Source organism: Bartonella sp. W8151 (assembly GCF_016100385.1).
Taxonomy (GTDB): Bacteria; Pseudomonadota; Alphaproteobacteria; order Rhizobiales; family Rhizobiaceae; genus Bartonella; species Bartonella apis.
In genome coordinates, this window is sequence record NZ_JACFSO010000002.1 from 1 (window position 1) to 57,671 (window position 57,671).

A 57,671-nucleotide genomic window follows, 5' to 3' on the forward strand; every position below is an offset into this window, starting at 1 on the left:
GTCACTTTCTATCGAAACGCACGTCAAAAACATTCTGCTAAAACTATTCATATCACTCTGTGGTAATTAAAATGGCGGCTTCAAAATGGCCGCGGATCGTTGGGGGCAAATGACACCAAGTCACCCCCGTTGGTGCTCGATAAATCGTGTTCTGGAAAAGCAGGTCATCGCTAACGGCGTTTAAACTGTTCATCTCTGGTTCAAATGAGAGCTCTCTAAAGTGAGTATGGCATTCGTCTTTTTGCCAGCAGTAAAAATTGATCTGTCCTTCAGCGATTGCGGACACGGGTTTTATCGCCACCAAATTAGAATAGATAACGGCTCATTGCCCGCCGGCTTTGAACAGCGCGTTCCGTAGTGTCTCAAAGACAGGAAGAATCGGTAGCGGTTGCAATAGCAGCTTCTTTCTCATTAATCATTGCCGGCATGGCTTAGTGATAGAACCGATATTTGCTCAAATGCAGATGGTTGGAATAGTTTTGTTGGCCAGCAATATACTAATACCCATGCTGGATGGTTGGCGAAAACTGACGCTCAGCTCATCAATGATCAAAGGATAAATGCTGATGTTCGATATTGGATGCCTCTTTGGTTCCGTCGTCATGAGAGCGATAATCTGAACCAAATCGGATTCAGGTAAAATACGCAATGAGACAAGTAATAGTCTCGCCATGAAAGGCTAAACATTGCAGATTGAAAAACGTTGGAATTGTATACATGGTGAGGGTTTACTTCTTAACGGTAGATATACGTCACCATGGAGGCATTTATATGTTTTTATTAGAAAAGATCCCAGAAATTGGTATGTTTTTATTAGAAAAAATTCAAGCGGAGATGCTGTAGTAACGCTAATTGCGGCAGGATTAAGCGCTTTTGCGAGCGTTGCTAATTGTGTTTTTAGCGGTCTTCTAAATCGAAAAAGCGAAAAAATAAAATACAGTTTAGAACTAACCCATATCGAAATAGATAATAATAATAACCGTATTAATGAGCGGTTTTCACAATTGAATACAGAATTGAAAAGGGTGGAAGTGGACCAAACCGCCCGATTCAATTTCTCAAATCTCATATTGCTAAGACATCAGCAGTTGCAAAAAGCGTTGGCTGAGTTCCAAGCATATTTATTTACATATCATGATATGGAGCTTCGAGCTGATAAAAAAGTCATGCTACGTGTCAATCATTTAAAAAGTATTATATCGCTTTATTTAACACCAAAAAGTGAATTTGCTGAAGAATTCAATATCGAAATGAGCCATATATTGGCGTTTTTTGAAACCGGCAGAACTTATTGGGCGAGGTTTGGCGGGTACACTAACTTCATAGTAGCATTTAATCTTAATTGTTGGACGCTGATAGATGAGGATTATAAGCGTATTATTGATCTTTTGGAAACTGGTGTAGAATTTCGTCCATCGGAACGAAAGCCGCAGCGCCCACCTTTGCGTATGGTTCGATGATGAACAGTTTCACGTAATACCAGACGCTATTCGTCACGGCATCGCTTTTGATATCAAAAGCCATAGCTGCTTTTTTAGAGGTGACCGATTGTTGGAAGTATGACGGTGTCAGCTTTTATTAGTGATTTCGACAATGCTTTTGCGTGGAATGAGAGGCAAATTGCTTGATTTTGGACGTGGCGTCGCGCCTTACTTTGTTATTTTTAAGTGGCAACAGCTACCGCCTAATTATTGAAAAAAGCGAAACTGTTTGAATGTTATCTATCTCGTTTTTAAAAAATAAGTGTAAATAATTTTAACAACGTAGAATGAAACTGAATTCCATTAATTTAAATAAATGTTTTTAAAATATCCATCTTTAAAGATAAAAAGAATTGTGTTTTGATACGACACCTGTTTTTAAAGAAAAGAAAATTCGATTATAGTTCATATGTTCACAAGACCATTTTTTAAAAAAGGAATAGCTGAGCTTGAAAAATTGTTCAAAGATAACTGTAACGATGCGGCATTTCTTGACCTTTTGCTAGCTGAACTTTCGCACAGAAAAACCCAGCGGTCGCAAGTATTGAAGAGAAAGGCTCAACAAGCGCGTTTGACAACGAATAAAGGATCTTATGTTCAGTTGAATGAGCCGAAAATAGTGCAAGAAAAAAATTCGGCGCCTTTATCTGAACCAAACAAACCTCCGGTAACTTCACAATCTTTAAAACCAGCATTTATCGTAAAACCGAAAATTTTAAGTCATCCTACTGTTGAAAATGATCCAAACAATGTACTTTTGTCTTGGACAGCAATGGAAGTTCTTTCTCCTCCTTCTTTTCGCCAGCCCAAAGATCTTGCGGGAGGAGATCAAAAAGCAATAGCACAACTAAATAAAGAATGGTTGCCTTGGGAGCGTGGTGGAGAAAAGAGCCGTCCCAACTATAGGCTTTATTATCAGATTGTCCTTGGTAGCATTGATATGCTTAAGGCAACTTCGGCTTTGTTGGAAGTTTATGGGGGCAATAGAGCCGAGATGCCGCGAGCCTATGGAGAAGCAATTCTTGCGACAATTATGCTTGATCGAGCCGGGCGTCCGGTTGAAATGGATCCTGTCGCAATTTCGAGTTTTGGATGGGGGCTTTCTGTTGCTTTAAATGGTAAATTAGAAGGACTCGGGCAATGGTCGGAAGTTGAACAACCACTTATGGAGGGATTAAAAGACAAAATAGTCAAGTTTGACGAAGAAGATGGAGAAGTGCTTCCACTTGACCATGATGGGATTATCGACGCATATAACTGGCTGCTAGGACAAATAAAATTATCCGACCATTTTACCAAAGCACCATCTTTTGCAGTCAGAGTCTACCAATATTATAAAATACCGGACCCTCCGGAACCATTGATATTAAATTCCTTTTTTCTAGAAGATCTGGACTGGGCAAGAAAGATGATTTCCGCCCGACAGACTACGCCTAATCTTGAACGTTATTTGGGTATTGTGAAGCCCGAAAACCGGAAAGATATGTTGAACGATAAAACTTCAATTGCGGACGCCCTGGAGCCACAAAATTTTCCGTCAGGCTCATGGCCGGGAAAAGGGCTCTTTCCACTTGCCCTTCTTCAACAATGTGCTGTTAACCTCGCACTAAAAGACTTGGAAACCGACGGCATCATGGCGGTCAATGGTCCTCCAGGAACGGGTAAAACAACTCTGCTTCGTGACGTTATTGCAGCACTTGTGACAAATCGTGCGGTTGCGCTCTGCAAATTTGATGACCCGGAGGAAGCTTTTATAGATTCAGGAGATCGTATAAAGAAGAATCAGGCATCCGTAAAAATTTATAAATTAGCTCCTGAAATAAAGGGGTACGAGATGATCGTTGCCTCTTCCAACAACAAAGCCGTTGAGAATGTCAGTGCCGAGCTACCCGCTCAACAAGCCATTGCTGAAGAAAGTACATTACGATACTTTAAAACGGTGTCTGATAAATTGTTGGAACGAGACAGTTGGGGCGCCATTGCTGCAGTTCTCGGCAATAGTAAAAATCGTAGTGAATTTCGCCAAAAGTTTTGGTGGAACGAAGACCACGGGTTACAAAAATACTTTCAGGAGGTTTCCGGCAATCCCCAATTCATTCGGGAAAAGACTGAGGCTGGAGAGATTGAAAGAAAACCACGTGTCATAGTTGATGAAGATGCTCCTGAAGATCATGAAGAAGCATTACAACGATGGGATGATGTTCGATCAAAATTTCTGGAATGTCTTGAAGTTGAACAATCTGCTTTGGGCGATTTGGAAAAGATACATCATTTGTTGCAATTGTTGGAAGAGAAGCAAGCTGAAGCAAAACAGATTTCCCAGATTATTTCTAAGGAGAAATTGCCTCTAAGCGGCCTTCTTCAAGAAGTGGAAAAACTACAACAGAAGCTGGAAGAGCAGAAGTACAGAACCAATAAAGCTCAACAGGAATATGATATAATTTGGGCAAAACGACCGGGCTTTTTCCCCCGTTTATTCGGCACGCAAAGTTATAGGATATGGAAAGAATCATTTAATCCTAGAAAGAAAGAACTCGTTTCCCAAAAAAAGCTATTCACCGATTTATCGAATGAGCTGGAAACAAAACAGCTCAAAGTATCTAAAATACAAGACGTAATAGCGGAAAAACAGATATTACTTGATAAAATCAATGACGTAATAAAAAATAATAAAAATAGCTTGAAGGAATTGAAAGACCAATATCCCGGAACTGTTATTTCAAAAGATTTTTTCAAAAAATCACATAATGAACGTCAAAAAAGCGCGCCTTGGTTGGATAATGTAACAGCGGGTTTACGAAACGAAGTTTTTGAAGCCGCTATGGAGCTTCATAAAGCGTTCGTTGATTGTGCCGCTAAACCAATTCGTCATAATATGAATGTGTTGATGGATTGTTTTGGTATGCGATCATTGGGAAGTGATGAAAAAGACGCCCTCATTCCTGATCTTTGGTCTACATTGTTTCTATTGGTACCTGTGATATCCACGACATTTGCATCGGTTTCCCGTATGTTCAAGAAAATCGGGCCCGAAGCCTTTGGATGGTTATTGATTGATGAAGCTGGGCAGGCCTTACCCCAAGCTGCTGTAGGGGCTTTAATAAGAACAAAAAGGGCAATTGTTGTTGGCGATCCAATGCAGATCGAGCCAGTTGTTGTTTTGCCAAAACAATTGACGGAAACAATATGTCGCCAATTCGGCGTTGATCCTGTAATTTATAATGCTCCGGAAGCTTCAGTACAAACACTTGCCGATAGTGCAACGAAATATTATGCAACTTTTGAAACGACTGATGGTGAACGTCAGGTTGGAGTGCCACTTCTGGTACATAGACGATGCACTGATCCTATGTTTCGCATTTCGAATAGTATTGCATATGACAATATGATGGTACAGGCCAAGATTGATAAGTCATCGGATATTCGAGATATTCTTGGTCCATCTTGCTGGTTTCACATTGAAGGTCAAGGTGAGGACAAATGGTGTCAAAAGGAAGGACAAAAAATACTGTCCTTATTGCAGGAGTTAAAGGAACATAACGTTAAGCCTGACCTCTATATTGTTACTCCTTTCGTTGTTGTGCAAGACAATATGCGTAAAATGCTTATTGAAAGTAATTTGTTTGCAGATTGGGCCATGGATTCAGATCCGCGCCGATGGGTCTATGAACATGTCGGAACAGTTCATACGGTCCAAGGGCGAGAAGCTGAGGCTGTGTTTTTCATTCTTGGGGCACCCAACGCCGAGCAGACAGGTGCACGAAACTGGGCAGGTGGCAGACCTAATTTGCTCAATGTCGCAGCAACAAGAGCCAAAGAAGCATTATATGTTATAGGTAACAGGAAACTTTGGAAAAAAGCTGGTGTGTTTCAAACACTGGATAAATATATGAATGCTTGGACAGAATTTTAAAAAATATTTTTAAAAAAATATACGAATTATATAATATTATAACTTATCAATATATATTGTAATATTATTAAATATATATTTGCAAAATAAATATTTATATTTAAATAACAATTTTAGTATTTATTTTGATTTTATATATAAAATAACTTTTGGATTACTTATAAAAATATATCTAAGGTGCATTGTCATCCAAAAAAATGGGTTCAATGTCTGAAAGGAATAAACGAGGGAAAAATGTCGATACCGCAAAATAAAGATGAATTGCTGAATGCAATCGAAACGACTTTTTCCAAGCTTGCTGAAGATTTGCGTAAAGTACCAGCAGATGTTTCCGGTTTACCGCTCATGGAGGGGCATTCAAAAGGCGAGCTTATGACTGTTTCAAACCTTGTTGCCTATCTTTTGGGGTGGAATAGGCTTGTCCTGAAATGGCTGGAAAGGGATGAAAAGGGCGAACCCGTCGATTTTCCTGAAACCGGCTTCAAGTGGAATGAACTTGGTGAACTTGCCCAAAAATTTTATTCCGATTATAAGAATGTTCCTTTTGTTGATCTTGTTGATCGGCTTCGCGCGGCAAAAGACCGAATTATTGTCGAAATTTCCAAACGGAATAACCAGAAGCTTTACGAAAAAGAGTGGTGCGGAAAATGGACAATGGGGCGGATGATCCAATTGAATACCTCTTCACCCTATTCCAATGCGAGGAACCGCCTGCGGAAATGGCTGAAAAATCTCGACGCTGAATAAAGATGATTTCAGAGTGCATAAATTGATAGGCGAATAGACTGGTTGGCGCACTTTTTAAAACGGCGATCAGGGAAGAAAACAATGTGAGAAAAATAAAAATGCCGCGGAGAGCATGAGCTTTCCGCGGCAATAATTTTAGAGTTTAACAGGCTATTCGGATTTATTTTCGCCTTTATTTTGTTTGGCATTGTCTTCCGTCAATTCATACCACATCGCATTCAATATTGCGAAAGCGGCGGCAAGCGGAAGGCCGAGAGCCCAAGAAAAATACCACATGGAATTTCCTTTCAAGAGTAGCAATCAATAGGATTGCTTGTTTCCTTCGATTGTTTTGACGCTGACCTTTCCCCAAAGGATTTTGTAAACCCAGCTTGTGTAGGCCAAGACTGTCGGAACAAAAATGATCGCGACAATCAGCATGACAAAGAGGGTGAAATGGCTTGAGGAAGAATCCCATACCGTAAGACTCATCAACGGATCAATCGTTGAAGGCAGGATGAACGGGAACATTGCAACGCCGACGCTTGCAATAATGCAGGCAATGCCAAGTCCGTTTGCGATAATGGCAAGGACCGGTTTTCTCATGGACAAGCATGCTACTGCCAATAGTGGTGCAACAAGTCCGATAATCGGAACAATCCACAAGATCGGTGTTTGATGGTAATTGTCAAGCCAACCCGAAGCATTGGTTGCAATCTGTTTCATCAACGGGTTTGAAGGGCCGTTGGCAACCACACCACCGGTAATATGATAGCCGGTTGTTGCAACGTTCAACAAAAGCCCGCACAAACCGTAAAGAATGGTTGTGAGAACACCCGTAATCATGCCGACTTTGCGTACACGGCTGAAAATAGGATCGTCGGTTTTAACAGCAAGCCAGCTTGCCCCGTGGGTAAGCAGCATGACAATCGACAGAACCCCGCAAAGGATTGCAAACGGGTTCAACAGTCCGAAAAACGAACCATGATAGAAAATCTGCATATCGGGTTTAATCTCGAAGGGAACACCTTCAAGCACATTGCCCATTGCAACACCGAAAATCAGACTTGGCAAAAAGCCACCGATAAAAAGCAGCCAGTCCCAGGTTGACCGCCAGGTTTTGCTTTCGCGTTTGCTGCGGTATTTGAAGCCGACCGGGCGCAGAATAATGCCAACGAGCACAAGGAACATGGCAATATAAAAGCCGGAAAATGAAACAGCATAAAGTTGTGGCCAAGCGGCGAAAATGCCGCCGCCTGCCAAAATCAACCAAACCTGATTGCCTTCCCAAACCGGTCCGACGGTGTTGATGACAATGCGTCGCTCAAGATCAGTCTTACCGACAAAGGGGAGCAACATACCGGTTCCCAGATCGAAACCGTCCATGACTGCAAAGCCGACAAGCACAATGCCAAGCAGCAGCCACCATATGATACGTAACACGTCATATGAAATCAAATCGTGCAAAATCATGATTTTTATCCTTTAAGATAATGCTGTGGCAGAGGCGTTGTTTTGAACCTCGCTGTGGTCATTCAAAACGTCCGGACCTTTTCTGATATATTTCAGCATCAAGCGGACTTCGACGACAAGAAGCGCGGTATAGAGGGCAACAAAGCCGCAAATTGTCAGGAATACTGTCGTGACGCCGAGGTTTGAAACCGCAACGGCGGTCGGAAGAATTCCTTCGATGATCCAGGGTTGACGTCCGATTTCGGCAACAACCCATCCACATTCGACAGAAATCCATGGAAGTGCGATGGCGCAAACAGCAAGTTTAAGCAACCAGCGCCTGTTTTCCAAACGATGACGTGCCGACAGATAGAAGAATGTCGCCATAATCAGGATAAGGGCAAAGCCACAGGCAACCATGATACGGAAAGCCCAGAAGATAACCGGAACTTCCGGAACAAGATCCCAAGCCGCTTTGCTGATCTGTTCTTCCGTTGCTGTACGCGGGTCGTCGACATAGCGTTTCAACAGAAGTGCATAACCGAGCGAACGACCGTTATTTTCAAACTGGTCGATTGTTTCTTGCGGAACAGCTGCGCCTTTTGCCTGTTGGATTTTTTCCAGTGCATCATAAGCAAGGATACCTTGTCTGATTTCTTTTTCAGATTGTGCAACGAGATCCTTGATGCCGGGGATCTGTTCGTCAAACGAACGTGTACCGATAATGCCCATTACCCACGGAATGTGGATTGCAAAATGGGTTTCGCGGTTTTTAACATCGGGAAGACCGAACAGTGTGAAAGAAGCCGGAGCTTTTTCAGTATCCCACATGGCTTCGATAGCAGCGAGTTTCATTTTCTGGTGTTCGCCGGAAAGGTAGCCGCTTTCATCTCCGAGAACTACGACGGAAAGTGAAGCAGCAAGACCGAATGATGCAGCAACTGTCATCGAACGTTTGGCAATCTCTTTATAGCGACCTCTCAGGAGGTACCAGGCGGAAACGCCAAGGACGAAAGCGGCAGCTGTTGTATAACCGGCTGAAACCGTGTGAACGAATTTCGCTTGCGCAACAGGATTTAAAATAACCGAAGCGAAGTCGCCCAATTCCATACGCATGGTTTGCGGGTTGAAAGTCGAGGCGACCGGATTTTGCATCCAGCCATTGGCGACGAGAATCCACAAAGCCGAGAAGTTCGAGCCGAAGGCCACGCACCATGTAGCAATCAGGTGTTTAACCTTTGACATGCGGTCCCATCCGAAGAAGAACAGGCCAACAAAAGTTGCTTCCAGGAAGAAAGCCATCAAAGCTTCGATAGCCAAAGGTGCGCCAAAAATATCGCCGACATAATGGCTATAATAGCTCCAGTTCATGCCGAACTGGAATTCCATAACCACGCCGGTTGCCACACCTAACGCAAAATTTATACCAAATAGTAGTCCCCAGAACTTGGTCATGTCCCGCCAGATCGTTCGACCTGTCATGACATAAACGCTTTCCATAATGGCAAGCAGGATTGATAATCCTAGCGTTAATGGGACAAACAGAAAATGGTAAAGCGCTGTCGCGGCGAATTGGAACCGTGATAGGCTGACAATGTCAATATCCATAATTCAAGTCCTTACATTGAGTGTTTGTCATAGTTGTCCTCGCGTAAACTTTCTAAAACGCGTTGATAGTTTTCGCTCGATCGCTCATAGTCGCCAGTGATGCGGGTGTGATCGAGTGTGATGATGCGGTCGCAACAGGTTGCTTCCCGTTTCAGGTGGGTGACAAGGAGCCAGCTTTTTTCACGCCCGTAGTGCTTCATGCGCTCGAGAATATCGCGGGCCGTCCCGCCATCTATATTCTCTGTCGGCTCATCAAGTAGCCACAGGTCGCGTTTCTGCAGGAAAAGGCGTGCCAATGCAAAGCGTCGAGCCTGACCGGTAGAAAGCCCGGTCTGGTTTTCCCCAATGCTGCTGTAGAGGCCGTCTTTGAGATTAACGAGATAGTCGTGTAGTCCCGCACGCTCCATGGCCTCGACCATGTCGTCGTTAGAGGCGGTCACATTGGCAAGTTTCAGGTTCTCATGCAGAGTGTCATGAAATATATAGGTATTTTGTTCCAATAATGCTGCTTTTATTGCTGCAATTTTTCCCTCGACAATCATATCTTTTGTCATGAAAAGCGAAATGAGCGAACTTTTGCCTGCTCCGTTGGGGCCGACAAAGGCTATCTTTTCTCCCGAGCTGACGGTGAAATGAATATCGTTCAAAACTGCCGGCAATTGCGGCTCGTAGCTTGCCCGTTTGATGTCGGCTATAGCCACATAGCTGCATGGCGGCAACTCTTCACTGGTTTTTTCTAAATTGGCATTTTCACTTTCGGCAAATGGCGAAAGTCTGCGTAACGCCAATATATAGCGGCCGATCTCGCCACAGCCCTGATAAAGCGGTTTGACAAGGTCATAAAGTGTCAATGCGGCCAATATAGAAAGTACAGCCAGTGGTAAACTGATCGATCCGTATTGATAGAGTAGGATAGTTGAGAGAATAAGCCCGACAAAAATAAGCTTGTCGACAAAACCGCTGATTGCTTCAATGGCGAGTTGCCGTTTTTTCAGGGAAACATCGCTTGTGGCAAGGCTGTCTTCCGTGTTCATGACATGGTTGGTGAAAGCCTGCTGGCAACCATTCATAACAAGGTCGGTCTGGCCGGAAAGGAGCGCGATCACACGTGTGCGCAGGCTTTCGCGCCGGATTGCGAGAGAGGCTGAACGTTTTTCGTTAAGTTTTATCGAAAGGCAGGAAAAAACAATGACGGTGGCAAAAACAATCAGTCCAAAGCCAAGCCCCAAGCCCAAATGAACGGAAGAAAGCACGGCTACAATTGTTAAAATTGCAACGAGTGCAACAATAGAAGGGACGATAAGTTTCAAATAAATGAGCTCGTAACTATCAATATCGCCGGTTAGACGATGCAACAGACGTGCCGGACGCATGGCGAGATCACGCAAGGATTTTCTTTGTGCAATTGTCTTGAAGAGTTGTAGCCGCAAGCCTCTACTCTGCATGAATGTTGCGTCATGATTGACGAGCCGCTCAGCGTAGCGCGCACCGGTTCTCAAAAGCGCAAAAAACCGTATGGCAGCCGAGGGCATAAAAACATCGAAAACACGTGTTGCCGCAATCGTTAAACCGGCTATTCCGGTTGCCGTGATAAACCAGCCGGATAGGCAAAGAAGGCCGATTGTCGAAAGTGCTGTGAGAATGGCAAAGACAAGTCCCCAAAGCATTTTTTTGCGGATAATTCTGTCGCGCGGTGCAATGAGAGCAAGGATTTTTTTCATCTCTCGCTCTCCCGACAATTAACGTCCGGTGAAAGTTCAATCACCCTGTCCATGCGCTTGAAAAGTTCCGGATCATGTGTTGCAACAAGGAGGCTCTTTTCTCCGGAAATTTTTATGAGTGCATCTATAACAATCTTTGCACTTTCAGGATCAAGGTGGGCGGTCGGCTCGTCGATAAGAAAGACATTCCGGTCTTTTTCCAGCGCCAGCCGCACCAAGGAAAGGCGGGCGGCTTCGCCACCGGAAACACCGGTTCCGCCTTCACCAAGGCGCTGGTATTTGCGCTCATTGGCGAAATCTTTCAAATTGGCAAGATCAAGATAATCGTCAATATGATCGAATTTTCTGTTGAATGTTATATTGGAGAGGATTGATTGGTCGAACCAATAAGGCTTTGCACCCATCCAGCCGATTTTGGATCGAATTTCATCAATATTGTTCCCGTTCACAGTCAAGCCGTTGACTTTGATTGACCCCTTGTCAGCCTGAATAAGACCGGCAATGAGCGAGATGAGAACCGACTTTCCGGCACCGCTTTTTCCTGTCAGTGCAACTTTTTCTTGTCTGCCGATTTTTAGCGAAAAGTTTTTGAAAACCGGTTTTTCGGGAATGAAACCGAATGAGAGATTGTCAATTTCGATTGCAGCGCCAATCTTCAGGGAAGCCGTTTCTTCCGGCTTCGTTTCATATGATTGTTGAACAATTGGCGATTGCTGAACATCAGAAGGTTGATGAACAATCGTCTCGCCTTTGCCGACAAGTTTTGTGAAATTTTCCATAGCAGCTTTACCTGCAACACGGTCGTGCCAAACGCTTGCAAGTTCACGCAATGGTTCAAAAAAACTCGGTGCAAGCAAAAGAATGAAGAGCCCTTCTGCAAGGCTGAGCTTGTTTCCCCAAAAGCCGATGGTAATGACACCTAAAAGATGAAAACCGATATAGACGGCCATCAAAGCGACACCCAGAGCCGAGAAAAGTTCCAGTACCGCTGACGATAAAAAAGCAATGCTTAATACTTTCATCGTGCGTGTGATGAGGTCGTCGGATTGGCGAGCAAGGCGTTTGGCACTCCAGAAGGTGGCATCAAGAATGCGCAATGTTTTTATGCCGCGCAAACGATCCAGCAGATAGCCGTTCATCTCGCCCATTTCCTGCCATTGCTCTTTTGCAGCTTTTTGAGCTTTGGCGCCGATAATGGCCCAAAATAGCGGAATGATCGGTGCTGTTATAAAAAGCAGCAAACAGGCAAGCCATGAAAACGGTAATATAAGGCAAAGGATGACAACCGGAATGACAGCCGCGCGAAGCATCAAAGGGCGGTATTTCGCGTTCCATGAGACGAGTGTTTCTCCCTGATCGACAAGGATATTGGCTGCCTCGCCGCCTGGCATACGTTTTTTACTTAAAGGAGAAAGAAAATTGAGGTGGGTTAGGCCACGTTTGCGCCACCCATTCAAATTTTTACGGGAATTTTTAAAGAGGTCAAGTTGGCTATAATAATCAAGACAGGCTTTGATTGCAGCGAGGAAAACGATAGCAAGACATGCAATGATAATGGTCGACAACGCTTCACCCGCTTTTGCGACAATCAGGCTCAACAGTGCAGCTTCAGCTATCCAGAAGAGCGGCAAAAGACTGAATATGATTTGTGACAGGGTAAGCCTTGGCAGGAGACCGGCTCTTTCATGTTTCATATCAATTTGACCCGCTTTCACAGTCAAAACATATAAGATCGTTGCGGCAGTAATGCCGCAAATGCTTACGTCCTCACGTCTTTAAATTTCAGGATTAGGCGTTATCGTATGAACGATTATTATATAGGTATGAGCTCATGAACTTTTTATACATGGGTGAAATCTGTTTTAAAAATTCTATTTGCAAATGTGATTTATTTATTTAAGCTATAAATAATCAGAGGGAACACTTAAGGCGCATCACTTATGAACCTGGCACAATTGAACTATGTCCTGGCTGTTGCACAGACAGGCAGTTTTACTATAGCAGCAAAGAACTGCCATGTAACCCAGCCGACCTTGTCAAACAGCATCGCCCAGCTTGAAGACGAGTTTCAGGTGCGCATTTTCTCACGCACGACGCGGCGCGTTGGCCTTACGCCTTTCGGGCAGCACATTATGCCCTATATCGAGAAGCTGGTCGAAGCCAATTATGATCTCGTCGACGAAAGCAAAAAATTCAATAATCAGGAAACAAATGTTGTCAGGATCGGCAAATCGCCTTTGGTGAGTTGCCAATATCTGGCAGCCGTCATGAATGATTTTCGCACGGAAAATCCGGACTCGGAAATTGTGTTATGCGAACGCAATAGCGGCGATCTTATCGACTTGCTGGAACGAGGTGAAGTCGATTATGTCTTTGATGTTGAAGCAGAAAAAAAGCCTACAAGGGCAAGCGAATTTCTTTATGAAGAGCCGCTCTATTTTATACCGAGCACGGCACAACCGATCAGAAACGTCAATGTGGTGCATTTTTCCGATATTGCCGACGAAGTCTTTGTCATGGTCGATGACGAATCCGGATTGAACAAGTTTATCAGGGAAATGTTCGGGCAGCACAATCACGTTCTGAAAGAATATACCGGAAAAACAGTTTCCTTCCGTGAACTTGAAAACTGGGCGCATTGCGGGCTTGGAGCGGCACTCTTGCCAAAATCGGCAATCACTGTGACATCAGGCCAGCGTTATATCTTGTGCGATCAGGAAGAGCGCCCGATACAAATCCGTTACGAAGCGACGTGGAAGAAAAATATTCCGGTTACAAACGGAAAATTGAAAAATTTCCTAAAACAGTAATTAAAACGGGTATTTTGCACCAATAGCGAAACTTTTAGCTTTATCTTAGAGGAATATTTTTCCAAAAAATTAGTTTGAAGTGAATCGTATCCTTTTTTGCGGCTTTATAGAGAAATAATTATCCGATTAAAGAATACAACGGGAAGTGTGTTCAAGGCTATCTATGTTTGGGAAAAGCCTGTGAAAGTACTGGAGTATTTTTGAAGTTGGAAAAATATCACGAATAGAGAAATTTATCGGCATGAATTTATCGGGTTGAAAATTCCGTGTGTCTGAAACATTGATCGGCTGAAACACCGGCCAGCAAAAATACTGACTTGTTCAAACTCTCGCTAATCCAATATTCCTGTGAGCCCGCAACGCGTGGGGACCTTGAATTGCATTGATCTTGACAATTTTTGCTAAAGGGAAAAAGGGGGGGTGACTTTCTGTGGAAGTGCAGGCCTGTGATTATCCAATTGATTGCGGATTTTAGAGGTTTTTTTGCCACTTCAAGGGGCAAATGGTCCTGAGGCGGGCGATTTTTCATAGCTATTACTTCCAAAGTAGATCAAGAATTCGGACAGTCAATTTGGAAATTCGGATTTCCGACATCTGCGCTTTCAGAAATAACAGCGCGTTTCTTTTATAGGGAGAGGGAGTATTAGAGGAGGGTGCCAAATGCCCGACGAATGGATTTGCAAGGCACCTTGAACCTTGGCGCAGTTTTGACGTCTAGAAAATTTTATTCACCTGTATTGGTGTCGTCAAAGTTTCAAACTCTTGTAACTTATTGGAAAATTTCCGAAACGGGAATTTTTATTAAAAAATCTGTTTAGTCGGCGGTTGTTAATGACCGAACATAGCCAAGGGTTCTGAATTCCATTTTGTTAAATCAAACGATTGTTAAAATAAATGGTCGGGAAACTTCCGTTGCAAAAATATATCGTGGTGCCGAGATGTCGGCCTCGTGGGAGCTATGAAACTTTTACCGCTACAAAGTCTTAATCATTGAAGATCAGGAAAACAGTACGGACACCCACTTTATTAAAGTGTTCGTGCGTCTTGGGCTTTTGAACGTTCCGGATTCGCAAATGGCATAAATTGACGGATAGCCCGAATTTACAGATGGTGCGGATTTGTTGATAAGACGGATTTCCTGGCTAGATTGAATTTCAGGTAAGAAGGGCTTTTGGGTGGGCTTGTCTTTTTCCTCGTCTTATTACGACATTGCCTTGTTGCTTTCGCCTTGAGGCGCAGTTTCGGCAGTTACCGATAAATGTCAACGCTCTAAAAAGGCGAAAAAGAGCGGGGACTTGTATATCCCCGCCAGGCAATGGTTTAGTTTGTATTTGACGGGCAACATTCACCTAATTTCTGCTTTGCTTGATGTTTTGCAAAAAGGCTTGAGAGAACAGCAAGGAAAAGTGCTGCAAAAGAAAGGCAAGCACCTGCCCAGTTCGGCGAGGCATAGCCGAAACCATAAGCGATCACCAGACCGCCGAGCCATGAACCCAGTGCGTTACCAAGATTGAAAAAGCCGATATTGACCGCCGAAGCAAGATTGGCGCCACCTGCGGCTTTTGCTCTGTCCATAACAAGGCGCTGGATTGGCGAGACGCTGGCAAAACCGAAGGCAGCCATGAAAAATATAGAAAATACATCGGCAATTTTGTTGGCTATTGTAAGATAGAAAAACAGCATCACTACGGCTTGAGCGAAGAGCGTAATATAAAGAACCGGCATGAGTGCACGGTCGGCAAATTTGCCACCTAAATAATTTCCGACAAACAATCCGGCGCCGAAAATGAACAGAAGAAATGTAACGCCCTGATCGGAAAAATGACCAAGCTCTTTGGCCATTGGCGCAATATAAGTAATCGAGGTGAAAAATGCTGCAGGGCCTAAAATAGTAATGCCCATGGCAAGAAGAACATGAATATCGCCAAAAACAAAAAGTTCGTTTTTCAATGATTGTTCATGATGTTTCGGCTGTTTCGGAACCAGTCTCGACGTTGCAACAAAAGCAAGCACACCGATAAGTGTAATGAGATAAAAAGTGGTGCGCCATGACGTTACATGGCTGAACCAGGTACCGGCAGGAACGCCGATAAAATTGGCTGCCGTCATGCCGCTGAACATGAAGGCGATTGCGCTGGTTCGCTTATCTTGCGGTACGAGTTCGGCGGCAAGGACAGAAGCAATACCGATGAAAACTCCGTGGCAAAGCGAATTGATAACCCGCCCGAAAATGGCGGTGGTAAAATTGGGTGAAAGAGCAGTCAGAAAATTTCCGACGATGAAAAATGTCAATGCAAGAAGTAGCAACTTTTTCTTTTCGACATTGCTTCCCAATATGATGATAATCGGAGTTCCGAAAAACACTCCCAATGCATAAGAGGTTGCCATGAAACCGGCAGCCGAGACCGAAATGTGAAAATCTGCCTGAATGGCCGGCAACAGGCCGGAAATAATATATTCTGTTGTGCCGATACCGAAAGCGGCAATTGCAAAAGCCCATAAAGCAGCTGGCATAATGATATTCCCTGATTTGTTAGATACAGAAAACAGCTAGGCTACTAGTAAAAAATATGCTAGAAGGTACTTAATAGGGACATAGATACCAAAAAGTGACTATTATGCCGAAAAACACCAATGAAAACCTCGTCTTTGTCGAAACCTGCCCGGCACGAAGAATTATGGAATTATTTTCGGTCAAATGGAAAAGTATGCTTTTGCACGCATTGTTTCACTGGCCAAATGGCAAATGTCGCACTGGTGAATTGCAACGCGCTTTACCGGGAATTTCCAAAAAAATGATGATCCAGACATTGCGTGATCTTGAGGAAGGCGGTCTGGTTCACCGCCATGTCTATACGGTTGTTCCCCCAAAGGTTGAATATTCGCTCACCCCGCTTGGAAAAAGATTTTGCGAGCCGGTTGAAATGCTGTTTGATTGGGGAAAAAGCAACTGCGACGCCTTGGAAAAATTTGAAAAAAATCAGCACAAGAACGCAAAACAGGATGAGAAACCCGCTCATTAACGAGTTGGTAAAATGATGGTAGAAGCCCCACGTAGCGTTAGTAAAACAAAGGACTATTTTTCCTTGTTTTTGCTCACGGGGTAAATCGGGGCGAGTAAGCGGAAAACTTGAAAAATTTGACCATATGTTCTTGTTTTCCCCGTTTACGACCGTCAGGATTTTCAAGGCACAAAATCGTTAGCGATGCTTATGGTTAAAATTACTGCGGCTATTGACCCCACATCCGCTTTATCAAGGTTATTTAAAACACTCGGATAAAGGATGGGGAACTTTCGCCCCATCCTTTCAAAAACCGGCGCGGGTCATTTTTATCAGCCAAAGTCGCAATGCAAGATCAGCCAAGGCGGCGGGCGGCCGCGCGAACTAAGCTATCAAGCAAATAGCCGATCAATCCGATAAGCAATATGGTTGACATCAGCTCAGGATAAGCAAGCCGGTCACGTGTATCAAGAATGAAATAGCCAAGGCCTGCCGAGACGCCCAACATTTCACAAGGGACAATGATAATCCACGCAATGCCGATCGCCAGCCGGATTCCCGTCATCATATGGCTCAAAATTCCCGGAAAAACCACATAGAGCAATGTTTCACTTTGTGTTGCAGCAAGGCTTTTTGCAACCAGCAGAAAATGCCGGTCAAGTTGTTTGACACCTGCTGCTGTGTTGAACATAATCGGCCAGACTGTTGCAAAGGTGAGAAGAAAGTAAATCGGCTTGTCGCCGATGCCGAAAACCATGACGGCAATCGGCATCCACGACAATGGCGAGATCATGCGCAGAAACTGGAATGCGGGACCGGTTGCTCTTTCCACCCACGGCTTGGCGCCGATCAAAAGTCCGACAGGCACACCGATGATGAGCGCAAAAAGCAAACCGACAACAATGCGTTTAAGGCTGATGAGAGCGTGAAGAGTCAAGTCGGAGCTGGTCAACAAGTGCCAGAAAGTCGGCAATGTTTCCTCAACCGAAAAGCGGCTTGCAAAGCTGTTTTTGGCACTCAAAACATCTGTTCCAAGCCACCAGAGGAAAAGAAGCACGACAAGTCCTGACAAACCGGACAAATGGCGAAGACAGCTTTTCATCACGCTTTCTCCCCGTTAAACTTCAATCTCTTCATTGCGCACGAAACTGTCTTTCATGCCGAAAGCGGGAAGTCCGCCAACTTCGCTTAATGCGCGTTTGACAAATTGGTCATCGACAAGGTCTTTGGCCGCAAAAGCCGGATCAAGTGTTTGAAGAAACGCGTTATCACCTTCGATCAAAGTGTCTTTCAGCCGTCTTACCAGTTCTTCTGTGTAGCTCGGATAGGGATAGGGTTGAAAATCTATGCGCTTCTCAAGCCAGTCCGGGTGGATAATTGCACCCGATTTTTCATAAAACCGGTTATCATCCTCGCTTGAAACAAGAACACGTTTGAGAACATCGGAACCGAAAGGCATATATTTGTTCGGATTTTCTTTGGAAAGGAGAAGCGCTGTTTCTTCGCGGTTCTTTGCTGTCCACAATTGTGCTTTGACCATGGCTGATACCACTTTTTGCGACCATTCTGGGCGCTCTTTCAGGTCTTTTTCCTGCATACAGACAAGACAGCAGGCATGGTCACGCCAGACATCGGCTGTAAATCTTGCAAGCTTTGAAACTTTGGCAGCTTCACCTGCCGCATTGAAGGGTTCTGCAACGATGAAGCCCGAAACCTGACCATTGGCAACCGCCGGTATCATATCCGATGGAGCCATGATCACCATATTAACTTCATTTTTTTCAATTGTGCCGCTTTTTCTGGAAACGGGGGTCAAGCCGTTTTTGCGCAAGATCATTTGCAAAACGACAGTGTGGATTGAATACCAGAATGGAATAGCAACGTTTTTGCCGCCAAGATCGGAAATGGAATTGATGTCATTGGCAACAGAAAAACCGGAGCCGCTCATATGGTTCCATGCAACGACTTTAAGCGGCGCTTTGCTTGAATAGCGTGCCCAGATGGCGATTGGCGAAAGAACATGCATCACATTGATCTGGCCGGCAAAAAAAGCTTCTACAATTTGTGACCAGCTCCGGAAGAGAACCGGTTTTTCGGCTTTCAAACCTTCATTTTCAAAAAAACCTTTACCATGAGCTACAAGCAAAGCTGTTGCGTCGGTGATAGGCAAATAGCCGACTTTTACCGGCTCATCCTTTTCCTGTGATTTCGCTCTTCCGATATTTAAAAACGGCAAAGCGCCACTTGCCGTTAATAAAGCTGATAGCCGCAAAATGTCGCGGCGGGAAAAATACTCATCTTTCATATTTCATCTCTTTTTTTAAGTCCTGCATCTCTCAAAGCTGCAAGTATTTCGATACGGATTTTGCCAAGTTCTTCGACAAAGTTATTTCGTGGCTTGGGGAAATTAATTGTCCACGTGCCGATAATGTTTGCCGGTTTTCCGCCAAGCAGAATAATGCGTTCGCTAACAAGCAATGCCTCGTCAATATCGTGAGTGACAAGAAGTGTTGAAGCGGAGAATTCTTTAACGAGTTTAATCAGCAGATTTTGCATATCCTGCCGTGTCAATTCATCAAGTGCGCCGAACGGTTCGTCGAGAAATAGCACTTCTGGATTTCTTGCAAAACAACGCGCCAATCCTGCCCGCTGTGCCATCCCGCCGGAAAGCTCGGAGGGGCGTAGTTTCCGCGCATAATCAAGCCCCACTTCATGGATCGCTTTATTCACCCGATTTTGCCGTTCGCTTTTTTCAAGCTTCTCGCGGTTTTTGAAATCAAGGCCAAAGGCCACATTTTTTTCCAATGTCAGCCATGGCAATAACCCAGGATTTTGAAAGGCCACAGCAATATTCGGATCAACACGGGTAAGCCCTTTGCCGTGAACAAAAATATGTCCACCATTCGGCTTTTGCAGGCCGGAAAGTACACGTAAAAGGCTCGATTTTCCAACGCCACTTGGCCCCAGAATGGAAACAGTTTCATTCTTTCCGATTGCAAGGTTGAAATTTTCAAGAATAGCGGGTGCATCGTCGCGATACCGCAAAACGATGTTTTTTGCTTCAAGAAGGGGGGCTTTTTCTGTCATGAATTTGAACGGATAAACGGGTTAATCATGCCAAGGCTTTTTTAAGCTGCGTGACACTGGGGGTAATAATGGGAACAAAACTTGCCTCGCGCAAACGACGGGGAAAACCTTCGGCAGTCTCCATGAGATAGGCACCGCCGCCACGGGTTTCCAATTCAAGCAGAACCGCTTTCCAGAGCCAGTCGGTCAAGCTGATGCGCAACCTGAATAAGTCTTCGGGAGCATCGACAAAATGGTGATTGTTTACACCCTTGATAAGTGCATCGCGCAAGCTTGAAAGTTCTTTTTCTGTCTCGTCTATATCGCCTTTGAGCGATACTCTTCGGGCATTGAAATATTTTTTGGCTTCGCCAATAAAGCGCGCTGCCAATCCTGAAAATAGCCCGCATTGAAGTGCGATAAAAGCCGGACGCAATGTTTTCAGCCATTCGGCAATATTGTCATGTAAAATCCGGTCAGCCGTTAAAGCAACCTTATCCATGGTGATCGCTTTTGTACCGCTTGAGCGCAAAGCCAGTAAATCGAGCGATTGGACATTCACGCCTTTGTCACTGTTTTCAAGGCTGAAAACGACCGCGCGTCCGTTATCAAGTTCGGCTGCGCAGGCTGCAAAAAAGCCTTGGCAATCGATATTGGTAATCCATGGCATTTTGCCGGTAAGCTGATAGATTCCATTGTCAAGCGAGGCAAAATTTTCCATTTTTTCAAGGCCGCAAAGATGTTTCATTAAATTGGAGAGACCGGCAGAACCGGCCATTTTCCCTGATGTCAGTAACGGCAATTGACGGCTTTTGAGCGTTTCATTCGGGCTTTGCAAAACGCATTCGATATAAGCGCGGTGCGCCCATAAGACGAAGGCAGCAGTGAACGAGGAATAGGCAATGTCGGAAATTGTCAAAATAGCATGGGCAATGGTTTTGCCATCGCCACCGAACTTTTCCGGTACACCTACGCCGGTCAATTTTTCTTTTGCCAAGCGCTCCAATATAATTTTCGAGGATTGAAACGTGGTGTCCCATTCCTCTGCATGGGCTTCAGCCCATGGATAGAGCTTATTGAAGCCCTTCAAACAAGGGGATAACATTTTTAAAATTGCCTGTTGATGAGGGGTGAAGAAAAAGACAAGTACCGCTTTTTCTCGCCGCCCTTGAAGAAAGGCGCGATTGAAAAAACGTTGAATTGTAAAGGAAGAGACATTTTAATTCCCCGCAAACTTGCTATGGACAAGCCTAATATTTCTTCTTTTCACGAATTGTTCAACCTTTTATTTTTTTATTTGCGAAAAATATTTTCCCCTTTTTAAAAAAATTAAATAAATTTTTTAAAGAGTTTTTTTGAGCAAAATGTGAAAAATAACCCGTTTTCCCTTAGGAAAACGAACTGATTTCCCCTGATTTTTGAAGGCAGAAATTTTCTTTTGTTGAACAATTCTCAATCAGTAACGTAAAAATTTTTAAAAAATAAATTTGTTTAAAAACTATTTGGATAAGGCATGAAACCCAAATTTTCATAATTTATCACGAGTAGCATAAAAGGCGGTAGTGACAGGCAAGATCGCCAAAAACAAAGCTGAAAACGCTTTTTCAGTTTATCATTCAAACGGGTGCAGGCAAATTGTGGTGAATAAATTGTGCAGGTCGAAGAGAGCGCCATAGTCACTTGAATTTTGCCGTCTGCCATAATTTGAGGATAATGCTGCAAGGTTTAACATCCTCACCACTTGGAAGGTCGCGGAAGATAGATGAAAAAGGTCACAAAGAGGTGCAATCGGGGGAGTGCGATCGGGGGTGCGATCGGTAAGCCGGCAAAAAGAATAACCAGCCTCCAAAAAATAGGCATGGCAGCAGTGGTAGGATTGGCATGGTGTGGGGGAGTTTCCGGACAACGCCGGTAAGCGGTGTTATAAAGGGAACCAAGTTCAAAAATTTTCAATCCACTTTCGCAGGTCATGATAGCAAACTAAAGGGCTGCAAGCGTGATGTTGCCACACTCACAGTCCTTTTTATCAAAAGCACTTTTAAAACCCAAAAGAGAACAAGCCGCTTTGAGCGATTCACTGAAAATCGACTTGTTTCATGCTTTTGCAATGTCGATTTTCAAGGCTGTTTTTCAATCTTTGACGAGCATATCCGCATTGATATCGGCAATTTTTTTGGCGCCTGTCAATGTCATTGCAACACGCATCTCCTTGGCTATGAGATCAAGCATATTGGCTACGCCTTTTTCACCATCGGTTGCCAATGCATAAGCAAATGCACGGCCAAGCATAACTGTATCTGCTCCGAGTGCAATCATGCGCACAACATCAAGGCCTGAACGCACGCCGCTATCAACAAGAACTTTGAGATCGGGTTTTAAAACTTCTGCAATTTTTGGCAATGCCCTGACGGTTGAAGGAACACCGTCAAGCTGGCGCCCGCCATGATTGGAAACAATAACGCCATCGGCACCGAAACGCACAGCATCGCGGGCATCCTCAACGTCGAGAATGCCTTTGATAAGCATTGGACCCTTCCAGAATTCACGAATCCATTCAAGATCTTTCCAGCTTATCGACGGGTCGAAATTGGCTCCTAGCCAACCGATATAATCTTCCAGATTGGTCGGTTTTCCGCGATAGGTGGAAATATTGCCAAGGTCGTGGGGCCTTCCCATGATGCCGACATCGTAAGCCCAGGCAGGATGAAGAACAGCTTGTGTATATTGGCGCAATTTGGCAAACGGGCCTGACATACCGGAATGGCGGTCACGGTAACGGGCACCCGGAACCGGCATATCGACGGTGAAAACCAACGTTTTGATGCCTTGGGCGGCTGCCCGTTCAAGAACATTTTTCATGAAACCACGATCTTTGAGGACATAAAGCTGGAACCAGATGGGGTTTGGAACTTGCGCCTGAACTTCTTCAATCGGGCAGACAGAAACAGTCGAGAGTGTAAAGGGGATACCGCGTGATTGAGCGGCTTTGGCTGCCTGAACTTCACCACGGCGTGCATACATGCCGGTAAGCCCCACCGGTGAAAGTGCCACCGGCATTTTCATTTTTTCGCCGAAAAGCTCGGTTTCAAGACTGAGCTCCGACATATTTTTCAAAATGCGTTGGCGAAGCGCAATATCGGATAAATCCGTTGTATTGCGTTGCAGGGTACGCTCTGCATAAGCACCGCCATCAATATAATGAAAGAGAAATGGCGGGAGTTTGCGTCGTGCACCTTCGCGATAGTCTGAAATAGAAGATATAATCATTTCTTTACCCGTCTTGTTAGTCGTGAGGATCAAAGTCCGTTACAAATCCGGCAAAGTGGTTGCCAAAAAAGTGCCTTATGAACGAAATTATATTTCCAGTTAAATGCATTTTCGCGGAAGATCATTCACATCTATTGTGATTTTTACTTCAGGAAATGCGAGTGAATATTCCACGGTGGCTGATCTATTGGTGTGGAATATTTCACTCTTTTTATTTAAACAGGAAACATACGGTAAAAGTAAAATCAATATTACGGGATCATCCACGATTACGGGATCATCCACGGAAGAACATATCCCTGAAGCGTTGTCATAATACCGGCAATGGCACAAAGCCCCAGCGAATATTTGACAGTATAGCGGAAGAGGTCGGATTCTTTCCCGACAAGTCCCACAGCCGCGCAAGCTATTGCAATCGACTGCGGCGAAATCATCTTGCCGGTAACGCCGCCCGTACTGTTGACTGCAACAAGCAGAACATCGGAAACGCCGATCTGATGGGCTGTTGTTGCTTGCAAGGCACCGAACAGAGCGTTGGAAGACGTATCCGAACCGGTAACAAAAACGCCAAGCCAGCCAAGGAAGGGCGAGAAGAACGTAAAACTTTTGCCCGTCTGTGACAAAGCCAGTGCCAAAGTGGATGAAAGCCCCGAATAATTGGCAATAAAAGCAAAAGCAAGAACAATACCGATCGAATAAATCGGAAGGGCAAGTTCTTTCAGCGTCATGCCGAAAACGCCAATAGCGCGAGCGGGACGCATTTTTAAAACAAAAGTACTGACGACAGCTGCAAGGATAATTGCGGTTCCTGTGGCTGAAAACCAGTCGAATTTATAAACGGCGCTGATTTTTGAATCTGTTGCAACAATAGGCGCGGTTTTGACAATAATATTATTGAGGAATGATACGTCGAAACTTAACACCCAGCTTTCCAATGCCCCGCCTTTGGCAAAAAGTTTTTTGAAAGGCGCAATGCTCCAAACCATAACAAAAATTGTCAATATGATAAAAGGCGACCATGCCTTGATAATTTCTCCCGTTGAATAATGGGGAATTTCTTCTTTGGGGGCAGCTTCGCTTTCGTCAAAACGGAAAATGCGTTTTGGCTGCCAGAGGCGCAAGAAAAGCGGCAAAACAACGAGTGTTGCAATAGCAGCTGTAATATCAGGCAATTCGGGCCCGAAATAATTGGAAGTCAGGAATTGGACAATTGCAAATGTGCCACCACCAACAAGTACAGCTGGCCATGTTTCACGCACGCCGCGCCAGCCATCCATGATAATTACGAGCATGAAGGGAACAAATACCGAAAGAAACGGCAATTGCCGTCCAGCCATCTGGCTTAACAAAAACGGATCGATATTTGAAACCTGTCCGGCAACAATAATCGGAATTCCCATAGCGCCGAAAGCAACCGGAGCAGTATTGGCAATAAGACAAAGACCGGCCGCATAAAGCGGGCGAAAGCCTAACCCTGCAAGAAGGGCAGCAGTAATGGCAACCGGTGCACCGAAACCGGCAGCGCCTTCAAGGAAAGCACCGAAAGCAAAACCCACCAGAATGAGCTGTAGGCGCTGGTCTTCGGTAATCCCCAAAATGGAATGTCGCACAATATTGAAGTCACCGGTGACAACCGAAATTTTATAAAGAAACACCGCGCCAACGATAATCCATGCAATCGGCCACAAACCGTAGAAAAACCCGTAGATGGCGGATGAAATTGCCGGTCCAATCGGCATGCCATAGACAAAAACGGCAATTAAAAATGACAGGATAACGGTAATTGTACCGGCGACATGTCCTTTCAAACGAAGAAGTGTCAAAGCCAGAAAGAAAAAGATTATCGGTATTGCGGCAATCAGTGCAGATAACCATAGATTGCCAACCGGAACATAATTCTGCATCCACGTCATTGTTTTCTCCTCCCAATACGTGTGCGGTAAATGTTGGTTGGTAAATAATAAGGCTGAAGAAAACTAAAACGTCAATTTATTTTAGATTAAAATTTGCATATATGAACCAGAAATAGGCTTATATTTGAAAATATGTGAGTAATTATTATAAAAATTATAAAAATGAATATTTTTAAAATCAAATCCGGTTTTAAGGCATTTTCCATAATGTTTTATGATTTTTTGAGGCCAGAAGCCAAGCTTTCAAAAACAGGTTAAAAAATATCTGTGTTCCGCATTTGGCTAAGCAGACAGGCGCTCATCAACGCATAGCGCTAATTTTTGAATAAAATACCGATCTACTCAAGAAGGAGTATGCTCTCGAAGAAAAGTCAGCTCTTGAAAAGTGATAGAGGCCGGTTTTTACGAGTGTGATTTTTGGGGGCTGGGTATGAGAATAAAAAGGGGACAAGAAAAATCCAATTCCTTTCACCTCTTTGACAGCCGATAAAAGCAGGGCAATTTTAAAAAACAGATCAACAGCTCACTTTTCAAGCCGGCACCGGCGACATACCGGCTTTTTTAAACTTATATTTGTCACCGCTCACCTTTCAAACGTCGGGGATTTATTATCGGTCGCTCTTCAGCCGCTGGGGAAATCTCGTGACTATAGGTGTTCCAGTGTTAGTCTCGCCACCGATCAAGCCGGAATATCGAATTCATCAAAATCTTTTTCGGTTTTTCCCTGTGCAATAAGTTCGTTATAATATTTGCCGCGAATTTTCTCTATTTCCGAGCTGGCAAGCCCGAGACGCCAATATCCGATGGCTTTGATATTCTGCTTTTTCACATTGCAGTTAGTCATGAAATGTTTCCTGATTGCACGGGCTTCTTCGCGTTCACAGGCAATCCAGATGGAGCAACCTTCTGCGGAGCTAATCTTTTCAGCCGAGTGAACAAGAAAACCGGTTTGCCCCGGATATTCTTCTTCCTTTCGCACATAGATATGTTTTTTGACCCCCTTGTTATCGGGGAGTTCACCGGCTGCTTCTGCAGTTGCGGATTCGATATAGATTTCGGCTTCGGTGTTTTCCGGCCAATGGGAAAGAATGGAAAAAACGGCCGGAATGGCGGTTTCATCAGCAAAGAGTTTCAGCTTTTTATTTTTATATTCTTCCGTTGAAAATTGCGGGCGCGGACCAATCAAATAAGCATGAGATCCGGCTTTCAAACTTTGAAGCCAGTTGATAGCGGGGCTTTCCCCTTCATGTTTGACAAAATCGACTTCGATTTCATGTGTCGCGGGATTAAAAGAACGGATTGTATAAATCCGGTAAACCTTGCGGCCTTGTCCGGTTTCGCCTATCTCGAAACGCACGGCAACATTTGCCTGTTGCCATTCAATCGGGTTTGTCGGGTTGATTGTTCCGGTCAGGCGGACGAGGTGGGAAAAAGGTTCATAAATCCGGTTGACCGTTAGTTCAAGACGCTCCATCCCGTCCATGTGGTTTTCCGGCGTGAGTTCAGCCGTATTCCTGTTTTTTGTCTTTTCCATCTCTTAAGCTCCCGCACCGATTGTTTTTTTAGGTTTTAAAACTATAGACGAATAATAATGAATATAATAGTCAAGTTTTAATAAACCGGTATTGAAGAAAATATCGCTGTCTGTCAATCAGGTTTTCATGTCGTTTACCGGATTGCTGGAAGTTTGCCAGAATGAACAGTGCTTATCCTTGGATGACCGGCCATTCTAAGAAATAGCGAGTTCCTTCAAATTGCGCCTGTTGCGGAGAAGGTGACGATTAATTTTCTCACAAAAAGCACGCACTCCAATTTTCCCATAAAGGGCATAACATCGCATTCTTTCCGGCAAAGAGCGTGCTGTCCCATTCTTTCCGGCAAAGAGCGCGCTGTCGCATTTGGCAATTCTCGGGGGACAAGGCTTGAAGATCAGCTTTTCCAGCCGGAAAATCTTGAAATTTCGAGTTTGATCGGCGGCGGCTGGTTTCGCTTTTTATTTGCCTTAGAATCAATTCAGAATGGCTGCGCTATGGGGGAATACGCCACGCGCTTTATTCTGGTTATTCCATAATTTTTGATAAAGACCATCGGCTTTCACCAACGTATCATGGGTTCCTTCTTCGACGATTTTCCCGTTTTTCAGAACAATGATATGGTTAGCCCGGCGGATGCTGTTCAGCCGGTGGGCAATGACAACGACTGTACGAGTTCTGGTCAATGCATTCATGGCGCGTTGGATTTCTGCTTCCGCCGACGGATCAAGGCTTGCGGTTGCTTCATCAAGAAGCAATATCGGGGCGTTTTTCAGGAAAGCGCGGGCAATGGAGATGCGCTGCTGTTCACCACCCGAAAGCGAGCTTCCATGCTCGTCAAGCACGGTGTCATAACCTTCCGGCAATGCCATGATGAATTGATGTGCTTCGGCCTGTTTTGCCGCTTCGATGATTTCTTCACGGCTCGCATCTTCCTTGCCGATTTTGATATTGTCATAAACCGTGCCGGAAAAGAGAAGCACATCCTGAAATACCATGCCGATCAAACGATGAAGATTTTCTGTCCCTATGTCTTTAAGGTCGATATTGCCGATTGTGATTTTACCTTCTGTTCTTTCCCAAAGGCGGGCGATAAGGTGAACAAAACTTGTCTTTCCGGCACCGCTCGGGCCCACAATGGCGGTCAATTCCTGCGGCCTGATCGTACATGAAATATCATCAAGGACTTTGTTATTCGCTTCTTTTGCGTTGCCCGTCTCTTTTGTGTTATTCGCCTCTTTTTTATCATAGCTGAAGCTCACATGGTCGAAACGGATTTCATAGTTTTCCGGCATTTTGGGATGTTGCGGTTCGGGTAGCGTCGGTTCATGAAGCAGCGCTTCAATGCGCATAAGCGAACGGTTTGCCAGACGCAACATCAACATTGCCTGACCAACTTCATATAATTGGTGGTAGACGGGCAAAGCGATAATCAGAAAAATCAACAATTGAGAGACAGTGAGCTTGTCGTTTGCCAACCAATAAATGCCGAAAATAACCAGACTGATATAGCTCATTTCCAGCACAAAACCGAAGCATGACAGGAAAGGCGAGGTTCTCGTTTCGGCGTGGAACCATGCATTGCGCTGGTCGTCGAGGATTTTTACAAGTCTTTTCCAGCTATTGCCGAAACGTCCGAAGCTGCGAATAACAGTGATACTTTGCACATATTCAAGCAAAGCCGATTGCACGGCACTATTGGCTTTTCCAAGTTTCAGACCTGCGCTTTTTCCCATAGAGAGCGTCCATAACAAGGCAAGCAAAGTCAAAGGAAAGCCGCAAAGCATGACAATTGCCAGACGAAAGTCGACAAAGAAAAGAAAAATGGTCAGGAAAACCGGCATTGAAAAACCGGCAACAAATGGCTGGATGAAATGCGACCACATATGTTCGACAAAAGTAATATCGGAAGTCAGTCTTCCTGCAAGGTCTCCGCTTCTTTGCTTGTTGAACCAACCCATGGGAAGTTTGCGCAAATGCTCTGCTACATTAAGGCGTGCCTCGCCCATCATCGTGAAAGCACCATTATATACTTTCGGCGCACCGATTGCACTTGCGCCGATGCGCAACAAAAAGCTCAAAACCATGCCAGCCCCGAAGAAAATAGCGGCTTTGATGGTCAGCTCTTTGGCAAAGGCCTGTGTCAACATCATAAAAAGGAAGACAAAGGGAAGAGCTGCAAAAAATCCTTCGACAATCGTCCATAAAATGCCGTGAACGAGTTGTTTGTCGCGCGTTTTCGACAGCCGGAAACCGGACGTTAAAATATCGATTATCATGACTGCCCGCCTTTTTTTGCCAAAACATCCTGTTGTGTTGAAAGCGTGTTATCGTCTTGCCCCTTGGAGCCGGTTTTTTCTTCGGCTTCTCCCGCCTCTTCTCCGAGTGACCAGTTTCCTGCCGAAAGCTGGTCTTGCCATAAAATCCGGTAGGTCGGGCAATTTTTCAAAAGCTCTTCATGGCGGCCTTCGCCCGCTAGCCTGCCATGATCCATCACAATAATCTTGTCGGCAGAAACGAGATTTTGCAAATGATGGCCAACAATGAGAACTGTGCGATTTTTATAAAGTGTTTCGAGAGCTTCGTGGATGAGGTTTTCATTTTCCGGATCAAGACTTGAAGTCGGTTCATCAAGAAGCAGGATTGGCGCATTTTTCAAAAAAGCGCGGGCAATCGAAAGCCTTTGGCGTTCACCGCCGGAAAGTTGCGAGCCGCGTTCCTGAAGGAGCGTATCATAACCTTGCGGCAAGGCTTCGATAAAACCGTCTGCTTTGGCAAGGCGGCAGGCCTCTTTAAGTTCTTCATCACTCGCATCGGGTTTTGCAATGCGCAAATTATCGGCAACAGTGCCAAAAAGGAGAACAACATCCTGAAAAACAATGCTGGTCTTGTTGAGAAGGTCGTCAAGCCGCCAGTCGCGTACATCAAGGCCACCTATGGTTAAATGCCCGTGGTCGAATTCATAAAGTCGCGCAACGAGTTTCAGAATTGTACTTTTGCCCGAACCGCTTGGCCCCACCAATGCCGTAACTTGATCGGCTTTTGCGCTAAAACTGACATGGTCGATCGCGAGCCTTTTGCCGTAACTATAAGAGACATCGTCAAAAACAATTTCATAGGGGCCTTTAGGCGTTTTGCTGTTGTGACTTTCGATAAGCGGTTTTGCAGTCAAAACCTCGTTGATATGATCCATCGCTTCGATATGATTCATTTTTTCATGAAGTGCCCCTGAAAGGGTCAATAAAGGTTCAAGCACCAGTGGCGAAAGAAGCAAAAATAACACAAAAGTAGCCGCGTCAAGTGAACCGTTTACATAGAATATGGCTCCGATCGGGGCGACCAGAACAAGATTGCCGCGCAGTAAAATAGCAAATGTCATAAACGAGCGTGTCACTCTGGCAGCAAAACTATGCGCCCAGTCAACCGCATTATGGATTGTCTTTGAAAGATTGCCAAAAGACCGCGTATCGAGACCGAAACTTTTGATAACGTTAACACCACGGATAAATTCGCTGATTTCGCCTGAAATTTTTTGCTGTAAACCAATCCATTCACGCATGTCATCGCCCATGCCGCGTGTCATCCACCATTGGGCAAAAAAGGCAATCGGCAAGGGGATTAAAACAATAATGGCAAGCCGCCAATCGGCAAAAAACAAAAGGATAAGAGCCGAAAGCGATACAATGGGCGCAGAACTTAGATTTGGCAAAATATGCGCATAAAGACTTTCGAGACTGTCAATATCATCGTAAAGCGTGCGCCTGAGTTTTCCCGAAGACTGGCTTGCAAAAAACGACAGTGGAACCTCACCCAGTTTTTGGGCTGCTCTTTTTCGAAGTGTAAAGAGAATGGTGAAGGCCCCTTTATGGGCAAGCATGTCACTTAAAGATACGAATATCCATCTAAGCAGAACAAGGCCGGTTGCAACACCTGCAAGATACCAGAGTCTCGTCGGGTTGACCGTCGGTTTCAAAAGCTCGCCGGCAATAAGCGAAATCACATAGAAGGGCGCAATGCTCAAAGCCGCTGCAATAATGGCCGTGATGATAGCGAAGCCGGTAAAAAAACGCGAATAGCGCAAAAGTCCCAAAAAAGTTGCAGGCTTTTCACTGTCATAAACTGTCGGATTCATGGATGGTTGTTGGCTCATCACGATTACCGCAAAAATTGTTAAAAATCGACTATGACTTATTTTTGATAATTTTGGTATAGTTTTATTTGTTTACCCATGAAAAACTTTTTATCGGTTTTGTTGTCACCGATTTTTTAGAATAAATTTCGGTGTTCCATGCTGGAAACCGGTCTCCAAACAGGATAATTTTTGGAAAAAAACGCGATCAATTTTATGCGCTTTCCATCAGGCTTTTCAAACGCGTAACAAGATCAATCGCAAATATTAGACCAGAATTATTCTTGTCATCCATGTTCTTGAGGTCAGAAAAACATTTTGCATGAGAAAGCTTCAAGGAATTGCCGGAAAGGTGAGAGGCATTAAATCGGCGTTTTCGACCGTTAAAAAGTTTTTGTGCCAAGTCTGAAAGGTTATTTGGTGGTTTTGTTGCACGTGGCACTCAATTCCGCTGTTATGTGAGGCATAATTTTTAAAAAAATTATGCCTCACAACATAAGCTGAAATATAATGGGCAAAGTTTGATATTATTTGCCTTAACTTGACAAATGGATCTCAGAACTTGAAATCGGCTTTTGCCCAGAAGGTGCGCCCGGGCTCTCGCACTTGATAATGGGCGGGAAAACCGAAACCGGCATCGCCATCACGGTTCAGATGTTCATAATAATCTTTGTTGAAGAGATTATCGACCCCGCCGGTCAAAGCCACATTTTTTGAAATCTTGTAGCTGCCATTCAAAGAAAAAACACCAAAGCCCGCACTTTTATCAAAGTCTTTCCCCACAACATTGCCTTTATTTTCGGCAATACGCGGTTGATTGGCAACAAGCCTTAAAAGGCCGCCGATGCTCCATTTTTCTTTTTGATAGGTGAGGCCGAGCCTTCCCTCCAAAGGTGGAATTTGCGGCAAAGCTTCATTGTCAGTGGTGTTTTTCCCCCACGAATAGGCAAGGCTTGAATCAAACTTCCAAACATTGAAGAACATATGGGAAAGCCCCAACTCGCCCCCCATTATGGTGGCATCGACATTCGATGCTTTTGACTGCCTGCTTGAATAGTCGAAGAGAATATAGTCATCAATCCGGCCGACATAAGCGGAAGCCCAGATGTTGCTATTTTCCCCGCTATATTGCGCACCGAAATCAAGTTGGGTGGTTTTTTCGGGCTTTATGCCGTCAAATGCATTGAGTGAATTTGCCTCCGATTGTTTTGGCGAAAACAGTTCCCAATAATCGGGGAAACGCTCGGCATGGCCAAGCCCGATATAGGTTGTGAGCGGTATTTGATCAAGGTCGCGCTCATAACGAAGAAAACCGCTTGGCAATGTTCTGTTTCGCTTGTCGCCATCTGTCGGACTTGTGCTTCTCTCATCTTTCACAGAAGCTCGATCAAGTCTGCCGCCAAAAACAACGCGTTGATTTTCGGCAAAGTTCCATGTGGCTTCGCTGAACAGTCCGTAATTGAAAAATACCGCATCCTTATCCCAACCGTGAATGCTCATCATATTGCGGCTTTTTCTTTTGCGGTGGGTGTTGGTTTGAACATCAACCCCGCTCACGAGCGATAAATCGCCTAAATCCCAATTGGTGGTAAAGTGGCCGCCCATGGTGCGCCGGTCAAGGCGCGATTCCATCGGCATGGATGACATATCCATTCCGCCCATGTCCCCCATACCGCCCGTGCCATTCATTCCTCCCATGCCGGTCATGCCTCCCATACCGGCCATCGGATTTCCGCCTCCGCTGCCCATCATATGGTTCATATCCATGGCCCCCATAGCCGACATATGCCCCATATGACCGGTGCCCGGTTTGCCTGTGCTGGTGATACCGATTGGCAGCGGGGAAGCGCTGGTCGCAAGGTGGCGCAAACGGAAATTATCCATAATGTGATCGGCATAATTATAGTAAAATTGCGCATCTATCTTGGTGAGCCGGTCATTGATATTTTCTTTGATGAATTTGGCAGAAAGCGATTCCCGCTTGAATTGGCTGCCATCCATAGCGCGGCCTGCATAACGGGCTTCACCATCACCGCCGCCGCCCGAAAGCTCGAACAATGTATTTTCGTCTGGAGTGAACCCCAAAAACATATCGCCATTCCATTTATCCCATTTTGAGGGAACACTGTTGCCATCACCATCATGATAATCATGGGAAAGCGCTTTATTGCCGATAATCCGGATATAGCCGGGGCGTACCCCGACAGTGCCATCAAGGCGGGATTCAAAACGGCTATTGGAACCGATGACAATACTGGAATCGCCTTTGACGGTCGGTTTGTCAAAATGCTGCGGGTCGCGTTCAAACAAAATTGTTGCCGCTGAACCGGTGGGACCATAGCGCACGGTTTGAGGCCCCTTCACAACAGTGAGCCGGTCATAGCTTTCAGGCGAGATATAGGATGTCGGATTATCCATCCGCCCCGGACAGGCGCCCATAATCGTGCTGCCGTCATTGACAATATTAAGACGCGAGCCGAATTGGCCTCTAAAAACGGGGTCGCCGTTGGTGCCGCCATTGCGAATGGTTGCAAAACCGGGAATAGTTTTAAGATAATCGGCACCATCCGAAGCGGGAATAGGCTGGCGTGGGGCTTTCGGATTGGTAACAACAGTGACCGGTGAAGACATGGCAGCAGATGTAACGATAACCGGTCTGAGAACTATGTTTTCTTTTTCTGCAGCCTTCGCTGCCTCTTTTTGTTCGGGACTTATTGGCGGGGTTTGAATCGGCGTTATCGTGCTCTTTTCGTTTTTTATAGCCGTTTCGGCTTTTGCACCCGTCGGCATTATCATGAGCAGGGTGGAAAGGGCAGCAATGGCACCAATTGCGGCAGACGATGATTTTAGTGCGTCCGAGTACGCACTAAACCGCCTGTCGGTTTGAAAGAGAGAATCCATTTTTAAAAATCCATAAAGAAAAGTGGATTGAAACTTTGTCAGGCATGGAAAACAAACGGGAATGGCCATGAAGGGCATTCTCCGAGCCTCGTTTTTTGTGAGGCTTTAAACCATGCGTTTTGACGGTGAAAAAAACAGGCTGACAAGTTTTAAAATCACAATTGGAAACTTAAAAAAAATAGCAGCAAACATTTGCGCCACGTCGGCAAAAAACGCGGCCATTTTTTTAAAAATTCGATGTTTTGATATGTTGGACCTGTCAGCTTATGAGTGACAATGGCGGGGAACGCGGCGAGGCGTTGGATTTTACAAAGAAAGTGCCGAAGGTTACCGCATCATAGGGCAGTAAAATCTCGACCAAAAAAAGATTATGTTCGCCGATTTCAACACTATCGGGCGGGGTGAGCATTGATGCGCCGATGCGGCAGGCATGACATGCACCCAGTTCATGACATGAATTGTCATTATGGTGTTTTTTGCTTAATTTTTGCGGTTTTGAAGTTGCGTTTTTCGAGCAAATGTTGCCTTCAGAAACCATATGCGAATGGTTCTGCCAAACGCTTTCATGATGGTGAGACGAGTGGGCTTCAAAACTGTTTGGTAGAACCGGAAAATTGCGATTATGGGCGAAGGCGAGGTTGAGCAGTGCGAAAATGCACAACACCCTGATAACCACGGAAAATGGTTTGCTCGTCCCGATCATTTCGCAAAAACTTTACCTTTTTTGGAAACTATTCTCCAGTTTTGTTTTTTTTGCAAGATAGACCGAAACAACCAACAGGATTTTTTAAAAAAATCGGCAAAAAAGAGGGGAATAGAAGGCCATCGGAAAGGTCAGGAACGAGGCTGTCAGAGGGGAAATCGCACGACAAACGGGAAAGGGAAGCGAAAGGAGTGAGAAGGGAAGGTAGACGTAGGACTGAGGAAGCTTAAGCAATTTTGAGAAAGAGAGAGGCTCATCCCTCGAGTTTCAAGTTGATGTCGTGCTTTTTTTCCCATATATCCGTATGTTTTATTTTTGCGAGCTTTTAAAAAAGAACGCGTTTCAGGCAAAGCCCGCTTTTTCATTCCCACTTCTCTATTGATGAATTTTTCTAATAGGCCTTGTGAAAAGAGGCCGGTTTATGAGGGGGCTTCAAGCGTTTATAGATCAAGAAGACTGTTTCAAAGAGCCTTTGCTTATTTCGTTGCTCTTTCATGATTTTATTGTTCAAGGAGAAATCATGCGCCCGTTTATAATTTGTCATATGATGACGTCGATTGACGGAAAAATCGTGGAAGATCATTGGACTGCGCCTTATGACGGAACAGAAAATGATAAGGCGACAATTTCCTATTATGACCTTAGCGACAGTTTCAATTGCGACGCGGAAATGCTGGGGCGCGTTACCGTTCAAAGGCATTTTGCGAAGCAGGAATTCAATGACCCAAATCCTGTAAGAGTGATTGACCCGCAACCTTTTATCGGTAAGCGCGAAACAAAACGGCTATGCATTGTTGTCGATCGCCATGGGCGCATCAAATATGAGGGCGACAAAATTTGCGGCGAAAACATTATTGTTGTTTTGGGCAAAAAAACTTCGCAAGCCTATCTGGAACATCTTCGTAGCTTGGAAATTTCCTATGTCTTCGCCGGTGAGGATGGAAATGACCTTGTGGAAGCCATGGAAAGTCTTGGGCGTTTCTTCAATATGAAGCGAATTGTTTTGCAAGGTGGTGGCACGATTAACGGAGCATTTTTGGAAAACGGGCTTATTAATGAATTGAGTGTGATGATCTATCCCGGTATTGACGGGCGCAAAGCTGCACCTTCATTATTTGATTGGTCACCTCGCACGGATAATAGTGCAACGGGAGAAAAGGTTTTGGTGAAAGCAAATCCGGCCGCCGGCCAGTCACTCGAATTGCTGGAGGCAAAAAACGCCGGTCAGGGTGTCATTGCACTACGCTATAAAATACACCACGAGAAAAATAGCAAACAATAGGCGCTGAATGCAATAGATCGGGCTTTCGGCCAAGGATTTGCCAGTTGAGGGGTGAGAAAAACGTAATCATTTAACGGTTACAGCATGAAAGAAAAGACACGACAATTCAGCCGAACGCAATTGATCTTTTGGCTAAAAATGTTTCCGTTTGGCTGAAACGCATCTTCTGACGGAACCCATAGCACTTTAATATTCGGCTTTGACGGAGATTTAAGAAAAGGGTTGTTTCATCCCGCTTAAAAATCGGTTGAAGCGGCGAGTTGTTCCTGCTCTTTGAAGTCTTCAAGCCTTCTTTTCAGAACCTCAATGGTGGTTTTTAAAGCACCTGAACCGAGCACCATACGTAACGGTGCGGGCGTTATATCGACACTTTCGATAATGCGGGCAGCCATACGCTCCGGATCCCCTGCGGCCAAGCCGTTTTTCCGATCAAGCATTTTTTGAAAAGCATGGGCGGGCGTATTGTCATAAGCCTCGATCGGCTTTGCAATTTTTGCGCTTTTATAGCGGAATTCGGTTCTTGCTCCACCGGGTTCGACAATGGTCACGCCAATATTGAATGGCGCCATTTCTTGTGAAAGCGAGTCACAAAAACCTTCTATGCCCCATTTTGTCGCATGATAAAGCGAATTTCCGGCAAAAGCGACTTCCCCCCCATAGGAAGAAATCTGAATGATGCGCCCATGTTGTTTTTTTCTCATAATGGGCAGGAAGGCGCGGATAAAGTCGATCGAACCGGTGAGGTTGGTTGCGATAATGTCGTCAATTTCTTCATCCGATAATTCTTCAGCCGCCCCGAATAATCCATATCCGGCATTGCTCACAATCACATCGATTATTGAAAACAATTCTTCTGTCTTTTGCTCAAGTTGTTTCACAGCCTTCCGGTCTCTCATATCTAAAATTTCGACATGAAATTGATCAGGATAACGGGCAATCAAGTCTTCGACAGGTGCCGTTTTGCGCACAGTCCCCAATACCTTATCACCGCGGCTTAAAACCTGTTTGACCATTTCATAACCAAAACCGCTTGAGACACCGGTTATTACCCAGTTGCGTTTGACCATTTTTTGAAACCCTTTGACAAAAATGCATTTTCAAAGTTGCACTATCTTTGATCGACTATGCGCGGACGCTCATTATGATCGAGATTAATCCGAAAAGCACTTTTTTTGAAAGCGGGCGCAAGAAACTAGGCTTTATGCAAAATTTTCATAAAACAAGCTGATTTGCCAATTTTTGGCCCTCGAAGTTTATCGGTCAAAAAAATAGTTTAAGTCGTCAATATAAAAAAAGAGTCTCAGGCGGAGGTGGTAGAAATATCAGGGAAACAGGAAAACAAATCTGCAACAATGCAACACTGGGAGGTTTAGCGGACAGGATGAAAAACGCGATGGAAAAAACCGGAATCGTGCATGGAACGAACCTTTTTAGAGGCCTTCTCGGAAATTGAAATTCAAAATGTGTGGGCGCATAATCTTATAAAGCTTTATAGCGCAAACAATCGATAACCAGTTGAAAAGCAGCGGTGTGTTGGTGCCGTGTTGGATAATAGAGATAATATCCCGGAAATGGCGGGCAATAATTTTCAAGAATGCGTTTAAGCCGCCCGCTTTCCACCCGTTCGACCACAGCATCTTCGGTTGTGTAGGCGATGCCGAAACCGGCTTCGGCAGCATCCAATGCCTGATCGATTGTGTTGAAGCTCAATTGCCCTTCGACCCTTATTTTACATTCATGGCCATTTTCTTCAAATTCCCACACGTAAAAACCGCCGGATGTCGGCAATCGAAGATTGATGCACTGATGTTCAAGAAGATCACGCGGCGTTTCCGGAATGGAATGGTTTTCAAGATATTGTGGTGAGGCGACAGCTGCCATGCGTAAATCCGGCCCGATTTTTAGCGCGATCATGTCCTTTTCGACCTGTTCACCAAGCCGCACACCGGCGTCGAAACGTTCGGCCACAATGTCGGTCAAGGCATAATCAATCGAAATTTCGAGATGAATATCGGGATATTTTGCAAGAAGCGGGTAAAGCTTGGGCCATAAAATGGCTTTTGCCGCATAATCGGGCGCGGTTATGCGGATTGTGCCGGATGGGTGGTCGATTGTCTCGCAAAGGTTTTTAAGCTCGCTTTCCATCTCCACAAGATGGGGCGTATAAAGTTCGAGAAGCCGTTCGCCAATATTGGTCGGTGCAACCGAACGTGTGGTGCGGCGCAACAATTGTAAATGGAGACGTTCTTCCAGATTTTTTATCGAATGGCTCAAAGCCGATTGCGAAATATTGAGCTTGCGGGCTGCCTTGGTAAAGCTTTTTTCTTCGGCAACAACCATAAAGGCCATAAGATCGGCGATATTTTCTCGAAGCATAGGTGCGCCCTTTATTATCATGATAAAACGGGTCTAGCATGAGTAACACATTGAGCTACTCCGTTTCGACAAAAGCAACATCCATATTTGCCTTGAAGCCGTTCCGGAAGCAGTGCTGAACAGTTTGAATAAAACAGAATATATAAAGGACAAAGGCAAAATTGAAGTGAAAACCATTGTCACATTATCCGGCAATGAGAGGCGATATTCTACAAAGCAATGTGACGTTCAATTTTTCATGCCGCAAATAATATGCACAGAATAACGGGTTGCGAAAATAACCGGCACTTGCGCGCAAAAACACGGTGAAGAATGCCGGTGTGAGATACACGACTTGAAATAACGAGCTGAAATACACTCAGCAAGAGATAAGCCAAAGATAACAACAGAACGGAGAGAAGGGGGAGTTATTTTTGCAGTGCTCTATAGGCTCTGACAATCATCCTTTCGGATTGTTTGAGATAGGCCTTGAGAAGGCGTGCTGCTTTTTTCGGCTTTTCTTTTTTTAAGCCTTCGACGATATCGCGGTTCATGGCGACAAAAGGCTGATGGAGCGATTGTAAATCGGTAACCAGACCGAAGATTAGCCGCAACTCGATTGTGATTTCGGAAAATAACCGGTCAAGCCGCGGACTGTTGCCAAGGCTTACCAGCAATTGGTGAAATTCCATATCGGCAGTACCGACATCCTGCCATTTTTCTTCTTCACAAAGTTTTTCTGCTTTTTCAACCACCTTGTCCATCAAAACGATAGAGGGATGAGGAAAATTCATGTTGCGCACCGCGCCCACTTCGATAATGCGGCGCGCATTGTAAACATCGACAATCGTATTGAAGTCGGGAACTGTCACAAAAACACCGCGATTGGCACGATATTCGGCAAGTCCGTTTTTGGTGAGTATCCGGAATGCTTCCCGCAATGTATTCCGTGAAACCGACAATTTTTTTGCAAGCATTGCTTCGCTTAAATGTTCGCCCGGATGATATTGGCCACTGATAATGCCTGTTTCAATCGCTTTGACTGTTTGGTCTGCAAGCGATATTTCGTCTTTGCCGGTTTTCATAATCCTTCCCACCCCTCGATTTTTAACCGAGCGCAAGCGCTCGCGCAAAGTCTTGAATTGAAATGCATAAAACCTGATAGCAAAATCGCAATCCTCCCGTTTCGACATCCTCCAAATATATTTACAAGTTTATTTGAGAAAGAACATGATTGCAATGTCTAACAATCAAAGTTAGATTGTTCAACAATATAAAATAAACAAAAATCTATATTCGGCAAAAGGGAGGTTAGAATGAAATCAATTGATTTGAACAGCGATCTGGGTGAAAGTTTTGGTCCATGGAAAATGGGCGAAGATAGCGAAATGTTGTCTATTGTTACCAGTGCCAATGTCGCTTGTGGTTTTCATGCTGGCGACCCTGCCGGTATTTTACGCACACTCGAGGCGGCCAAGAAGAATAATGTGCGCGTTGGTGCCCATATCGGCTATCGTGATCTTGTAGGCTTCGGGCGCCGCAATATGGACCCGACCGATAGTGAATTGACGGGCGACGCCATTTATCAGATCGGGGCGCTTATGGGGCTTGCCAAAGCGGCAGGAACCAAAGTTTCATATGTGAAGCCGCATGGCGCACTCTATAATACAATTGCCCATGATATGCGTCAGGCGAAAGCCATTATCAATGCGATCAAAGCGGTCGAGCCGTCGCTGGTATTGATGGCCTTGGCGGGCTCGGACCTTATTCCTTTTGCCCGTGAAGCCGGACTTGTTGTGGTGGCTGAAGCTTTTGCCGACCGTGCCTATAAGAGTGACGGGACACTTCTATCCCGCCGCGAAAAAGGTGCTGTGTTGAGTGACCCTGCTATCGTTGCCGAACGTATGCTGAAATTTGTCAAGACAGGAAAAATTACCGCGATTGATGGCAAAGAGATTAGCCTTGATGCACAGTCAATTTGCCTCCATGGCGACAGCCCGAGTGCTGTATTAATGGCTAGAGCTGTCAAAGCCGGTCTTGAAGAAGCCGGAGTTTCTTTAAAGCCATTTGTTGATTGAGGGAGTGCCTTTTCCCCATGCGCTTTCTTAGTGTCAATAATTCGGCTTTTCTGATCGAGCTTGCCGATCTTGAAGAAACATTGGCTTTGTTTGACCGCTTGCAGCAAGAAATTCGGCGCGGAGAGAAAGATCGGCAAGGCCAAGAAAATCTTCAAGTTCAAGAAAGTTTTCAAGCTATTGTCGAAATTATTCCGGCAGCGCGAACTTTGCTCGTCAGGTTTGATCCCGCTTTTGCCGATGAAAACACATTGGAGACACAAATTGCGGGATTGAAACTTGAAAAAGGACAACAAAAAAGCGGCAAACTTGTCGAAATACCGGTTGTCTATGACGGGGAAGATATTGATGATGTTGCTGCTCTTTTAAAAATTGACCGTGAAGAGGTTATCCGTCGTCATACAGAAAGCCATTATCAGGTTGCTTTTTGTGGCTTTGCTCCCGGTTTTGCCTATTTGACCGGCGGCGATCCCATTTTTAATGTTCCAAGACGCGCATCACCACGAAAATCTATTCCCGCCGGTTCTGTAGCACTTGCGGGGAAATTCGGTGGTGTTTATCCGCAACCGAGTCCCGGTGGCTGGCAATTGATCGGGCGGACAGATGTTAAAATGTTTGATCTCGACCGTGAACCGCCTTCACTTCTAAAACCGGGTGACAGAGTGCATTTTGTCGATGTGACAAAAGATTATTCTGCGCATTCCAAAGGGACGACAAGCTTTTCCTTATCCCGAAAGGAAAAAGTCGGAACTCTTTCCGAAAAACAAATGAAAAATGACAGGATTGAGATTGCCGAACAGGAAAAATCACAAAACTTTTTTTCGCCTGACGATGGAAAACTATTGCCGGATAGGTCGGGTAGCAAAGCTTTAAAGAGCAGTGCTTCGACGAAAGCCGCAGAGGCGAATGAAAAAGCCAGTTTAGCAAAAACGGGCGGTCATGACGACAACGGAAGATCAGCCACCGAAGCAACGCCGAACCCTCAAGAAAATGCGGTTTTCAAATTGGTAACTACATTGATGCCGGTGACGTTTCAGGATCGTGGGCGTTTGTACCAATCTTTGCAAGGGCTTTCCCCTTCAGGGGCGCTTGACCAGAAAGCAATGGCCAATGCCAACCGACTTGTCGGCAATGCTCGTGAACAACCGGTGCTGGAATTTACCTATGGAAATGCGCGTATAAAAGCATTGCAACCATCGGTTATTGCTTTTACCGGTGCTAACCTGCCGATTACCATCAAATCGGCAAAAGGCAAAGTTTTTGTTTTTGAAAAAAATATACCGCTTGCCATTGATGAAGGCGATGAAATTATTCTTGGGAGGCCCTTGGCAGGCTTTCGTAGCTATATGGCTTTGCGTGGCGGCTTTAAAGTTGAACCGGTTTTAAAAAGTGCGTCTTTCGACAGTCTTTCCAATTTGGGGCCGAAACCGCTATCAGCAGGTGACAACATCTTTATAGCCAATGATAGCCCTTTGCAGCCGGTTTTATTGTCGCTTGATGATCCTTACTTCCTGCCGAAAGCAGGCGATAAAGTGGTACTTGATGTGGTTATGGGGCCGCGGACCGATTGGTTTACAGAGCAATCAATTGAGATGTTTTTTGAAAAAACGTGGCAAGTGACGCCAGCTTCCAACAGAATTGGCATAAGATTACAAAGTGACACCCGTCTCGAGCGCTCGCGAAGTGATGAATTGCCGAGTGAAGGCACAGTAACGGGGGCAATAGAAGTTCCTGCAAATGGCGAGCCGGTTTTGTTTTTGCGTGATCGGCCGGTTACCGGCGGCTATCCGGTTATTGCCAATCTTGTTGAAGACCAGATTGACCTTGCGGCACAAATTCCGATAGGAGCTTTCATAAAATTTCGTGCCGTCAAAAATTTTTATGATAGCGAGCAGAAAAGCTTGAAGAATGGTGCCAATAAAACTTCAAAAAAATCATGAAATTAAATGGAAATGGCAAGGACCAAAAAACATAAAGTCGAAACACGGGCTTTCGGAAGACAGAAGAGCACGGGCTTGATTTAAGAAATTACAAATTCACAGTGATGGGGACGTTCATGAAAAAAATATTGATTGCCAATCGTGGAGAAATTGCATTGCGCATTATTCGTGCAGCACACGATTATGGTGTTTCTTCGGTTGCAATTTATGCCGATATTGATAGTTCAGCGCTTTTTGTCAAAGAAGCCGATGAAGCTTATAGCCTCAACGGTAACCGGCCGGAAGAAACCTATCTTGACGGCAATAAGATTATTGAAATTGCCAAACGTTCGGGGGCCGATGCCATTCATCCGGGCTATGGCTTTTTGTCGGAAAGTGCCGAATTTGCGAAAACCGTGATTGATGCAGGTCTCATCTGGATTGGGCCGGATCCCGAAGTGATTGATCTTTTGGGCGACAAGCTCAAAGCCCGTGCAGTTGCAAAAGAGGTGGGCGCGCCGCTTGTTGCCGGTAGCAACGGTATGATCACAAGCGGTAAGGATGTTGTCGCTTTTGCCGAAAAATATGGCTTTCCCGTTGCAATCAAGGCAGCGCATGGTGGCGGCGGGCGCGGCATGAAGGTTGTATGGAAACGGGAAGATGCAGAAGAGCTTTTCCAGTCGGCTGTTCGTGAAGCGGTTCAGGCTTTCGGCCGTGGCGAATGTTATGTCGAACAATTTCTTGACCGTCCCCGCCATGTGGAAGCGCAGGTAATTGCCGACAAAATGGGACATGTTGTGGTGCTTGGAACGCGTGATTGTTCGTTGCAAAGGCGCAACCAGAAACTCGTCGAGGAGGCGCCGGCACCGTTTATTTCAGAGGCCGTTGAAACACGTTTGAAGGAAGCGGCTACGAATATTTGTCGCCATGTCAATTATAGCGGCGTCGGGACAGTCGAATTCCTGTTGGGGCGCAATGATGTTGTTTCGTTTCTCGAAGTCAATACGCGGTTGCAGGTCGAACATCCTGTGACAGAAGAAACAAGCGGGCTTGATGTGGTGGTTGAACAATTCCGTATTGCCGAAGGTTTGCCTTTGAGCATTAATAAAACGCCTTCCCCCATCGGCCATGCCATTGAATTTCGCATCAATGCCGAGGATGTCGGACGCGGGTTTTTACCGTGCCCTGGAAAAATTACAAAGTTTTCGCCTCCCTCAGGTCCCGGTGTGCGGCTTGATAGTGGCGTTCGTGAAGGCGATGTTGTAGCCCCGCAATTTGACTCGATGATTGCAAAATTGATTATTACCGGAAGGACCCGCGAAGAAGCGTTAAAGCGTGCCGCACGAGCTTTGAGCGAATTTGAAATTGAAGGTGTCGCAACGGTTTTGCCGTTTGACCGGCTTGTTGTTCACCATCCGGATTTTATTGGAGAAAACGGCTTTAAAGTTTATACACGCTGGATCGAAAACGATTTTGCCGAAAAACTGGCTATGGAAAGCAGAGCCGATAAAATTGAGCCGCAAATCGAGCGTTTTGATGTTGAAATTGATGGAAAGCGGGTGGAACTCGGTTTGCCCTTCCGGTTTTTGAAATTGCTTGAAGGGGCGGGAAGTGCAGTAAATGGTGCACAAAATCCGCAATTCGATAGTGGGAAACAAGTGAAGGCCGATAAGGGCGCTGGTGATATTGCAGCACCAATTCCCGGAACGATCAAAGCATGGCTCGTCGAGAACGGCAAAAAAGTCGAAGTGGGTTCGACTGTAGCCGTAATGGAGGCCATGAAAATGGAGACTGAAATTAAAGCCGAAAAAAGCGGAACACTGGAAATTGTAAAACCGGCTGGCAGCATCACCAATGTCGGGGAAGTGATTGCCCGTATCTGCTAGGAATCGCAACCTTTAAAAAATTGGTACTCGGAATTTAAAACCGTTTTTAAAACGGAGAAGCCAAGAACGGGAAAACTGCCGGTTTGGTAGTTAAGACAAGCGTGCTGAGAGAAAGACCAGCCTGTTTAAAGAGGCTGGTTTTCTTTAAGAATGATGATTGTTAAAAAATCGAACAATGTTGCCGAAATTTTGGGTGTCCATCCGCACCATGATGTGTTTCGTGAGCATTAGTTACAAGTGCGAACGAAGCCCGAATATCGGCCTGCTTGCGCTTGAATAAATCAAAATTTCATGCCCGTTTTGCAGTTTTAACCGTTGCTGTTGTCAGCAACAGTGCGGTTTCCGATTTTGACCTTTCGGCGACGGAAGTCGCCTGTGCAAAAACTGCTCATTCGAGAAAGTTAATCATTCTTGCCGATCATTCAAAATTTTCCAAGCCGGAGCCATCCGCGGTTGCACCTATGGAAGATATTGATTATCTCATAACTGATAAAAAGCCCGATATGATGTCGGATGAAAATTATAACAGTTTGGCGGCAAAGTTCTTGTGCGGCTCTTGATCCTTGTTGCCAAAACCGAATTGTTGTTTTGGCGTTCTTCGGGAACATTGTCGTTTCCGAAACCTTCACCAACAATGCAGGAAAGAGTTGGAAAGGTTACCCGTGTCACCTAAAAATGATTGTTCTAACCCTTTGCCGGAACATTATGTCACCCGTTACTATAAAAGCGGCCCGCTCAATGCGCTCACAGATGTTGCCGGTGTCAAAGTAGGCCATGTCACGATCAAGGAAGGGGACGCAACCCGCACCGGCGTCACAGCAATTGTGCCGCATTCCGACAATATTTTTCAAAACAAAATACCGGCGGGTTTCAGCGCATTTAACGGTTATGGAAAATTTGCGGGCTCCGTTCAGGTGGAAGAACTTGGCGAGCTTGAAACACCGATATTGCTCACCAATACACTTGCAACCGGTCGCGCGATTGAAGCACTGATCTATTACACTTTGCATGAAAAGGGCAATGAAAACGCAACATCAATCAATGCTGTTGTCGGTGAAACCAATGATTCACGGCTGAACAATATACGGGCTTTGCGCCCGAGCTTTGATGAAATGCTCGAAGCGTTAAAAATTGCCCAAACCGGCCGGTTTGAAGAAGGGGCAGTGGGTGCTGGTACCGGCACAGTGGCCTTCGGTCTTAAAGGCGGTATCGGCACGGCCTCGCGCCTCGTAAAAATGGACGACAAAACCTATACAATCGGTATCCTTGTGCAGTCGAATTTTGGCGGGCATCTTGGAATTCTCGAAAAGAGCGACATAAATCACCCCGTACCGAGTGCGGATAAAGACGGGTCGATTATGATGATTGTTGCAACCGATGCGCCCCTTTGCCCAAGACAATTGAAACGGCTTGCCAACCGGACATTCGGCGGGCTTGCCAAAAGCGGAGCAGCCTTGAGCAATGGCTCGGGCGATTTTGCACTTGCCTTTTCGACGGCAAAAGAACTTCGTCATAGGGAAGAAGAATCGCATTTGGTTGATGTTCCCCATATTGACGATCGCGCCCTTTCGCCCATGTTCGAGGCGGTCATAGAAGCAACCGAAGAAAGCATTTTACGGTCTTTATGGATGGCTGAAGATATGTCGGGCGTGAATGCCGCAACCATGAAACCTTCGCATTTTACCTCGCTTGCCACACTTATCAACAGTGCCGCAACAGACTGATTTTTAAAGGAAAACAGCAAGCCCCTAAGCAATTTACATGCCAGTTTCAAAAGTTTTTTAAAAAAACACTTGAACGACAAGTACGATTTAGGGAATAAAACCGGCTTTGACGGTTTTAAAAAAGGTAAAGCAGGAATGTGCCCGCAAAAGACATATTCGGCGGCATTTTTAATCGTGAGCGATCTTTTCTTGTGTCCTAAGGGTCAAGACAGCGAGATTCTGGTGAGTGTGTCATAGCAAGACAGTTTAAAGGCGCTGTCGATGACAACGGGTTGCTCTGTCCATGGTTTTGCCTAAAACAACCATAGTGAGTGGAAAGAATTTGAGAAAAAACCTTTCGTTGAAATTTGAGTACGTTAAAAAAGCGGGTGGAGTCAGCTTTTTCAAACGCGTTCCGGAAAGCGGTTGAAATGTCGGAAGAAAAGAGGTTGGTCAATTTGGATGCGCCGCTATTAAACGTAAAAGGCCTTGATGTCGATTTCAAAACCGAAGACGGTAATTTCCGTGCGGTGAAGTCGCTTGATTTTTCGGTCAATGCCGGTGAAACATTGGCAATAGTGGGCGAAAGCGGCTCCGGAAAATCGGTAACGTCGCTCTCTATTATGCGTCTTATCGAATTCGGCGGTGGTAAAATTTCTTCCGGCGAGGTGCTCTTCAACGACAAGAGTGCTGTGCGCGATCTTACAAAGCTCACGCAGTCGCAAATGAATAGCGTTCGCGGTAAAAATATTGCGATGATTTTTCAGGAACCTATGACATCGCTCAATCCTGTTTTCACTATAGGTGACCAGATTGGCGAGGCGATCCGCCTTCATCAGGGGGGCACGCACAAGGAAGTGCGTCAGGAAGCGCTTGCCATGCTTGAAAAAGTGCGTATTCCCGATGCCAAGGGGCTCCTCGATCGCCACCCGCACCAGCTTTCTGGCGGTATGCGTCAAAGGGTGATGATTGCGATGGCACTTGCCTGTCGCCCACAACTTCTTATTGCTGACGAACCGACAACCGCACTTGATGTGACAATTCAAGCGCAGATTTTGCGCCTTATCCGCATGTTACAGGACGAGCTTGGCATGGGCGTGGTCTTTATCACCCATGATATGGGCGTGGTTGCCGAGGTCGCCGACCGCGTGCTTGTGATGTGTCGTGGCGACAAGATCGAAGAAGGCACGTCGAACGAAATTTTCAAGCACCCGCAAGCACCTTATACTCAAGCCCTGCTTGCCGCAGTTCCCCAACTTGGCGCACTCGCCAATGAAAAATTGCCACGTCCTTTCGATATACGCGAGCCTGGTAAAGATGCGATTGAAGCACTGCCACAGGATACAGTAAAGCTTGATGATGTTGTGCTTGATGTCAAGAAACTCGTAACCCGTTACGATGTCAAAAAGAACTTTTTCGGCAAAGTGACAGGGCGGGTTCACGCCGCAGAGCAGGTGAGTTTTTCCATTAAAGCCGGTGAAACGCTGGCGCTTGTCGGAGAAAGCGGTTGCGGCAAATCCACAGTCGGGCGCACGATCATGCAATTGACCGAACCACGGAGCGGTGAAATCCTGCTTCACGGGCGCGACATTTTAAAAATGGATAATGCCGAACGCCACAAGATACGCCAGAACATCCAATATGTGTTTCAGGATCCGTTCGCCTCACTTGATCCGCGCTTGACTGTCGGCTTTTCCATTGCCGAACCTTTGTTGACGCACAAACTCGTTCCCTCAAACAAGGTTGACGAGCGTGTGCAGGAATTGTTGCAGGCGGTCGGACTGCCGCCACATGTGGCGCGCCGTTACCCGCATGAATTTTCAGGTGGCCAGCGCCAACGCCTTTGTATTGCCCGCGCGTTGGCCTGCGGGCCGGAACTCCTCATTGCCGACGAGGCAGTGGCAGCCCTTGATGTTTCCATTCAGGCGCAAATCGTCAATCTATTGATGGACTTGCAAAGAAAATTGGGTCTATCCTATCTTTTTATCAGCCATGATATGGCTGTGGTGGAGCGCATCAGTCATCGTGTGGCGGTGATGTATCTTGGCCAGATTGTCGAAATCGGTCCAAGGCAGGCAGTGTTCAATCATCCGCTTCACCCTTATACGCAGCGTCTGCTTGCCGCCGTACCGATAGCCGATCCGGCGCGCCGTTTTATCAAGCGCCCGCTCATTGAAGGGGAAGTGCCAAGCCCTGTACGGGTACCGGGTAATGAACCTTTGGTCGAGCCGCTCGTTGAAATGGAGCCGGAACATTTTGTTGCCTGTCATCCGGTGGGCATTTTTGAACGCGTTGAACAATCGGGTCTATTGTTTGAAGGAGAGGGAAAATGAAGCTTGTTAAACGATATTTTGCAGCCGGACTGGTTTCGGTATTGGCAGCAATGCCGGTTTGGGCAGAAGCCAAACCGTTGGCTGTCGGTGTCGAATTCAACCTCACCAAACTTGACCCCACCAATATCAATGACACATTGACAATGACATCGCTGCGCACAGTCTATCAGGGGCTGTTGGGTTTCGACAAGGATTACAAGATTATTCCGCTTCTGGCCGAACGTTATGAAGCTTCCAGTGATGCCAAGGAATTTACCTTTTATCTCAGAAAAGGCGTCAAGTTCCATGATGGCACGGATTTTAACGCCGAGGCAGTGAAATTCAATCTTGACCGTTTGGCCAATCCTGAAAACAAATTGTCGCGGCGGGTGTTGATCTCGATGCTCGACCATGTCGACATTGTTGATGATTATACAGTCAAAATTTATCTCAAAGAGCCTTATGGGGCGCTGCCATCTTCGCTTGCCCACCCCGGCACAATGATGATTTCTCCGGCCGCGATCAAGAAATATGGTAAGGATATCGACCGTCATCCTGTCGGAACCGGACCGTTCAAATTCAAAAGCTGGAGCGGCGATATTTTCGAGGTGACAAAAAACGAGAATTATTGGGGCAAAGTTGCCGATGTCGATGGCGTTCTCATCCGCTCGGTTCCCGAAAGTGGCGCCCGTTTTGCCATGCTTCAGGCCGGTGAATTGCAATTTGTTCCCGATTTTCCTTCCGAACTTGTTGAGGTTGCCAAAAAGATACCGACACTTGACGTAACAACAGCCCCGTCGATCTATGAATTCTATACGTCGATGAATGTCATGAAAAAACCTTTTGATGACATAAGGGTTCGCAAAGCCCTGAACTATGCCGTCAATAAGGAAGCTTTCTGCAAGGTTGTCCTGAACGGTTATTGTGAACCGGCAACATCGTCGATTCCGCCGCTATTACGCTTTTATACCAATGTCGGACAATATGAATATAACCCCGAAAAAGCCAAACAATTGCTGGCCGAGGCGGGCTATGCAAACGGTTTTGAAACAGAGGTTTTTTCAAGAAACAGCACGGCTGTTATTCGTGCCATGCAGTTTTTGCAACAGGAACTTGCCAAGGTCAATGTCAAGGTTACGGTAACCCCGCTTGAAGCCGGTGTTGAGGCTGACCGTGTCTGGGGGGCCGAGACACCTGAAAAATCCGACGTGCAATTGCTTTATAGCGGCTGGTCGGCTTCAACGGGTGATGCCGATTATGGCCTGCGTCCGCTTTTTGCCAGCGAAAGCTTTCCGCCCAATCTCTATAACACCTCTTATTATAAAAATGAAAAGGTCGATCAGGCTCTCGCTGAAGGGGTAAAGACGGCTGATGATACAAAACGGGCGGAAGCTTATAAAATTGTCCAGCAAACGGTGTTTGAAGATGCACCGTGGATTTTTATGGGTGAAAAGCAGAATATTTCTGTAAAAACCAAGAAATTGTCAGGCGTTTATATGTTGCCGGATGGCGGTTTCTCGGTTGATGGCGCCAAATTTACCGGTGAATGACAATAAGGGTGGCAGCCTTGCTGCCACTTTTTGAAAACTTTTATCAACAAACCGATAAATCTCGACAAACCAACGAAATGGATGATTGATGTTGAATTTGAAACGATTGCTTGCTGCGGGGCTTATCTCTACCACCATGTTGATGCCGGCTCTGTCAGAAGCCAAAACGTTGACGGTTGCCGTTCCTGTCAATCTGACAAAACTCGACCCAACCAATATCAATGATACATTGACCATGACTTCGCTCAGGACGATTTATGAAGGCCTGTTGGGTTTTGACAAAAATTTGAAAATTGTACCGCTTCTGGCCGAACGTTATGAAGCCTCGGAAGACGCCAAAGAATTTACCTTCTATTTGCGCAAAGGCGTGAAGTTCCATGACGGGACAGACTTTAACGCAGAAGCTGTAAAAATCAATCTTGAACGGCTCGCAAATCCTGAAAACAAATTGTCGCGTCGCGTTCTTGTCTCCATGCTCGATCATGTGGAAGTCGTGGATGATTATACCGTCAAGGTAATCCTCAAAGAACCCTATGGGGCTTTTCCATCTTCCATGGCGCATACCGGAACCATGATGATTTCTCCGGCGGCGATAGAAAAATATGGTCGCGATATTGACCGCCACCCCGTTGGCACCGGCCCGTTTATTTTCAAGAACCGTTCAAGTGACACGCTTGAAGTCATAAAAAACGACCATTACTGGAATGGCACTGTCGGCGTTGATGGTGTCACCATCCGTTCGGTACCGGAAAATGGCGCCCGTTTTGCCATGTTACAGGCACAAGAAGTGCAATTTGTTCCCGATTTTCCGCCGGAACTTTTTGCTGTTGCACAAAAAATGCCCAATCTGGTTGTGACGAAAGAACCGTCTATTGCGGAATATTATGTGGCAATCAACACAATGAAAAAGCCGTTTGACGACGTGCGTGTGCGTCAGGCAATGAATTATGCGGTTGATAAAAATGCCTTCTGCAAAGTCGTGATGAACGGTTTTTGTGAACCGGCCACATCACCTATTCCGCCACTCCTGAAATATTACACCAATGTCGGAGAGTATGAATATAATATCGAAAAAGCCAAACAGCTTTTGACAGAAGCCGGTTACCCGAATGGTTTCAATACCGAAATTTTCGGCAAAAACAGCACGATGGTCATTCGTGGTTTGCAGTTTTTGCAACAGCAACTGGCTGCGGTGAATATCAAGGTCAATGTTACACCGCTTGAAGCCGGTGTCGAGGCTGACCGCGTCTGGGGGGCAAGAACACCTGAAGAATCGACGGTGCAAATGCAGTTTGGCGGTTGGTCGGCATCAACCGCCGATGCCGATTACGGAATGCGCCCGCTTTTTTCGAGCGAAAGCTTCCCGCCCAATCTCTTCAATGTTGCCTATTATAAAAATGCCGAGGTCGACCAAGATCTTGCCGATGCGGTCAAAACGGCAGATGACACAAAACGCGCCGAACTTTACGGCAGAGCGCAAAAGATCATCTTTCAGGATGCACCATGGATATTCCTTGGACAGAAAGACGTGCTTTCCGGCAAAACAAAGAACCTTGAAGGCGTTTACGCGTTGCCGGATGGCGGTTTTCTTTTGAAAGATGCAAAGTTTGCCGATTGAAACGGTGTTTTTTGAATTGAACCCGTGGTTATCCATTAGAACACGGGTTTTTAAACTGGATAATAACGGAGAATAGGCGCGTGTTCGCGCCGTTCACTCTAAAGTTCGGGATTTTCGATGTTTGCTTTTATTATCAAACGCCTGCTTTCCATCATACCGGTGATTTTTGTTATATCACTCATTGTATTCGGTTTTGTGCGGCTTTTGCCGGGTGATCCTGCCCGCCTTGCGGCCGGTGTTGATGCCGATGCCGAAACGGTGGAAGCCATGCGCTCGCAACTTGGTCTTGATCGGCCGGTATGGGCGCAATATGTGACCTTTGTGGAAAACGCTGTTCATGGTGATTTTGGCGAATCCTTGAAAACCCGCAAACCCGTTTCCTCGGAAATTGGCGAACGTTTTATGCCAACTGTCTGGCTCACCGTTTTTTCGATGATCTGGTCAACCATATTGGGGCTCTTAATCGGTGTTTTTTCGGCGGTCAAAAGAGGGCGTTGGCAGGATTATACCGGTATGGTTGTGGCGGTTTCCGGCATTTCATTTCCGGTTTTCTGGCTTGGCCTTCTCTTAATCAATCTCTTTTCTGTGCGGCTTGGCCTTCTTCCAACCGGCGGTTATGGAACAGCACTTCATTTTATCATGCCGTCATTTACACTCGGCGTCGGGGTTGCTGCCGTGATGGCGCGCTTTTCGCGTTCGGCCTTTATCGAAATATCACGTGAGGATTATATCCGCACTGCGCGCGCCAAAGGGGTTCCCGAACGTCTGGTGACATGGAAACACACATTGCGCAATGCGCTTATTCCGGTCATCACCATGGTGGGTCTTCAATTCGGCTTTTTGCTTGGTGGTTCGATCGTTGTCGAAACAGTGTTTTCGTGGCCAGGGCTTGGAAGACTGTTGATCGATTCTGTCTCCTATCGCGACTATCCGGTTCTTCAGGCGCTGATATTGCTCTTTTCACTGGAGTTCATCCTTATCAATCTTCTGGTTGATGTTCTCTATGCTTTTGTTAATCCGGAGATCCGTTACTCATGAGTGCGAACACTTCATCCGATACACTTGTTGCCGAGGCAACGCGCAAGCCCTTCGGCGAATTTTTGCGTCGTTTCGCGCGCCAGAAAGCCGCGATTGTGGCACTTGTTTTTCTGCTTTTGTTGATCGGCTCGGCTATTTTCGCTCCCTTATTCATGACGCTTGATCCCAATAGTGCCGATTATAATGCCATTTTGCAGGGGTCATCTGCTGCCCACTGGGCGGGAACCGATGAATATGGCCGCGATATATTTACCCGCATCATTTATGGCGGACGAATCTCTCTGGCTGTCGGTTTTCTGTCGGTTACACTTGGCGGTCTTATCGGTGTGTTTCTGGGAATTCTCGCAGGCTTTTATGGCGGCTTTCTCGACTCGCTCATTATGCGCATTTCCGATGTGCTGTTTGCTTTTCCCGGCATTTTGCTTGCCATTGCCGTTATCGCCATTCTGGGACCGGGAATTGATAATGTGATTTATGCGGTTGCAGTGTTTTCCGTACCGGTTTTTGCCCGCCTTTCGCGCGGTACCACGCTTTCGATGAAAAAGGCTGTTTATATTGATGCGGCGCGTGCCATCGGTGTTTCCGATCATATGATCGTATTGCGCCATTTGCTGCCCGGAACCTTGCCCAATGTGATTGTTTATTTTTCCATGCGTATTGGCACGTCTATTCTGACTGCCGCAAGCCTTTCTTTTATCGGCCTTGGGGCACAACCACCAAGCTCCGAATGGGGGGCAATGCTTGCCGCAGGACGCAGCTATATGGGCGTTGCCGACCACCTCACCCTTTATCCGGGTATTGCAATTTTCGTTACGGTTTTGGCCTTCAATGTTTTCGGCGATGGCTTGCGTGACGCGCTAGATCCAAAAATCGACGTCAATTGACCGGCGTCGAAATGCTATTTTTTAAAAATAGTCTGAAATGGTTTTTTGAAAGGACTTTGAAATGTCGTCTTCTGTAAAACCGGTTATCGCCATTCATGGTGGCGCCGGCACAATGCGCTCGAAAGATATGACGGAAGAAAAAGAAAAAGCCTATCGTCATGGGCTGACTTTGGCACTCGAGGCAGGGCGCGCTGTGCTGAAGGCGAATGGCTCGGCCATTGACGCGGTCACCGCTTCCGTTATGGCACTGGAAGATGATCCGCTTTTCAATGCCGGTCGTGGTGCTGTTTATACCACCAAACGTACACAGGAAATGGATGCCGCCATTATGGATGGGCGCGACAGGAATGCCGGTGCCGTTGCCGGAATTTTCGGGCCGCGTCATCCGGTTCTTGCAGCCCGCGCTGTTATGGAAAAAACCGAACATGTTTTTCTTGCAGGTGAAGGGGCCAATGAATTTTGCCGCGAGATCGGGCTCGAGATAAAACCGGCCGAATGGTTTTATACCGAACGGCGCATGAAAGCGCTTGAACAGGAAATGGAGCGGCGCCGGAGTGGTGGGGAAGAAAATGATCCCTCACGTCGCCACGGCACAGTCGGCGCTGTTGCCTGTGACGTTTTCGGCCATGTGGCTGCGGCAACCTCCACCGGCGGAATGACTGCCAAGTTCCCCGGCCGTGTCGGCGATAGTCCGGTTATCGGTGCCGGTACATGGGCAGATGACAAAACCTGTGCAGTTTCGGCAACCGGACACGGCGAATATTTCATCCGCTATGCCGCAGCACACGAAATCGACGCCCGCATCCGCTGGGGAAAAGAAACACTTGAAGAAGCCGCGCAATCGGTTGTCAAAGATCTCGCAAAAATTGGCGGCGAGGGCGGGCTTATCGCCGTTAATACCAAGGGCGAAGTGTGCCTGCCTTTCAATAGCGAGGGAATGTATCGCGCATGGATGGGGCAGGATGGTGAAATCCATACCGGCATTTATTGATTTTCCGGCAATCGGTGATCGTTCGTTAAGTTTGTTAAGTGAAGGGGAAACTGTTTCCCTTTGCTTATCATCTCTGCTTTGAAGTTGGTTTCAGAAGTTTATTTCAATATTGGTTTGTAAGCTTTCTTTTCCGGAACATTTTTAAGCCGGAAAAATCATAAGGCTGCTTTTGTATAGTATGCCAAGATCAATGCCGAAATTTGAAGCGTCAAAATCGAAAAGCCAGTCATGGTTGACTATTGAAAGCCGGTTATCCCAAAAAGCAAAAGCGGGCTAAAGCCCGCTTTCATGTTTCAAAAAAAGTTTAAGTCTTATCTCACATGACTGAAGCGGCAAGTGCAGAAACAGCGCTCATCCAGCCGATTGCATCACGAACCGAATTGCAGTCAAAGCCGATTGTCACCGCATCGATACGCTTGGCAGGAGGTAGATGTGCGGCCTGATCGGCAAGGGCCGGCCAAAGAACCTCGAATTTCACCATAAAAGGTGGGCGAACAATAAAGGGTTTCATTTCATGCTTGTTTTTGACAGCTTCGAAGGCGGCCGCTTTTATTTTTTCGCACGATTTTGTGGGCGAAAGAGAACGCGCAGCACGATTGGCATAAGCATGTTTGACTGTTGCAAATCTCGCTTTGGGGAAAAATTCCCTGTTTTGTTCTTCAAGGCAATTGTCGCCGGTTAAAAGCCCGACAGGGATACCAAGTTCACCCGCATAGGCGCCATAAATGCCGGGTTCTCCCAATCGTTTGTCACCAAGATAGACAGCACGGAAAGCGCGGCTGTTGGTGGTGTGGGCGAGCACACCTTCAAGACTTGCACCGGCGTGGTGGCCAACAAGAAAAACCATGTCGAAACCGCCATCGGCAAGCCCGCAAGCCATATTTTGCGGTTTCGGTTTTCCCTGAATAAGCTCGGCATCGGGATGGAGGAGTTCGGGAACGAGATTGACCATTGCACCGTGGGAATCGTTCACAACAACCTCTTTTGCACCGGCTTCAAATGCACCGGTAACAGCAGCATTGACTTCGTTGGTCATCAGGCGGCGCGCCCGCTCATATTCGGCATTGCCGGATGAACATTGCTGAGGGATAACAACGCCGGCCACCCCCTCAATATCGGCTGAAATGTAAATTTTCATAAAATTCTCATTGTCCTGTTTTTTTAAAATCCGCGACCGGTCGAAAGCCGCGCCAAAACAAACAGAAGGTTAAAACCTTCTGTTATGAAGACAAAGAGTATGACAGAAACTGAATTGGTGATGCAAGGAGTAGAAGCGGAAACTTGGACAAATACCCTGTCTAAGGCAAAAAGTTCATTGTCGAAGACAAAAGTAACTTGTCGAAGACAAAAAGTTTTTCGTGAAAATTTCCGCTTTGACTATTCCTTGCGTTCCCCCGCTAAAGTTTTTTCATATGTCTTTCGGCGAGATAACCGAAACCGACGCCGAGTATCAGCCACAATATGGCTTGAATACCGAAAGTCGCAATGCGGAAATGCCACAAAACATCAGCCGAAAAGTCGGCTGGAACTTCGTTGACAACCGGCATAATGAAATAGACTAAGCCCATGAATACGGCATAGCCGATCATGGCAATAATCGCCGCATTAAGCCCGCCGAATTTGGCTTTAAGCCGGTTTGCCGCAACATAAACCAGAACCATGGCAAGAAGTGACACCAGAATAAGCGCAAAATAGTCTTCGGTCCGGGAAACAATTGTTTCGGGTTCGCCGACCGCTGGCGGGTTGGATGGATATTTCAACTGTGGCACCAGTACCACCGAAATAAAGGCGGAAGCCGAAATGACGAGACTTGTGGCCATGATGTTCAGTTTCCCTAAACGGCCGAAGGCATAGCTGCAAAAACAGGAAAAAAGCCCGCCTGCACCGGCACCAAAAACCACAAGTGCAGTCAAAAGGCCAAAACCGGCCTGTGTTTTTCTGCTGACAACTTCTTCTTCAGCTCCATGGGAATGACCGCTTTGTGCTTCCTCTGCCGCTTCATGGGATTCTTCAAAAGCAATGGCACGATCAACATAAGGCTCGCCGTAAAGGCGGGCAAATCCGAACGCAATAAGACCGGCAACGAGGCCGACAAGCATGCCCCGATATAGGAGTGAACCCATTATTCTATCTCCTCAGTGACATGGAAAACCGAGAAGATGGCGCCCATCATGAACGAATTCATGAATGGTGGTGCCGCTGAAAAGCGACAATGCACCTTGCTCTGTGGTGATGAAATAAAGGGCTATGAGACAAATAAGACCGCCAAATATAGCCCATGGCAAAATGGCTTTGACCGGAATAGTTTTTGCCGGAACAAATATGGTTTGCGGCGCATGCGCCGTTTTAATAGACATGAAACCTCCTTCAGGATAACGCGTCCTTGAGTTTAAGGGAAAAGCATCCAAATCGAAGTTCTGGCTTCTGTCCCATGATTGGTAGACAGTCACAGTGGCGCGACCGCCCCGGATTGACACCGGGTTCCACGAAGTTGAATGTGAGGCTCACCATAGGCTCAAGCAAAATCCCTGTCAAATTCTGTTTGAAACTACTAGATTACTGTCTGTGACAATTTAGAAATTGATCGTGTTTGGAAAAAACAAAAAAGATCGGGAAGCGAAATGGCGGAAATTATTATGATGACTCATGGCATGACACGCGCCGAACAGCGTGGCATTTTTCCCGGTAATGAAAGTCTTGATAGCGATGTTCTTTTGCCCGAAAAATTTTCGGTTCAAAAGGGCATGAATATTGTTTGCGCCAATCTTACCTCATCTATTCGCACGGTCGAATTATTGGGACTTGATTTCAAAATAGATTTCTCAATTCCTGTTATCGATTACGGGCATTGGCACGCGAAAGCCTTGAAAGAACTCGCAAATGAAGAGGAAGACGAGCTTGAGCAATGGCTGAGTGACCCTTATTCAGCTCCGCATGGTGGAACCTCTTTCAAAACCCTTTATGACAAGACGGCAGACTGGTTTGAACACGTGAATTATGCCGAACCGACATTGATTGTCGCTGACGCCAATTTTTTGCGAATGGTTATGCTTGATGTGTTGAAAGCACCGCTTGCATCTTTGTTCAAAATTGATATTGCTCCGCTTACATCTATAAAGTTTGTGAAACGTCACGATCATTCAAAAATTTCATTGTTTCCATCAAATATGGAATGATTGACAGATCAATTCCGATTGCTCGGTTTGTGCAGCCTGAGCGGGAAAACAGATTGTTCATAGAGACCCATTTGCGCCGGCGATTTTGCTTGTGTCGTTCTCCAGATTTTTCCTGTTTATGCAGCCGTCACTTTCATTATTCATGAATATCAGTCATGTCTTTAATAAAAAGATTCATGAAATCAGAACGATAAAATATTGTTAAAAGTGGATTTTCGATGACTGGAAGACAGCGTTTTTCTTTCCCGATCAGTCGCGAGTTTTTAGAGGTTTTGGCGAAGATGAAAATAGCAATTGTGTATCATAGTGGCTTCGGGCACACGGAAAAATTGGCGCATTATGTCGAAGATGGAGCGAAAGAAGTACAAAATGCCGAAACGTTTTTGATCGGGCTTGATGAAAAACCGGTCGATTGGACCTTGCTTGAAAAAGCCGATGCCATTATTTTCGGCTCGCCCACCTATAATGGTACGGTGAGTGCACGTTTCAAACAATCATGGAAGATTCAACCGGTTCGGCTTTTGTTGAACAGAAATGGCGAAACAAGATTGCAGCAGGTCTTACCAATTCGGGAGCCGAACATGGCGACAAGCTCAACAGTTTGATGACAATGAGCCTTTTGCCGCCCAACATGCGATGATATGGGTCAATCTCGGTT

At 45.8% G+C, this 57,671-nt stretch carries 43 protein-coding genes and 1 riboswitch (1 of these 44 running past the window's edge); of the genes, 20 read left to right on the plus strand and 23 right to left on the minus strand.

The window, feature by feature from the left end; genetic code table 11:
* Positions 1–686 precede the first annotated feature (686 nt).
* From H3V14_RS03180 to H3V14_RS03190, 3 genes are all read left to right on the plus strand, one after another.
* A complete protein-coding gene (locus H3V14_RS03180; RefSeq protein ID WP_198226559.1) occupies positions 687–1,460 on the plus strand; it encodes a hypothetical protein in 774 nt (257 codons plus the stop codon).
* A 430-nt stretch (positions 1,461–1,890) separates the two neighbouring features.
* The gene (locus H3V14_RS03185; RefSeq protein WP_198226561.1) at positions 1,891–5,394 is read left to right on the plus strand and encodes a DEAD/DEAH box helicase; all 3,504 of its coding nucleotides are present in this window, start codon (positions 1,891–1,893) and stop codon (positions 5,392–5,394) included.
* 234 nt (positions 5,395–5,628) lie between these two features.
* A complete protein-coding gene (locus H3V14_RS03190; RefSeq protein ID WP_198226563.1) occupies positions 5,629–6,141 on the plus strand; it encodes a ClbS/DfsB family four-helix bundle protein in 513 nt (170 codons plus the stop codon).
* Positions 6,142–6,291: 150 nt separating this feature from the next.
* Here H3V14_RS03190 and cydX read toward each other — a convergent pair whose 3' ends face one another.
* Genes cydX through cydD form a run of 5 tightly spaced genes read right to left on the minus strand, consistent with a single transcriptional unit; the run spans position 6,292 to position 12,595 of the window.
* Positions 6,292–6,417: a cytochrome bd-I oxidase subunit CydX gene (gene cydX, locus H3V14_RS03195; protein ID WP_075869158.1), complete on the minus strand. Its 126-nt coding sequence runs from the start codon at positions 6,415–6,417 to the stop codon at positions 6,292–6,294.
* A 24-nt stretch (positions 6,418–6,441) separates the two neighbouring features.
* Entirely contained in the window at positions 6,442–7,593 is a 1,152-nt protein-coding gene (gene cydB, locus H3V14_RS03200; protein WP_198226565.1) for a cytochrome d ubiquinol oxidase subunit II, read from the minus strand.
* 12 nt (positions 7,594–7,605) lie between these two features.
* Positions 7,606–9,180: a cytochrome ubiquinol oxidase subunit I gene (locus H3V14_RS03205; protein ID WP_075869156.1), complete on the minus strand. Its 1,575-nt coding sequence runs from the start codon at positions 9,178–9,180 to the stop codon at positions 7,606–7,608.
* An 11-nt stretch (positions 9,181–9,191) separates the two neighbouring features.
* Entirely contained in the window at positions 9,192–10,901 is a 1,710-nt protein-coding gene (locus H3V14_RS03210; protein WP_198226567.1) for an amino acid ABC transporter ATP-binding/permease protein, read from the minus strand.
* Positions 10,898–12,595 carry a thiol reductant ABC exporter subunit CydD gene (gene cydD, locus H3V14_RS03215; protein WP_198226569.1) on the minus strand — a complete coding sequence of 566 codons (1,698 nt, stop codon included), beginning with the start codon at positions 12,593–12,595 and terminating at the stop codon, positions 10,898–10,900. The genes H3V14_RS03210 and cydD overlap by 4 nt, the downstream gene beginning before the upstream one ends.
* Before the next feature lie 246 nt (positions 12,596–12,841).
* Here cydD and H3V14_RS03220 point away from each other — a divergent pair, with 246 nt between their 5' ends.
* Positions 12,842–13,711, plus strand: coding sequence for a LysR family transcriptional regulator (locus H3V14_RS03220; protein ID WP_198226571.1), 870 nt, complete (start codon positions 12,842–12,844; stop codon positions 13,709–13,711).
* A gap of 1,320 nt (positions 13,712–15,031) precedes the next feature.
* Here H3V14_RS03220 and H3V14_RS03225 read toward each other — a convergent pair.
* Positions 15,032–16,225 carry an MFS transporter gene (locus H3V14_RS03225; RefSeq protein WP_198226573.1) on the minus strand — a complete coding sequence of 398 codons (1,194 nt, stop codon included), beginning with the start codon at positions 16,223–16,225 and terminating at the stop codon, positions 15,032–15,034.
* Between the two features lie 104 nt (positions 16,226–16,329).
* On the opposite strand from H3V14_RS03225, the gene H3V14_RS03230 reads away from it, so the two are divergent.
* Entirely contained in the window at positions 16,330–16,734 is a 405-nt protein-coding gene (locus H3V14_RS03230) for a helix-turn-helix domain-containing protein (RefSeq protein ID WP_077972651.1), read from the plus strand.
* Between the two features lie 334 nt (positions 16,735–17,068).
* Here the strand turns inward: H3V14_RS03230 and H3V14_RS03235 are convergent, their stop codons facing one another.
* The 11 genes from H3V14_RS03235 to H3V14_RS03285 form a co-directional block, all read right to left on the minus strand.
* Positions 17,069–17,815 carry an ABC transporter permease gene (locus tag H3V14_RS03235; RefSeq protein ID WP_075869152.1) on the minus strand — a complete coding sequence of 249 codons (747 nt, stop codon included), beginning with the start codon at positions 17,813–17,815 and terminating at the stop codon, positions 17,069–17,071.
* Positions 17,816–17,830: 15 nt separating this feature from the next.
* On the minus strand, positions 17,831–19,018 hold the full coding sequence (locus H3V14_RS03240) for an ABC transporter substrate-binding protein (RefSeq protein ID WP_198226575.1): 1,188 nt from the start codon (positions 19,016–19,018) through the stop codon (positions 17,831–17,833).
* Positions 19,015–19,800, minus strand: coding sequence for an ABC transporter ATP-binding protein (locus tag H3V14_RS03245; RefSeq protein ID WP_198226577.1), 786 nt, complete (start codon positions 19,798–19,800; stop codon positions 19,015–19,017). Before H3V14_RS03245 ends, H3V14_RS03240 begins: the two co-directional genes overlap by 4 nt.
* 25 nt (positions 19,801–19,825) lie before the next feature.
* The gene (locus H3V14_RS03250; protein ID WP_198226579.1) at positions 19,826–20,884 is read right to left on the minus strand and encodes an acyl-CoA dehydrogenase family protein; all 1,059 of its coding nucleotides are present in this window, start codon (positions 20,882–20,884) and stop codon (positions 19,826–19,828) included.
* A gap of 1,025 nt (positions 20,885–21,909) precedes the next feature.
* Complete coding sequence (lldD, locus tag H3V14_RS03255) at positions 21,910–23,046, minus strand: FMN-dependent L-lactate dehydrogenase LldD (protein WP_075869142.1); 1,137 nt, start codon at positions 23,044–23,046, stop codon at positions 21,910–21,912.
* A 269-nt stretch (positions 23,047–23,315) separates the two neighbouring features.
* Entirely contained in the window at positions 23,316–24,959 is a 1,644-nt protein-coding gene (locus tag H3V14_RS03260) for a lactate permease LctP family transporter (protein WP_198214680.1), read from the minus strand.
* A gap of 679 nt (positions 24,960–25,638) precedes the next feature.
* Entirely contained in the window at positions 25,639–26,493 is an 855-nt protein-coding gene (locus tag H3V14_RS03265) for a siderophore-interacting protein (RefSeq protein WP_198226581.1), read from the minus strand.
* Positions 26,494–26,967: 474 nt separating this feature from the next.
* Positions 26,968–28,770: an ABC transporter ATP-binding protein gene (locus H3V14_RS03270; protein ID WP_198226583.1), complete on the minus strand. Its 1,803-nt coding sequence runs from the start codon at positions 28,768–28,770 to the stop codon at positions 26,968–26,970.
* The gene (locus tag H3V14_RS03275) at positions 28,767–30,641 is read right to left on the minus strand and encodes an ABC transporter ATP-binding protein (protein WP_198226585.1); all 1,875 of its coding nucleotides are present in this window, start codon (positions 30,639–30,641) and stop codon (positions 28,767–28,769) included. The genes H3V14_RS03270 and H3V14_RS03275 overlap by 4 nt, the downstream gene beginning before the upstream one ends.
* Positions 30,642–31,175: 534 nt before the next feature.
* Positions 31,176–33,521 carry a TonB-dependent copper receptor gene (locus tag H3V14_RS03280; RefSeq protein ID WP_198226587.1) on the minus strand — a complete coding sequence of 782 codons (2,346 nt, stop codon included), beginning with the start codon at positions 33,519–33,521 and terminating at the stop codon, positions 31,176–31,178.
* Between the two features lie 259 nt (positions 33,522–33,780).
* The gene (locus tag H3V14_RS03285) at positions 33,781–34,224 is read right to left on the minus strand and encodes a hypothetical protein (RefSeq protein WP_198226589.1); all 444 of its coding nucleotides are present in this window, start codon (positions 34,222–34,224) and stop codon (positions 33,781–33,783) included.
* Positions 34,225–34,744: 520 nt separating this feature from the next.
* On the opposite strand from H3V14_RS03285, the gene H3V14_RS03290 reads away from it, so the two are divergent.
* Entirely contained in the window at positions 34,745–35,506 is a 762-nt protein-coding gene (locus tag H3V14_RS03290) for a dihydrofolate reductase family protein (protein ID WP_198226591.1), read from the plus strand.
* Positions 35,507–35,742: 236 nt separating this feature from the next.
* On the opposite strand, the gene H3V14_RS03295 is transcribed toward H3V14_RS03290, so the two are convergent.
* The 3 genes from H3V14_RS03295 to H3V14_RS03305 all read right to left on the minus strand — a co-directional run bounded on the left by H3V14_RS03295 (position 35,743) and on the right by H3V14_RS03305 (position 39,054).
* Positions 35,743–36,573: an SDR family oxidoreductase gene (locus H3V14_RS03295; protein ID WP_198226593.1), complete on the minus strand. Its 831-nt coding sequence runs from the start codon at positions 36,571–36,573 to the stop codon at positions 35,743–35,745.
* A gap of 412 nt (positions 36,574–36,985) precedes the next feature.
* Positions 36,986–37,882 carry a LysR family transcriptional regulator gene (locus tag H3V14_RS03300; RefSeq protein ID WP_198226595.1) on the minus strand — a complete coding sequence of 299 codons (897 nt, stop codon included), beginning with the start codon at positions 37,880–37,882 and terminating at the stop codon, positions 36,986–36,988.
* A gap of 407 nt (positions 37,883–38,289) precedes the next feature.
* A complete protein-coding gene (locus H3V14_RS03305; RefSeq protein ID WP_198215820.1) occupies positions 38,290–39,054 on the minus strand; it encodes a GntR family transcriptional regulator in 765 nt (254 codons plus the stop codon).
* A gap of 123 nt (positions 39,055–39,177) precedes the next feature.
* Here H3V14_RS03305 and H3V14_RS03310 point away from each other — a divergent pair, with 123 nt between their 5' ends.
* The 11 genes from H3V14_RS03310 (at position 39,178) to H3V14_RS03360 (ending at position 53,837) form a co-directional block, all read left to right on the plus strand.
* Positions 39,178–39,939, plus strand: coding sequence for a LamB/YcsF family protein (locus H3V14_RS03310; RefSeq protein WP_198226597.1), 762 nt, complete (start codon positions 39,178–39,180; stop codon positions 39,937–39,939).
* A 17-nt stretch (positions 39,940–39,956) separates the two neighbouring features.
* A complete protein-coding gene (pxpB, locus tag H3V14_RS03315) occupies positions 39,957–41,876 on the plus strand; it encodes a 5-oxoprolinase subunit PxpB (RefSeq protein WP_198226599.1) in 1,920 nt (639 codons plus the stop codon).
* A gap of 116 nt (positions 41,877–41,992) precedes the next feature.
* Positions 41,993–43,741 (plus strand): biotin carboxylase N-terminal domain-containing protein, encoded by a 1,749-nt coding sequence (locus H3V14_RS03320; protein WP_198226601.1) that lies wholly within the window; start codon positions 41,993–41,995, stop codon positions 43,739–43,741.
* Between the two features lie 272 nt (positions 43,742–44,013).
* A complete protein-coding gene (locus H3V14_RS03325) occupies positions 44,014–44,301 on the plus strand; it encodes a DeoR/GlpR transcriptional regulator (protein WP_198226603.1) in 288 nt (95 codons plus the stop codon).
* Positions 44,302–44,403: 102 nt separating this feature from the next.
* The gene (locus tag H3V14_RS03330) at positions 44,404–45,465 is read left to right on the plus strand and encodes a P1 family peptidase (protein ID WP_369522672.1); all 1,062 of its coding nucleotides are present in this window, start codon (positions 44,404–44,406) and stop codon (positions 45,463–45,465) included.
* A 410-nt stretch (positions 45,466–45,875) separates the two neighbouring features.
* The gene (locus H3V14_RS03335; protein WP_198226605.1) at positions 45,876–47,777 is read left to right on the plus strand and encodes a dipeptide ABC transporter ATP-binding protein; all 1,902 of its coding nucleotides are present in this window, start codon (positions 45,876–45,878) and stop codon (positions 47,775–47,777) included.
* A complete protein-coding gene (locus tag H3V14_RS03340) occupies positions 47,774–49,306 on the plus strand; it encodes a glutathione ABC transporter substrate-binding protein (protein WP_198226607.1) in 1,533 nt (510 codons plus the stop codon). Before H3V14_RS03335 ends, H3V14_RS03340 begins: the two co-directional genes overlap by 4 nt.
* An 88-nt stretch (positions 49,307–49,394) precedes the next feature.
* Positions 49,395–50,924, plus strand: a complete 1,530-nt coding sequence (locus H3V14_RS03345) for a glutathione ABC transporter substrate-binding protein (protein ID WP_198226609.1) — start codon at positions 49,395–49,397, stop codon at positions 50,922–50,924.
* A gap of 117 nt (positions 50,925–51,041) precedes the next feature.
* Positions 51,042–51,962 (plus strand): glutathione ABC transporter permease GsiC, encoded by a 921-nt coding sequence (gene gsiC / locus H3V14_RS03350; RefSeq protein WP_198226611.1) that lies wholly within the window; start codon positions 51,042–51,044, stop codon positions 51,960–51,962.
* A complete protein-coding gene (locus H3V14_RS03355; RefSeq protein ID WP_075869114.1) occupies positions 51,959–52,846 on the plus strand; it encodes an ABC transporter permease subunit in 888 nt (295 codons plus the stop codon). Before gsiC ends, H3V14_RS03355 begins: the two co-directional genes overlap by 4 nt.
* 61 nt (positions 52,847–52,907) lie before the next feature.
* Positions 52,908–53,837 carry an isoaspartyl peptidase/L-asparaginase family protein gene (locus tag H3V14_RS03360; protein ID WP_198226613.1) on the plus strand — a complete coding sequence of 310 codons (930 nt, stop codon included), beginning with the start codon at positions 52,908–52,910 and terminating at the stop codon, positions 53,835–53,837.
* Between the two features lie 316 nt (positions 53,838–54,153).
* On the opposite strand, the gene H3V14_RS03365 is transcribed toward H3V14_RS03360, so the two are convergent.
* The 3 genes from H3V14_RS03365 to H3V14_RS03375 all read right to left on the minus strand — a co-directional run bounded on the left by H3V14_RS03365 (position 54,154) and on the right by H3V14_RS03375 (position 56,194).
* Positions 54,154–54,975: a M55 family metallopeptidase gene (locus H3V14_RS03365; RefSeq protein ID WP_198226615.1), complete on the minus strand. Its 822-nt coding sequence runs from the start codon at positions 54,973–54,975 to the stop codon at positions 54,154–54,156.
* A 259-nt stretch (positions 54,976–55,234) separates the two neighbouring features.
* Positions 55,235–55,963 (minus strand): CbtA family protein, encoded by a 729-nt coding sequence (locus tag H3V14_RS03370; RefSeq protein ID WP_198227125.1) that lies wholly within the window; start codon positions 55,961–55,963, stop codon positions 55,235–55,237.
* Positions 55,964–55,972: 9 nt separating this feature from the next.
* Positions 55,973–56,194, minus strand: a complete 222-nt coding sequence (locus H3V14_RS03375; RefSeq protein WP_075915101.1) for a CbtB-domain containing protein — start codon at positions 56,192–56,194, stop codon at positions 55,973–55,975.
* 57 nt (positions 56,195–56,251) lie between these two features.
* A riboswitch (cobalamin riboswitch) is annotated at positions 56,252–56,322 on the minus strand.
* 136 nt (positions 56,323–56,458) lie between these two features.
* On the opposite strand from H3V14_RS03375, the gene H3V14_RS03380 reads away from it, so the two are divergent.
* The 3 genes from H3V14_RS03380 to H3V14_RS10800 all read left to right on the plus strand — a co-directional run.
* Positions 56,459–57,013 (plus strand): histidine phosphatase family protein, encoded by a 555-nt coding sequence (locus H3V14_RS03380; protein WP_198226617.1) that lies wholly within the window; start codon positions 56,459–56,461, stop codon positions 57,011–57,013.
* Positions 57,014–57,231: 218 nt separating this feature from the next.
* Positions 57,232–57,618 (plus strand): flavodoxin family protein, encoded by a 387-nt coding sequence (locus H3V14_RS10795; protein ID WP_246784974.1) that lies wholly within the window; start codon positions 57,232–57,234, stop codon positions 57,616–57,618.
* Between the two features lie 31 nt (positions 57,619–57,649).
* On the plus strand, positions 57,650–57,671 hold the 5' portion of the coding sequence (locus H3V14_RS10800; RefSeq protein WP_246784976.1) for a hypothetical protein. Its footprint extends 176 nt past the window's final position; 22 of the gene's 198 nt are visible here — the first part of the coding sequence; its start codon is at positions 57,650–57,652; the stop codon falls past the right edge of the window.

Coding starts and splice junctions, on each gene's coding strand:
- H3V14_RS03260 (WP_198214680.1), bottom strand. CDS start 24,959: ATGACGTGGATGCAGAATTATGTTCCGGTTGGCAATCTATGGTTATCT.
- H3V14_RS03290 (WP_198226591.1), top strand. CDS start 34,745: ATGCGCCCGTTTATAATTTGTCATATGATGACGTCGATTGACGGAAAA.
- H3V14_RS03320 (WP_198226601.1), top strand. CDS start 41,993: ATGAAAAAAATATTGATTGCCAATCGTGGAGAAATTGCATTGCGCATT.
- H3V14_RS03340 (WP_198226607.1), top strand. CDS start 47,774: ATGAAGCTTGTTAAACGATATTTTGCAGCCGGACTGGTTTCGGTATTG.
- lldD (WP_075869142.1), bottom strand. CDS start 23,046: ATGATTATATCTTCTATTTCAGACTATCGCGAAGGTGCACGACGCAAA.
- H3V14_RS03355 (WP_075869114.1), top strand. CDS start 51,959: ATGAGTGCGAACACTTCATCCGATACACTTGTTGCCGAGGCAACGCGC.
- H3V14_RS03285 (WP_198226589.1), bottom strand. CDS start 34,224: ATGATCGGGACGAGCAAACCATTTTCCGTGGTTATCAGGGTGTTGTGC.
- H3V14_RS10795 (WP_246784974.1), top strand. CDS start 57,232: ATGACTGGAAGACAGCGTTTTTCTTTCCCGATCAGTCGCGAGTTTTTA.
- cydX (WP_075869158.1), bottom strand. CDS start 6,417: ATGTGGTATTTTTCTTGGGCTCTCGGCCTTCCGCTTGCCGCCGCTTTC.
- H3V14_RS03190 (WP_198226563.1), top strand. CDS start 5,629: ATGTCGATACCGCAAAATAAAGATGAATTGCTGAATGCAATCGAAACG.
- H3V14_RS03270 (WP_198226583.1), bottom strand. CDS start 28,770: ATGATAATCGATATTTTAACGTCCGGTTTCCGGCTGTCGAAAACGCGC.
- H3V14_RS03235 (WP_075869152.1), bottom strand. CDS start 17,815: ATGAAAAGCTGTCTTCGCCATTTGTCCGGTTTGTCAGGACTTGTCGTG.
- H3V14_RS03230 (WP_077972651.1), top strand. CDS start 16,330: ATGCCGAAAAACACCAATGAAAACCTCGTCTTTGTCGAAACCTGCCCG.
- H3V14_RS03365 (WP_198226615.1), bottom strand. CDS start 54,975: ATGAAAATTTACATTTCAGCCGATATTGAGGGGGTGGCCGGCGTTGTT.
- H3V14_RS03360 (WP_198226613.1), top strand. CDS start 52,908: ATGTCGTCTTCTGTAAAACCGGTTATCGCCATTCATGGTGGCGCCGGC.
- H3V14_RS03380 (WP_198226617.1), top strand. CDS start 56,459: ATGGCGGAAATTATTATGATGACTCATGGCATGACACGCGCCGAACAG.
- H3V14_RS03245 (WP_198226577.1), bottom strand. CDS start 19,800: ATGACAGAAAAAGCCCCCCTTCTTGAAGCAAAAAACATCGTTTTGCGG.
- H3V14_RS03265 (WP_198226581.1), bottom strand. CDS start 26,493: ATGGAAAAGACAAAAAACAGGAATACGGCTGAACTCACGCCGGAAAAC.
- H3V14_RS03220 (WP_198226571.1), top strand. CDS start 12,842: ATGAACCTGGCACAATTGAACTATGTCCTGGCTGTTGCACAGACAGGC.
- H3V14_RS03375 (WP_075915101.1), bottom strand. CDS start 56,194: ATGTCTATTAAAACGGCGCATGCGCCGCAAACCATATTTGTTCCGGCA.
- H3V14_RS03335 (WP_198226605.1), top strand. CDS start 45,876: ATGTCGGAAGAAAAGAGGTTGGTCAATTTGGATGCGCCGCTATTAAAC.
- H3V14_RS03225 (WP_198226573.1), bottom strand. CDS start 16,225: ATGCCAGCTGCTTTATGGGCTTTTGCAATTGCCGCTTTCGGTATCGGC.
- H3V14_RS03280 (WP_198226587.1), bottom strand. CDS start 33,521: ATGGATTCTCTCTTTCAAACCGACAGGCGGTTTAGTGCGTACTCGGAC.
- gsiC (WP_198226611.1), top strand. CDS start 51,042: ATGTTTGCTTTTATTATCAAACGCCTGCTTTCCATCATACCGGTGATT.
- H3V14_RS03345 (WP_198226609.1), top strand. CDS start 49,395: ATGTTGAATTTGAAACGATTGCTTGCTGCGGGGCTTATCTCTACCACC.
- H3V14_RS03250 (WP_198226579.1), bottom strand. CDS start 20,884: ATGTTATCCCCTTGTTTGAAGGGCTTCAATAAGCTCTATCCATGGGCT.
- H3V14_RS03305 (WP_198215820.1), bottom strand. CDS start 39,054: ATGTCGAAACGGGAGGATTGCGATTTTGCTATCAGGTTTTATGCATTT.
- H3V14_RS03310 (WP_198226597.1), top strand. CDS start 39,178: ATGAAATCAATTGATTTGAACAGCGATCTGGGTGAAAGTTTTGGTCCA.
- H3V14_RS03275 (WP_198226585.1), bottom strand. CDS start 30,641: ATGAGCCAACAACCATCCATGAATCCGACAGTTTATGACAGTGAAAAG.
- H3V14_RS03240 (WP_198226575.1), bottom strand. CDS start 19,018: ATGAAAGATGAGTATTTTTCCCGCCGCGACATTTTGCGGCTATCAGCT.
- cydB (WP_198226565.1), bottom strand. CDS start 7,593: ATGATTTTGCACGATTTGATTTCATATGACGTGTTACGTATCATATGG.
- H3V14_RS03210 (WP_198226567.1), bottom strand. CDS start 10,901: ATGAAAAAAATCCTTGCTCTCATTGCACCGCGCGACAGAATTATCCGC.
- pxpB (WP_198226599.1), top strand. CDS start 39,957: ATGCGCTTTCTTAGTGTCAATAATTCGGCTTTTCTGATCGAGCTTGCC.
- H3V14_RS03185 (WP_198226561.1), top strand. CDS start 1,891: ATGTTCACAAGACCATTTTTTAAAAAAGGAATAGCTGAGCTTGAAAAA.
- H3V14_RS03295 (WP_198226593.1), bottom strand. CDS start 36,573: ATGGTCAAACGCAACTGGGTAATAACCGGTGTCTCAAGCGGTTTTGGT.
- cydD (WP_198226569.1), bottom strand. CDS start 12,595: ATGAAACATGAAAGAGCCGGTCTCCTGCCAAGGCTTACCCTGTCACAA.
- H3V14_RS03300 (WP_198226595.1), bottom strand. CDS start 37,882: ATGCTTCGAGAAAATATCGCCGATCTTATGGCCTTTATGGTTGTTGCC.
- H3V14_RS03205 (WP_075869156.1), bottom strand. CDS start 9,180: ATGGATATTGACATTGTCAGCCTATCACGGTTCCAATTCGCCGCGACA.